Below are 47,574 nucleotides of genomic sequence, written 5' to 3'. Positions count from 1 at the left end.
CAGCCACGGTCCGTAGGGCGACACCACCCATCCGGGTGCTCGTTCGTAGAGGCTACAAAATGTAGCCTCTACGAATGCCGGAGCGGGATCCCCCGAACCGGCACAAAGCCGGGACGGCGAGACCAGCAGCGGCAACATCACGTGCGGACAACACGTTGCCGCTCATCCTCCCTCAGGGAGCTCGCCGTCCCGGCCCGGACCTGGGACACGCCCCGGCGTCGAGGCACTGGCCTCGCATTCGCTCCGCCGGGGCGAGTCCCTCACGGACTCACATCTCGGGGTGGCCCAATGGCTCTACTCGAACGACTACGCGCCCGCCTGGACGGCCACAGGCGCGTTTCCTGCCGCACGGAGCAGGGCTTCAGGACCGTCATGCACGTGGTGCCCCTGCCGGGCGCCAAGGGCGTCCGGCTTGAAACCGGTGCCGGCAACTTCCTGCTGACACCGCTGGAGACCGGTCATCTGCGCGACCAACTCCGCGACGCGATCGAGACGTCCGCCGTACTGTCCGTTGAGGACACGAAGTGACGCGCGCTCAGGCGGATCTGTCCTTGACCGAGATGCTGGACATCATGCGCCGCAATGGTTACAGCCCTGTCGGCATGCCCGTTCCCGACAGCACGGTCGTTCATCCCGGCCTGGTGCGCCATCACTCCGGCCTGGCGACCCAGCTGGTGCTGCCGGTGTTCGGCGACGCCACCGTGACCCGTGTTCGGTGCAGCCTCGACACCGCCCAGCCCGGCCTGCTGATCACCTCGGTGGTGTTCACCTGGAGCGATACGCAGGAGAAGGTCGTGCGCTGGCTCATGGAGGAGGACGGCCTTCTGCCGATGACGGACGACCAGCCATGAGCACCGCCGACAACAAGCCCGCCGGGGCCGAGCTCGCCGAACAGCCAGCCGAGATGTCCCCAGACGAGGCCAAGGTCGCAGCGTTGCTGCACCTGCTGGACGACCGCTTCGGCATGGACAAGCTGCTGGAGGCGCGCGTGTGGACCGGCGGCAGGAGCAGCCGGGACGGCCACGGCAGCGGCTTCCCGAGAAGGATCGGCGACAAAGACGGCTGACCCGCAGATCTCCGGTAGTCCCCATCCCCCAAGGACTACCGGATCGACGGTGCCGGATGGACTCCCCCTTCCGTTCGGCGCCGTCACCCCGCAGCCCCAGAACCGTGTTCCCCCAACGGGTTCTGGGGCTGCGGCATATCCGAGCAACACCATCCGTCGTGCCGCACGGCAGGCACTCCCGAGGAGATCGACGTGCACCAGCTCGACCAGCTCGACCCCGCCAACCCGTTCGCCGATCAGGACTACTGGCGCTCCGGATGGCCGCCGCTGGACCGGATCACCGACGAGCACGTCGTCGAGGCGCTCACCGCCGCGATCGCAGACCGGGCGGCGGTCCTGGCCTCCGTGCGCGACGCCGCGCGGCCGCCGGTGTTCGACGACGTGCTGGAGATCGAGCGGGCCCATGACCTGCTGTGGCCGATCCAGCAAGCCTGGTCGGTGCTGCTCAAGACCGCGGGCAACCCCGACCGGCACCAGCTCAACGAGACGCTCGCGCCGCTGCGGGCCGACGCCGACGCCGCCGCGTGGCTCGACGCCGGCCTGGCCGCCCGCGTCGCCGAGCTGCACGACCGCCGTGACGAGCTCGGGCTCGGGCTCGACGAGCAGGACCTCGCGCTGCTCGACCGCGTGCACCAGGGCTTCCGGCAGGCCGGTGCGCACCTGAGCTCCGACGACAGGGAGACGCTGCGGGAGCTGGACGGGCAGCAGGCCCGGCTGCAGGCCGAGATCGAACGCCGCCTGGGCAGCGGCCTGGCGGCAGCGGCCGTGCACGTCATCGACCGCGCCGAGCTCGCGGGCCTGGACGACGCCGAGATCGCCGACGCCGCCACGGCCGCCGCCGACCGGGGACTGGCAGGCTGGCTGATCACCCAGTCCGGCGCGTCCGTGCCCGACGTCCTGGCCCGCCTGCACGACGCGGGCCTGCGCCGTCGCGTCTACGACGCCGCGTCAGCCCACGGTTCGAGCGGGGAGCACGACACCCGACACCTCGTGGTCGACCTGCTGCGGTTGCGGGCACGCCGGGCCCGGCTGCTGGGCTACTCCACCCACGCCGAGCTCGTGCACGCGGAGCTGACCGCCGGGTCGCTGGCCACAGTGCGGGGGCTGCTGCACCAGCTCGCGCCGGTGGCCGCGCGCCTGGCCGCCACCGAGGACGCTGCGCTGGGCCTCGACGGGCCCGTGCCGCCGTGGGACCGGCCGCTGCTGACCGCCCGCACCACCAGCACCGGCGGAGACGGGCAGGTCGACCCGCGCGAGTACCGCGAGTACCTCGCCCTGGACACGGTGCTGGCCGGGGTCACCGACCTGATCGACAGCAGGTTCGGTGTGCGGTTCCACGTGCGCGCCGACCTGCGGCCGCACGTGCCGCACGCGTGGGTGTGGCAGGCCACCGACACCATCGGGCGGCACCTCGGCCTGGTCCTGGTCGACCTGCACCGCCGCCCCGGCAAACGCGCCGGCGCGTGGACCACCGAACTCGTCGCCCAGAGCAGCCGCCGCGGCCGCAGGCCCGTCGTCTCCCTGTGCGCCAACCTGCCCGGCGCCGAGACCGGCACGGCCCCGAACGGCCAGGTGCTGCTGTCGCCGGGCCAGGCCGCGCAGTTGTGGCACGAGATGGGCCACGTCGTCCACGCGATGCTCTCCGAGGTGCGCCACCCCGGCGACGCCGGGCACGCCAGCCTGCCCCGCGACGTGATCGAGGTAACCTCCGTCGTCTTCGAGCACTGGGCCCTGGACCCCGCGGTGCTGCCCGGCTACGCCCGCCACCACATCACTGGCGACCCCATCCCCGACGCCCTCGTCGCGCAGCTCGCCGCGACCCGGCCCGGCGCCGGCGTCCGACTGGTCGAGGACGTCGCCGCCTCCCTGGTCGACCTGGCCCTGCACGACCTCGCTCCCGACCAGATCCCCGCTACCGACGACCTGGACCGGTCCGCCGCCCGCGTCCTGGCCGACGCCGGCCTCGACGACACCACCGTCCCGCTGCGCTACCCGATCGCCGCGTTCCGCCACATCACGGTCGGCGGCTACGACTGCCGGTACAACTCCTACCTGCTCGGCGACATCCTGGCGGCCCAGATCGATAAATGGGATGAATGCGTCTCCTGGATGAGGGAGACCATGGCCCTGGGGGCGCTCGGAGCCGACCGATTCCCCCTCCCGGACCCGGCCCCGTTCCTGGCAAGCCTCGGCGTCACCGATTAGGTTTCCGCAGTACAGGCCCGGTCCCGAGCGGCCGGGTCTGTGTCATGGCCGGGTTCGGCCGCGCATGCTGGTTGCCGAGACTGGCGCAGTTGCATCTGATGCATCGACTCTTCGCACGCCGGAAAGGCGTGGTGTCAGTTTCGGCAGGTGAGGGGCTTGCAGCGTGCCCTTTGTGGATGGCGTGTGACCTGCGTCTCGAAATCCGACGCAACGATGTTGCATTTGATACAACAACTCGTATGGGTGACCTGGCCCCTGGCGCGGCGGGGCTGGTGCTGGTCGGGAACGTGGTGCATCTCGACCAGGCCGCTGCGGTGTTCGAGGCGATGCTGGAGGGCTGGTCGCGGCAGCAGACCGCGCGGTTCCTGCGGCTGGACGGGATCGCGGCGCGGGTGCGGTTGATCCGCCGGTTGGAGAGGTTCTCGAACCAGTACCCGTGGCAGTGGACGCCGGCGGAGGGCGAGGCGTTCATCGCGTACCTGCGCGGCGGCGAGAGCGGCATCAAGTTGTCGACGGGGCGCTCCTACGAAACGACGATCACGTTGTTCGTGGAGTACCTGCTCGATCCGCGCTACGGGTGGGTGCAGGTCTGCGCCGAGCGGTTCGGCCAGACACCGCGGGAGGTGTTCCACGAGGGCAACTCGGTGCGGCACGTGGCGGAGTACGAGGGCGATCCGCGCCGACGGCCGTTGACCTACGACGAGGTCCAGGCCCTGTTCGACGCCGCCGACGCCCGGCCGGCGCAGATCTGGGGCAGGGGCCGCAAAGGCGCGCTGGGGGCAATGCGGGACGCGGCGGTGGTCAAGTCCGTCTACGCCTTCGGGCTGCGGCGCGCAGAGGCGTCCCGGCTGGACCTGGTCGACCTGCGCCGCAACCGCAAAGCCCCACAGTTCCGGGGCGCGGGCAGCCTGATGGTCCGCTACGGCAAGGCGTCACGGGGCGGGCCGTCGAAGCGCCGGACGGTGCTGCTGGTCCCGGAGATGGACTGGGCGGTGGAGACGCTGGAGCACTGGCTGACCGAGGTCCGGCCGACGTTCTCCCCAGGCCCGCACCCGGCGTTGTGGCTAACCGAACGGGTCGGGCGGCTGTCGCCGCGGTCGATCAACCAGGCGTTCACCGTCATCCGCGACGCCGCCGGGCTGGACCCTGCGCTGGACCTCCACTGCCTGCGGCACTCCTACGTCACGCACCTGATCGAGTTCGGCTACCCGGCGAGGTTCGTGCAGGAGCAGGTCGGGCACGCCCACGCGTCGACCACGTCGATCTACACCGGGGTGGGGAACGAGTTCCGCAACATGCTGTTGGAGGCGTCGTTGAAGGGCCGGCTGGGCGAGGACTGGGACGTGACCGGATGATCAGGAAGATGGGCTACCAGTGGCTGCTGCGGCAGCGCATGGCCGAGCAGGGCATGTTCCAGACCACGGACCTGGTTCCGCTGCTGGCCGAGCGGGGCGTGGTGCTCTCCCGCGAGCAGGTGTTCCGGCTGGTCACCCAGCCGCCGCAGCGGATGAGCATGGACACCCTCGTCGCGCTCTGCGACATCCTCGACTGCACCCCCAACGACCTGATCAAGCCCGAGGTGATCAGCCGGCAGATCCGTAAGACCGCGGGCGGCGACTCCGGCCCGCCGGATTCCGCGCCGGCCCCGGCGAAGCGCACGGTGGTCCGCCGCCCGGAGCGCCGCGGACGGCCGTGACCAGCCTGACCCCGGCGCAGCGCCGCCGCCGGCTCCAGGACGCCTCCCAGGTCCTGGCCGACGGCCTGCGGCGGGTCGTCGGCCCGGAGATGACCCCGGAACGGACGCAGGAGGTGCTGACGCGGGCCAAGGCGACGAACCCGGAGCGCGTTCTGCAGCTGGCGGGTTTCCTGGCCGTGCACCCGGCCGCGTTCACCGCGCCTCCGCCGGACTCCCCGCTGCTGCTGGTCCGGCTGCTGAGCACGCTGGCGGAGATGGGTCACGGCGACGCGGTCACCCTGCCGGCCTGCGCGGGCTGCGGCCACACCGGCCGTCACCTGCGCAATACCAACGCCGAGGGAGCCCGCGTCTGCGGTGGCTGCTACACCCGGCTCAATGCCCGGCCCTGCGACCGCTGCGGCGTCGTCCGCCGGACCGCCGCCCGCCGCCCGGACGGGCGGATCTGCCAGAGCTGCCGCAAGCAGGATCCCGACTATCAAAGGGAATGCGCCGGTTGCGGGCGCCTGCGCCCGCCCAACGCCCGCCGGGCCGACGGCAGCGTCCTGTGCCAGACCTGCACGACACGCCCGCGGCACGTCTGCTGCCGCTGCGGCGAACAGCGGCCCGCCCAGGCGCTCACCGACGACGGCCCGGTCTGCCGCCTCTGCCACCAGCAGCCCCACCGGCGCTGCGGCCTCTGCGGCGAGGTCGACCTGATCGTCGTCCGGGCGGCCGACGGCAACCCCGACATCTGCCAGCGCTGCTACCGCAACGAGGACGAGTGCGTGGTCTGCGGCCGCGTCCGCGACGGCAGCCGCCTGCACGGCGGCCCCTTCCACTGCCAGAGCTGCCGCCCCAGGTCGCAGCGCGCCTGCGCGCTCTGCGGCACGACCGCACGGATCACCGCGAACTGGCCGCTCGGCGCGGTCTGCACCCCCTGCTACGACCATCACACCCACCATCCCCGGCCCTGCCCCGGCTGCGGGACCACCCGAGTCCTTGTCGGCCGCGACGACACCGGCATCGTGGTCTGCGGGCCCTGCGTCGGTTCCGGCCTGACCTACTCCTGCCGGCGCTGCGGAGCCTCAGGCGAGATCCACAAGAACAGGCTCTGCGCCCGCTGCCTGGCCGCCGACCAGGTCCACGCCCTGCTCACCACAAGCGAGGGCACCGTCCACGCGCAGCTGAGGCCGTTGATCGAGGCGCTGACCGCGGTTCCGCGCGCCGCCGCGGTTCTGCAGTGGCTGCGCACCAGCCCCGCCGCGCCGCTGCTCGGCGAACTCGCGGCAGGCGGGGCGGAGATCACCCACGAGCTGGTCGACCGGCTTCCCCGCGACCGCAACACGGCCTCGGCCCGCCGGATGCTGGTCGCGGCCGGCGTCCTGCCCGACCGCAACGAGCCATTCGCCCAACTACGGCTCTGGTCGAAGGAGGAGCTGGCGGGGCTTCCCGCGCACCATCAGGCCGCCGTCCGGCCGTTCATCGAGTGGAAGGTCCTGCGCGACGCCCGCCGCCGCGCCGACCGCGGCCGCTACACCGACGGGGCGGCCTCCGGCGACCGCGCCGACGTCCGAGCCGCGATCGAGCTGATGCGCTGGCTCGACACCCACGACCTCACGCTGAGCACCTTCACCCAGGGCCACCTGGACACCTGGCTGGACGGCAACCGGAACCGGCTGCACAAGAGCAATCTATTCCTGCGCTGGGTGATCGACCGCCGACTCACCGACCGCCTGGAGATCCCCTCCATCCTCCGGAGCCGGCCCACGAGATTCCTCGACGGCGACGAGCACACCGCCCAGCTGCGACGTTGCCTCACCGACGAGACCCTGCCCCTCCCAGTTCGCATCAGCGCAGCGCTGACCAGGCTCTACGGCCTGCACAACGGCCGCATCACCGAGCTGACCACCGACCGGTTCCACCGCGACGACGACGGGGCCTACCTGACCATCGACCGCAACCCGGTCCTGCTCCCGCCCAGCCTCGCCCGCCTCATCGAACGCCAGATCGCCGAACCCGACCACCTGTCACTGCTCGACCGAGCTCTCGAACCCGAAACCCGCTACCTCCTGCCCGGACGCCACCCCGGACGACCCCGCACCGCCAACGGACTCACCCGACTACTCAACCGGTACGGCTTCCCGGTCGCCAGCGCCCGCAACACCGCCATGATCGAGATGGTCGCCGAACTCCCGCCCACGATCATCAGCGACCTGTTCGGCATCCACCCCAGCACCACCCACGCCTGGGCCAACTACGCCCAGGACAGCTGGGCCGACTACCTCGCCGCCCAGGACAAAACCACCTCACCAGCAGGCACACAGCCCTCGTAATCGACCGAACCGCACAACACCGGAACGCTGCCCGGTCCCGTTGGAGCAGGCCTGTGCTGTGTCTAGGTGGGTGTCACGATGACGATCTCGGTGACGATGACCGTCCTGTGAGCGATGAACTTCCCGCCCCGTCACCTAGGTCGTCAGCGCCAGGCGCGTTGCCCGTGCCCACACCATCGTCCGTACGGGAACCACTGCGGCCGATGCCAGCGCGCACGATCGCGTTGATCTCCGCCGGGATCTTCGTGTTCACCGCAGGGGTGGTGCTGGCGTTGTGGTGGGCCGGTACCGCCGGCCTATCCGGCCAGGCGCTGGTGACCGCCCGGTTCGACGCCCTGCGCACCGGGCTGAGCATCGGCATCGGCAGTGGCGGGATCTTTGCCCTCTACCTCGCCTGGCGCCGCCAGCACGCTACCGAGGTGGCCTTGCTCCAGAAGGAACGAGACCACGAACTCCAGCTCGACGTCACTGAACACACCCGTCTAGACGCCGAGGCACGTCGGGTCACCGAGCTCTACTCCAAGTCCTCCGAACAACTCGGCTCAGACAAAGCCCCGGTCCGGCTCGCGGGCCTGTACGCCCTGGAACGCCTCGCGCAGGACAACCCCGACCAGCGACAGACCGTGGTCAACGTGCTGTGCGCCTATCTCCGCATGCCCTACACCCTGCCCGTCGCCCCACCCGCCGACGACACAGACGAGGCCACCCGCACCCGCCACGACACCAGCCTGCAAGAACGCGAAGTCCGGTTCACCGCACAGAACATCCTCACCGGCCATCTCTACCCCGGACCCACACCCGACGACCCGATCCCGACCTTCTGGCCCGACACCGACCTCAACCTCACCGGCGCCGCCCTCATCGAATTCGACCTCGCCCACGGCCAAGTCCGCAACGCCCGGTTCGACAAGGCGACGTTCGCCGGGGACGCGCAGTTCGGCGGGACGATGTTCACCGGGACCGCCTGGTTTGCAGGGGCGATGTTCACCGGGGACGCCCGGTTCGACAAGGCGACGTTCGCCGGGGACGCGCAGTTCGGCGGGACGATGTTCACCGGGACCGCCTGGTTCGGCGGGGCGACATTCACCGGGGACGCGCAGTTCGGCGGGGCGAGGTTTGCCGGGACTGCCTGGTTCGGCGGGGCGATGTTCACCGGGGACGCCCGGTTCGATGGGGCGAGGTTTGCCGGGACTGCCTGGTTCGGCGGGGCGATGTTCACCGGGGACGCCCGGTTCGATGGGGCGACGTTCGCCGGGGACGCGCAGTTCGACAAGGCGACGTTCACCGGGACCGCCGATTTCGACAAGACGACGTTCACCGGGGACGCCCAGTTCGACAGGACGACGTTCACCGGGAACGCCGAGTTCGACGGGGTGACGTTCGGCGGGACCGCCCGGTTCAGCGGGGCGACGTTCACCACGACCGCCGTGTTCAGCGAGGCGACGTTCGCCGGGAAAGTCTGGTTCGACAAGGCGATTACGCGGCATCCCTTCTCGAACTCGAACTGGCCCGCTGGCTGGACACCTACCGATGACCACACACCGATCGGCGGCCGCGAGGGCACCTGGCATCTCCTCCAGCGCACATGAGAATTGCGCGCCGTCCAAACACCGCCTGGTTGCCAGTCACCATGGACGATCGCCTGGCGTGGATGAAAGAGATCATGACGCTCGGCGCGCTCGCGGCCGACCGATTCCCGGCCCCGGACCCGACCGCGTTCCTGCGCCAACTCGGCGTCACCAACTAGGTTCCCGCCACTCAGGCCCGGTCCGACGCGACCGGGCCTGAGTCGTGTCCAGGTGGAATGTCACGAGCACGATCTGCGGGGCGATGACCGTTCTGTGAGCGACGATCATCCGGCCCCGTCACCTCGGCCGCCCGCACCGAGAGCGCTGCCTGTGCCCACGCCGTCGTCGACGCGGCAGCCGTTGCAGCCGATGCCGGCGCGCACGATCGCGGTGATCTCCGCCGGGATCTTCGTGCTCACCGCCGCGGTGGTACTGGCGTTGTGGTGGGCCGGTACCGCCGGCCTGACCGGCCAAGCCCTCGTGACCGCCCGGTTCGACGCCCTGCGCACCGGCCTGAGCATCGGCATCGGCGGCGGCGGCATCTTCGCCCTCTACCTGGCCTGGCGCCGCCAGCACGCCACCGAAGTCGGCCTGGTCCAGAAAGAACGCGACCAGGCAGACGTCGCCCGCGCCTACGAACTCCAGGTCGACCTCGCCGAACACACCCGCCAGGTCGCCGAGCACAATCGGTTGCACGCCGAACGCGTCGCCGCGGCCACGGAGAAAGACGCGGCCGACAGGCGAGTGACCGAGCTCTACACCAAGGCCTCCGAACAACTCGGCTCGGACAAAGCCCCGGTCCGGCTCGCTGGGCTCTACGCCCTGGAACGCCTCGCCCAGGACAACCCCCACCAACGCCAAACCGTCGTCAACGTGCTCTGCGCCTACCTCCGCATGCCCTACACACTGCCCGGAAACCCACCCGACGACGACACCGACGAACCCACCCGCACCCGCCACGACACCAGCCTGCAAGAACACGAAGTCCGCCTCACCGCCCAACACATTCTCACCACCCACCTCAACACTGGCACTGACCCCGACCACCCCGCCCAGACCTTCTGGGCTGACACCGACCTCAACCTCACCGGCGCCGCCCTCACCGATTTCGACCTCCGCCACTGCCGAGTCCGCGACGCCCGGTTCACCAGGGCGACGTTCACCGGGGACGCCTTGTTCGAAAGGGCGACGTTCACCAGGGACGCCCTGTTCAACCTGGCGAAGTTCGCCGGGACCGCCCGGTTCGGCGGGGCGACGTTCGCCGGGACCGCCCGGTTCGTTGGGGCGACGTTCACCGGGACCGCGTCGTTCGGCGGGGCGACGTTCACCGGGACCGCCTGGTTGGCCGCGGCGACGTTCACCGGGGACGCCTGGTTCGGCGAGGCGACGTTCGCCGGGGACGCCTGGTTCGGCGAGGCGACCTTCACCGGGGACGCCTTGTTCGAAAGGGCGACGTTCACCAGGGGCGCCCTGTTCAACCAGGCGACGTTCGACGGGGACGCCCTGTTCAACCAGGCGACGTTCACCGGGACCGCCCAGTTCAGCGAGGCGAAGTTCACCGGGACCGCCCGGTTCGGCGAGGCGACATTCACCGGGACCACCCTGTTCAACCAGGCGAAGTTCACCGGGGACGCCCTGTTCAACCAGGCGAAGTTCACCGGGACCACCCGGTTCGAAAGGGCGACGTTCACCGGGGACCCCTGGTTCGATCAGGCGATTACGCGGCATCCTGTCTCGAACTCAAACTGGCCCGCTGGCTGGACACCTACCGATGACCACACACCGATCAGCGGCCGCGAGGGCACCTGGCATCACCTCCAGCGCTCATGAGAATTGCGCGCCTTCCGAACACTGCCTGGTTGCCAGTCGCCAGGGACGACAGCGTGTCGTGGATGCGGGAGATCATGACGCTCGGCGCGCTCGCAGCCGACCGATTCCCGACCCCGGATCCGGCGCCGTTCCTGGCCAGCCTCGGGATCGTCGACTGATGTCGCCGCCCCGGCTGCCGAACACCGCCGCTACGGTTGAGCACATGGCCTCCGAACCCGTCACCGCCGGGCAGTACCCGGAGCTCGCCGAGCACGAGCTCGTCAGCAAGCAGGGCGTCCAAGGCGGCTTCGTCGGCCGGGTCGTCGAGCAGAACGCGGCGTGCGGCACGTGCGGCCGCACCGACGCCACCGTCTACCAGGGCCCCCAGCACGGCCTGGCCCACGACGTCCCCGTGGACGGAGGCTTCACGACCGCACCGGTCGACCTGCAGCTCACCTGGTGCCCGGCGTGCGGACCGGCCGCGATGCGGCTGGTCGGCCCGGACGGCACCGAGCACACCGGCTGGTGAGCTGACCCCTCACTCATCATCCGTCCCAGCCCCAGAACCGTTGTCTCCCAACTGGTTCTGGGGCTGTGGCGTGTCTTCGGCAGGTGTGCCGAACACGAGCTCGTCGTGCCGCTTGCAGAGCAGCCGGACGCGGTGCCCGCGGCCGGGGAGACGCTCGCCCGAGACGGCCGACATGCCGCAGTGCCAGCAGCGCCCGCTCGACGCAGCAGCCACCCGCAGGACCCCCGTCATCGCACCCGCCTCCCCGTGATCGAGTGCTTCACGATGACGTCCTAGCGGCCGTGGCGCAGCGCGAAACCCACCGGTGCGTGCGGCCGACTCCCGGCGGAGCTCGGGAGAGATCCTTCGAACACCGCCTGGTTGCCAGGCACCAGGGACTTCCACGTGCCGTGGATGCGCGAGACCCTAAGTGTTTGTCTTTGAACCCTCGTCCATAGTGGACTTGCGGAACCGAGGACATGCGGGTCTTGCCGGGGCTGGTGGTGCTGGGCCAGCCGTTGGTCAGCTCGACACGCAGGTGGGACCCGTGGCGACCGTGGTGGGTGATCGAGCGCAACCCGCTGGGCGACGTGCGTCTGCGCGGTCGGCGTACCTGGGGCGGTGACGGGGGATATCCGATGCCGGTTGTGTGTCCTAATTTAGGACACTATGGTGTGTGGTGTGGCCAGGGGAGCAGCTCCAGGCCGGACCGGAAGGAACCGGGATGAACAGCACCAGCGACGCCCAGCAGTCCGACACCGCCCAGCAGTGCGGAACCGGGGTGAGCATGTTGCCCTGTCAGGGAGCCGCGGATCTGTTCCACCGCTATCCGGGCGAGTTCACCGAGCAGCCGGTCTACGTGGTGCTGGACTTGTGTTCCGGTTACCTGTACGCCGACTGGGCGGGCGAGATCTCCGGGACGCCGATCGAGGTCCACACCGGGTTCGTGCGGCGCTTCCCGATCCCGCCGCTGGCGGGAGAGGCAGCCAACCGCCTGCTGGCGGAGGTAGCGCCGCTGGCCGGGCGGATGCTGGCCGACTGGTCCAGGGAGTTCGATGGCCACAACACGGTGGCCGTGCTGGGGCCGGACGCGTCGGCGGCCGAGACCGAGATCGAGGCGTTGACCTCCTTGAGGGGGCAGGACGTGCCGATGGCGGACTTGGTGCAGGCATGGGACATCGAGGGGGCCACCAACGGCGGGGAGGTCGAGGAGTTCGGCATCACCGCCACGACCACCGATGGGCGCTTGGCGGAGATCGAGGCGGAGATCCTCCTCAGCCTCTCCTCGTGCGCGGAGGGCGCTCCGACGGTCTGCCCCGGCCTCGGCGGCTACCTGGAGGGTCTGCGCCAGGAACTGATCCACCAGCGCAACATCGAGCGCGGCATCGAGCGTGACCAGCGCTAACAGACTCATCCGGTGGTGGCCTGCTCCCTCGTGAAGGGGGCAGGCCACCACTCCTATGTCAGGAGACTGCGGCGATGACCGAAAACACCTACACCGACCCGCCCGGCATGCCCGAGGACGAGCGCATGACCCCCGGCGAGTTCCGGGTGGTCCGCGAGTTCCTGGGGCTCACCGGCGACTGGCTCGCCGGACACCTGGGCGTGGCCCCGCGCACCGTGCGCCGCTGGGAGCAGGGCGGCTACCCGATCCCGGACGGGGTCCGCCTGGAGATCGAGGACCTGGAGCACCGGACCGCCGAGTTCGTGCACCTGATCGCGCAGAAGCTGCTGGACATGCCCGAGCCGGGACTGGCGGTCTACCGCACCGACGCCGACTACCACGCCGCCACCCCCGACATCCGGTTTCCCGCGTCCTGGCACCGGGCCGTCGTCGCACGCATCGCTCTGGAAGTTCCGGCACTGCGCATCGACTACGCCGACCGGATCGCTGGTCAGGAGACCAGGCCGAGCCAGCCCGCGTAGGAGACGAGGTCGGGGTTCGCGCGGCGGTGCAGGCCGATCAGCACCGCGGTGGTCTCGCGGACCATCGGATGGAACCGGGTCTGTTGCGGGGCGATGCGTCTGGCGTGCTGCAGTTCGGTGAGCGCGCCGTGGCGATCGCCGTGCAGGAGACGGGCGCGGGCGAGGTCGATGTGGTGGTGCCCGCGACGGGTACGCGGCGTGGCCCGCGACGGCCGCCACCGCTCGGCCGCGGTGATCGCGGCGGCGCCGTCGCCGAGTTCGACGTGCGCGGCGACTTCGTGCGTTGTGGTGTTGGCAGGGCCGAAGGTCAGGCCGTAGCGGATCTGGTCGCCGGTGCCGAGCCGGTCGGCGAGTTCGCGGGCGGCGGTGAGGTGGTCGCGGGCAAGTTCGCCGTTGCTGGCGCGGGAGGCGAGGGTGACCGCGCGCAGGTGCAGCGATCCGTACACCACCAGCGCCTGCGGCGACGGGTCGCGCAGTTCGTCGTCCAGGGCGGCGCGCGCGGTGTCCATCAGCCGCAGGCCGTGGGCGTAGTCGCCGCCGCTCTGGAAGGACTGCGCCCGTGCCCACTGAGCCAGGCCGCCGGCGAGCGGGTCGCTGGTTCGCTCGGCGGCGTAGGCGAGCTTGTGTCCGATGCTCTCCGCCAGGTCCGGGTAGCCGAGCCGGTGGGTGAGGCTGTGGGCGGTGTGCAGTACCGCCACGAGCAGGGCGTTCGCCTCGGCCAGGGCCGCGGGATCGCCGTGGTGGGCGGCGGCGATCAGCTCTTCGAGCAGGCCGGGCAGCCGGGCGGCGAGCTTGCCGTAGTTGGCCGCCGCACGCAGGCCGGTCAGCGCCTTCACCTCGGCCGCGAGGTCGGGCAGCGGGCGCGGTGCCAGGTCGTCGGGCAGGTCGTAGCACCGCAGCACGGTGCGCAGCGCGTCGACGTCGCGGTGCATCCGCTCGTCGCGGCGGGTGTCGCTGTAGGGCTGGCCGGACAACTGCTCGACCGGAATACGCAGGGCACGGGCGCAGGCGGTGAGCAGAGCGTGGCTGGCTGGGCGGTCACCTGCCTCGACCTTGCCGAGCAGGCTCTTCGAGACGTTCGCGCGGGTGGCGAGCTTACGTTGCGTCCAGCCTGCGGCCTTGCGCTGCAGGGCGATGACCTCACCGGTGGCCTGCGGCCCGCCGGCTGGTGCAGGAGTTGCTTTGTTCGTCATGCCCGCCTCCATGCCCGCGACCTGTGTCCAAGGGTAGGCGGAACAGCGACGCCTCGATGTCACGAGACGGAGGCGTCATGTGACGGTGTGCGACTTTTGTGCGACTTCGACGACGGCCAGTGTGGTGGCCTGGCCGAGACGACGACCGCGCGGAGAACGCGGGATCGCATGACCAGAAAAGAGGCAGCGATGACGACCACGGCGCCACCACGGTTGAACTTCCTGTGGCTCAACATCACCAACAACTGCCAGCTCGCCTGCACGCACTGCTACGCCGACTCCGGGCCGACCGGCACGCACGGCACGATGAGCGTCGACGACTGGATCACGGTGCTGGACCAGGCCGCCGAGATCGGCGTGACCGCGGTGCAGTTGATCGGCGGCGAGCCGACCCTCTACCCACAGATGAACAGCATCGCGTTGCACGCGTTGTCGCTGGGCATGACGGTCGAGGTCTACAGCAACCTCGTGCACGTCACCGAGGAGATGTGGGCACTGTTCACCACACCAGGCGTGACCCTGGCGACCAGCTACTACTCCGACGACGCCGCCGAACACGACGTGATCACCCAACGCCCCAGCCACGCCCGCACCCGCGCGAACATCGCCAAAGCCCGCCAACTCGGCATCGAGTTGCGCGCCGGCGTCGTGCAGGTTCTCGACCAGCAGCGCGTCGAGCAGGCCCGCACCGACCTGGTCGACCTCGGCGTTCCCGGCACCGGGTTCGACCGGATGCGCGAGGTCGGCCGTGGCGCCCAGAACGCGGACACCACGGCAGAAGAGCTGTGCGGGGCCTGTGGCGACGGCCGCGTGGCCATCAACCCGGACGGCGAGGCCACGGTGTGCGTGTTCGCCGGCTTCACCCAGCCACTGGGCAACGTGCGCACCACGCCGCTGTACGACCTCGCCGCCTCCCTGCCGCAGGCCCGCGACACGCTGGTCTCCCAGGGCATGCCCGACCGGCGCGCGATGGGCACAAGCTGCAACCCCGACAGCGGAGGCGGCACGTGCTACCCCCAGAACTGCATGCCCGCATGAGACCCTGAAACCCATGACGGCCACCGAGGTTGCAGGCGCCGTACCGTCCCGCGAGGAGATGGACGGCACCCTGCGCACGGTGGCTGTCCGCTTCGGCCTCACGATCACCGGCCGTCCGATCTACGGGTGGCGATACCGGTCCGCAGGTGCCGTCGCCACAACCCGCGACGGCACCCGACGCTGGCTGCGCGTGGGCACCGAACGCGAACGCGACCTCGGTCCCTTCTGGACCGGCACCCTCGACGCCAACACCATCACCGGCATCGCGAAACCCGAAGTGCTCGCCACCGACGAGTGGGCGCTACCGCACGCTGGACGCCGGGTGCGGGCGGACGTGACGACCTGGATGCCCGGCACACCCTGCTCGGCCGCCGAAGTCCTGCGCACACCGCTGCACCTGCCCGACCAGTGGTGGAGCGAGCTCACCAGCACGGTCACCACGATCCGCGCCACCTCGACCAGCCGCTACAACGACGGTCGCCCTCGTGAGGGCCGCGTCCGCACCGTGTTCGGCGACCAAGCCGCCGACGCGGTCCGCGCGGTCACCGACCGCGCCACCCAGCACGGCGACCTGCACTGGGCCAACCTCCAGCACGGCCCGTTCGCCTTGCTCGACTGGGAGATGTGGGGCTCCCACGCCGCCGGCGGCGACGAGGCCATGCTCTACCTGCGCAGCCTGCTCGTCCCCGCCACCGCCGACCGCCTCCGAAGTCTGTTCGCCGACATCCTGGACAGCCCGGCCGGACGGGCAGCACAGATCCGCGCCGCCGCCGCCCTGCTGCACCGCGCCGACGAACACCCCGACCTCGTCGAACCACTGCGCCAGCACGTTCGTCCGCTGCTGGAGAAGCTGGGCACCAAGAGCGTTTGGTGAGAGGCAGCAACAGTTCGCCGTCTTCTTCGATGACCAAACGGCGCAGCTGTCCAGCGCGCGGTGCTGGGCGATCTGGACGGCGCCAGGGGTCGCCCCGACAGCATCAGCGGTTTCTTCGGCGTTCAAGCCCACCACGACGTGCAGCACAAGGATCTCCCGCTGCTTGTCCGGCAGCAGGTGCAGCACCTGCGTGAGCTTGCTGCTCAGCTCGTCCTGGATGCGGCCGTCCTCACGATTCGCTGGGATGTCACCGGCAGCAACGCCCTGCGCTGCGACAAGGACGACGTACTGGCCTTCGCAGATCTCACGCCGCGGTAAGGAGTGCGCCTGCTTGCCGCACGGGCTCCGTAACACCGGTGCTGACTCGGCCGATCAGCCCAGCACAGTGTCCGCCTGGGGAGGCTCGCATGCGCCGCTTGGTACCGCTGCCGCGCTGGCTGCGCCGCACGACCGCGTTCATCCCGCTGGCCGTGCTGACCGGGTGCCCAACGGCGGTGTTCCTGGTCCACCCAGCCCTGATCAACGTCATCACCGTGCCGCTGGCACTGCTCGCGACCGGCGTCGGGATTTGGGTAGTGCGCGTGGACCTACGCGCGGATCGGCACGCCACACCCTCCATGGCCGCCCGATACCGCGCCCTGGCCCAGTTGCTCGACGACGCCGACGACCGCGAGGTACGGCTCGATCCCGAGCGCCGGTTCTCGATCCTGCTGCGCGACGAGTCCCTCGCCACCGGGTCGGGCCGGCGGGCGCTGCTGCGGTTCGATCAGGCCGAGCTCGACCGCGCGGGGCACGACGGCGTCGCCACCCCCGTGGTGTTCGACCACTTCTCCCTCGACCCGGTGCGACCGGTGGTCCGGCACTGGTTCGGCGCGGTCACCATCACCCGCGACCAGGACGGCCGCACCTACATCACCGACATCCCGCAGCCCCACCACGACAAACGCGCCGCCTCCGAAGCCGCCCGGCTGCTCACCACCACCGCCGCCGACATCGCGGAGCTGGACGACCTTGACGTCCTGATCATCCAGATCCAGACAGCCACCGCCATCACGCCGTAAGACTCCTCCAGAACACGACGGCTGGTGCCCGGTACCAGAGGTCCTCGGCGAGTCAGGTCGCAGGTCCGGCCAGCCCGGCTGTGAGCTGGTCGAGGCGGTCGGCGAGCAGGTTGATCGAGCCCCGGTCCCGTTCGAGGACGCCGCGCACGAGTAGGGCGTTGCTGCGTTTGGCGATCTTGCCGTAGCGGTTCCAGGCTCCAGGGCTGAGGACGATGTTGAGCATGCCGGTCTCGTCCTCGAGGTTGAGGAAGGTGACGCCGCCGGCGCTGGGCGGGCGTTGGCGGTGGGTGAGCGCGCCGCCAACGAGAACGCGGGTGCCGTGCGGGATGTATGCGAGGGCGGAGATGGGGAGCGCGTCGAGGGCGGCGAGGTGGTCGCGGACGAGTTCGATCGCGTGGGTGTCAGGGCTGATGCCGGTGGCCCACAGGTCCGCGCACACAAGGTCCCAGGTGGTCATGCCGGGTAGGGCGGGGGCGGTGTTGCCGATGGTGGTGGTGGCCGGGAGCTGGTTGGCGCTTTCGCGGGCGGGCAGCGCGACGTTCCACAGCGCGGTGCGCCGGTCTGCGCTGAAGGCGGCGAGCGCGCCGGCGGTGGCGAGGGCTTCGAGGTGGGGTTCGGTGAGGCGGGTGCGGCGGCCGATGTCGGCGAGGCCTTGGTAGGGGCCGTGGGCGAGGCGGTCGTCGACGACCTGCTGGGCGAGGTCGTCTCCCAGGCCGCGCACTGCGGCGAGGCCGAGCCGTACGGCGTGCCCGCCGACGCTGCCGGCGTGGGGTTCGAGGGTGGCGTGGGCGAGGCTGCGGGTGATGTCAGCGCCGAGGGTGATGACGCCGTGGCGGCGGCCGTCGGCGACCAGCGAATCAGGGCTGTAGAAGCCCATCGGCTGGGCCCTCAGCAGCCCGGCGAGGAACGCGGACGGGTAGTAGAGCTTGAGGTGCGCGCTGACAAACACGTGGTGCGCGAACGACAACGCGTGAGAGAGCGGGAAACCGTACCCGCTGAACGCCTTCACCTGCTGGTAGATGCGGTCGGCGACCGGGCCGCTGATTCCGTTGTGCGCCATGCCTTCGTAGAACCGGTCGCGCAGCAGCTCCATTTTGGACTCGCTGCGTTTGGAGCCCATCGCGCGGCGCAGCTCGTCGGCCTCGGTCGCGGTGAACCCGGCGACGTCGACGGCGATCTGCATGACTTGCTCCTGGAACAGCGGCACCCCGAGGGTGCGGTCCAGGGCGTTGGCGAGCAGCAGGTGAGCGTGCTTCCAGGCCTTGCCGTTGCGGCGTTCGATGTAGGGGTGCACCGAGCCACCCTGGATCGGGCCGGGCCTGATGAGCCCGACTTGCACGGCGAGGTCCCAGAAGTTGCGGGGCCGGACGCGGGGCAGCGCGCCCATCTGCGCGCGGCTCTCGACCTGGAACACGCCGACGGTGTCGCCGCGGCCGAGCATGTCGTAGACGGCCGGGTCGTCGAGGTCGAGGTGAGCGAGGTTGAGCTGGACGTCTTGGTGCTCGGCGACGAGGTCGACGGCGTAGCGGATGGCGGAGAGCATGCCGAGGCCGAGCAGGTCGAACTTGACCAGGCCGATTACGGCGCAGTCGTCCTTGTCCCACTGCAGCACGGTGCGGCCAGGCATGCGGGCCTGCTCGACCGGCACGATCTCCGACACCGGCCGGTCGGCGATGACCATGCCGCCGGAGTGGATGCCCAGGTGCCGCGGTGCCCCCTCGATCTGCGCGGCCAGATCCAGCACGGCGGGCGGGATACCGGGGTGGCCCTCGGCGCCCAGCGGGGTCCACGCGTCGATGTTCTTGGACCAGGCGTTCTGCTGACCGGGGGAGTGCCCGAGGGCGCGGGCCATGTCGCGCACGGCAGAACGGGCCCGGTAGGTGATGACGTTAGCGACCTGAGCGGCGTGGCGGCGGCCGTGCTTTTCGTAGACGTACTGGATGACCTCCTCACGGCGATCGGACTCGATGTCGATGTCGATGTCGGGCGGCCCATCGCGTTCGACGGACAAGAACCTCTCGAACAACAGCCGCCACCGCACGGGGTCGACGTTGGTGATGCCCAGGGCGTAGCAGACCGCCGAGTTCGCGGCGCTTCCTCTTCCCTGGCAATGGATCCGCCGTTCGGTGCAGAACCTGACGAGGTCGCGCACCACGAGGAAGTAGCCGGGAAACCCGAGGTGGTCGATGACGCGCAGCTCGCCGTCTATCTGCGCCCAGGCCTTCGTGTTGTGCTCGCGCGGCCCGTAGCGGCCGGCGGCGCCGCGTTCGGTGAGCTCACGCAGCCAGCTCGACTCGGTGTGGCCGGGCGGCACGTCGAACGGCGGCAGCTTCGGCGCCACGAGCTCCAGCGGGAACACGCACTCCATGCCGATCACGGCGGCGTTCGCGACCGCGGCCGGGTACCGGCGCATCCGGTGCCGCATCTCCGCCCCGCTGCGCAGGAACGCCGCCGGCGCCGGGGGAAGCCAGCCGGCCATCTCGTCGAGCGAGGATCGGGCCCGCACCGCGGCCATCGCCGCGGCGAGCCGCCCGCGTGCCGGGGCGGCGAAGTGCGCCTGGGTGGTCGCCACGACCGGCACGCGCGCCCGTTCGGCCATCGCGGCCAAGACGTCGTTGCGGCGGCTGTCGCCCGGCAGGCCGTGGTCGGTGAGCTCCACCGCGACGTGCCGGTGCCCGTAGACGTCGATCAACCCGAGCAGCGCCTCCCACGCGGCGGCCGTGTCGCCAGCCTCCAGCGCCTGGCGCACCGCGCCCTTGCGACAGCCGGTCAGCACCAGCACCTTGCCGACGAGCTCGTCGGCGACCTCCTCCAGGTCGTAGACCGGCCGGCCTTTCTCGGCGCCCTCGCGCAGGTGCGCCGAGCTGATCACCCTGCACAACGCCCGATAACCGTCCAGCCCCCGTGCCAGCACCAGCAGGTGCGTGCCCTCCGGGTCCGGCACCCCGGTCTGCGGCGCGGACAGGCCCAGGCTGAGCTCGGCGCCGTAGAGGGTGTGCACGCCGAGCTCGCGCGCGGCCTCGGCCATCCGCACCACCCCGTACATGCCGTCGTGGTCGGTCAACGCGATCGCATCTAGCCCCAGCCGCGCCGCCTGCTCCACCAACTCCTCCGGCGAGGACGCGCCGTCGAGGAACGAGAAGGTCGAGTGCACGTGCAGCTCGGCATAGGGCACGCGACGCGACGGCATGGACTGGACGACTGGGCGGCCGCGCAGATCTGGCGGCGGCACGTAGGTGCCGCGCGTACGCGACCACGCGGCAGTGCCCTCGGCCAGCTCGGTGTGCCGGCGCATCGTCTCGGACGAGTCCGAAGTGGACGTCATGTGGGCAGGCCTCCCTTACAGCAGCACGAAGCGCTGAGGGGAAGTCAGCCGCGAACACCACCTATCTGGTCGAACGCGTGTGCGATTTTGCGTGAACCGGCCTACCACGTCAAACGCGCCGCGGCGGCACCTGGGCGGCGCCCGCCGGTCAGATCGCGATCAGGTGTCTTAAGGCTTCTGTGTTTGCTGTCTTGCCTCGTCAACGCTGCCGTGTGCCGCGACGTGGTCGACGAGTTCGACAACCTGGTCCAAGAGGGCGTTGAGCTCCTCAGCATCTGGCAGCGATCCTCCATCGCTGTACCGAGCGGCGGGGCGGAGACTGTCCAACCGCTTCATCTGCGGCAGCCGCCACCGGGTCAGTCGGTTGTCGGCGGGTGCAGGTAGACGCTGGACGGGCCGCGGTCGGGACGCAGTCCCCGCCAGGACGGATGCCGCAAGCGACCGTCCGCCGTCCGTTGCCGGTACTCGACCTCGCCCACCAGAACCGGCTCGACCCAGCGTGCGTCACGGGCGTGCTCACGCGGTACCTCGATGTCGAACGGACTGGTGGACCGCGACGTCCGCTCCAGCCTCCGCTGCAGGTCGACGAGTACGTTCCGGCTGAACCCGGTTCCGACGTGGCCGACGTAGACCAGCCGGTCCTGGTCATCGTGGGCGCCGAGAAGCAGAGATCCGATCGTGCCCGCGCGGTTGCCCTGCCCAGCGCGCCACCCTCCGATGATGACCTCCTGGGTGTAGCGGAACGGCGTCTTCACCCAGGACGGCGTCCGCCGGCCGGGCTCGTACCGCGACTTGACCTGCTTCGAGACGATGCCCTCGAAGCCGTACTGGCTCGCCACGTGCAGCACGTCCGCCGGATCGGTGTCCATGAAGCTCGGCGGCACCTGCACCGCGTGGTTGCCCGGCAGTTCCAGCTCCACGAGCAGGGCGCGGCGGGCGTCGTACGGCGTGGTGAGCAGTGACCGCCCGTCCAGGTACAGCAGGTCGAACACGAAGTAGGCGATCCGCGGCCGCAGCTCCCGTACGCTGGCGCCGATCCGGTCGCGTTGTTGCAGCAGCTCGAAGTTCGGCCGCCCGTGCTCGTCCAGGGCGACGATCTCCCCGTCGAGCACGGCGGTGCGGTGGTGCAGGAGTTCGGGCAGGACGTTCAGCTCGGGGAACCGGTGCATGAAGTCGAGGTCGTTGCGGCTGAACACGCGCACGCCGTGGCCCTCGCAGTGCGCGACTCCCCGGTACCCGTCCCATTTGAACTCGACGGCCCAGCCGTCGTCCTGCGGTGGGACGCCCGGCGTGGCCAGCATGGGCCGGATGAGGTCCAGCGGCTTGCCCGCGGGCGCGGCACTTCCCATCAGGCAACCCTCCTTCGCGCATTCCTTCAGTCATGGTCGGCGAGAATCGGCCTGGTCGCGATACGTAGCGCACCTGCGCGACGAGGTGACCACCGTCTGCGCGAGCCCCGAAATCCAATCGCGGAGCGGCTACGAGCGCAGGACGCTGACAGTGCCGCTCTCGCTCCGTCGCGCGTGCAGACGTGCGGTCACGAAGATGCGCTCGGCGGCGATGCTGCTCGCGTGAGCGACGAACGCCCTGCCTTGCCACCCCGTTCGTCTTCGTCCGGGCCGGTTCCTGTGCCCACGTCAACGTCCACGTGAGGTGAGAGGACAGAGACTTCCGTCGGCTTCGTGAACGTCACGAGCATCTCGGTCAGGCGGAGAACCAGGCGATGGCCAGTCCAACCAACGTGGACGCCAGCGGCCCCACTTTGTCCACCAGCACGGTGACCTGCAGGGATTGCACTCGGAATCGCCGTCAACGTTACCGGCTTGAGCTCAGCGGAAAGCACCAACGACGCCAGCCGATGCCAGCCGCGCACCGTACGTGACCAGCGCTTATCTCATGTCCGCGCTATCAGCGCGCGCCGCTGGAGGCCTGGAACGACGACGTCACACTGTTCACCTGCTCCTCTCAGGGGAGTCGTCAGGTGACCAACTGGGATCGGAGCTAGACCATGAACGAAACGCCACTCGTGAGCCAACGCAGTGCGCTCGTCCTGCTCATCGCGGGTCTCGTCGCCGTTGCGCTGGGCGTCCTGATCTACGCCCAGTTCCACAACGCGCCGGGGGCGTTCATCGCCGCCATCGTCGGATTCGGTGGCGCCATCGCGATCGTGCACAAGCTCATCAGCACCGAGCAGTGATGAGCAGTTTGGTGAGGCCGTTCATGATCGCCGAGTCGGTACGGCCCGGCGGGTTGGCGGTGGCGAGGCGGGCGTGGGGCCAGCGGGTGGTGAGCTGGGTGAGGCTGATCTCGGCCTCCATGCGGGCGAGTGGGGCGCCGAGGCAGAAGTGGATGCCGTGGCCGAACGAGGTGTGCGTGCTGGACGAGCGGTGCAGGTCGTAGGTGTGGGCGTGCGGGGTGGTGGCGGGGTCGCGGCCGGCGGCGCCGAGGTTGATGAGCACGACCTCGTCGGCGGGCAGGGTCTGGCCGTCGACGTCGATGGGCCGGGTGCTGGTGCGGTGGGTGGCGTGGCGGACCGGCGGGTCCCAGCGCAGGGTCTCCTCGATGGCCGCGGGGACCAACTCAGGCCGCTCGGAGACGGCCTGCCAGCGGGCGGGCTCGGTGAGCAGCGCGTAGACGGTGTTGCCGATCAGGTTGGTGGTGGTCTCGTGGCCGGCGACGATGAGCAGCATGGCCATCGCGATCAGCTCGTCGGGGGTGAGCCGGTCGGTGGTGCCGGTGGCGGCGAGCGCGCCGAGCAGGCCGGTGGTGTCGCCGCGGCGGCGGGTGTCGGTGATGAGGTCGTGCAGGTAGCCGGTCATGGCCTGGGAGGCGGGCACGGTGACGGTCTCGTCGTCGCCCATGAGCTGTTCGGTCCACTCGCGCAGCTGGTGGTGGTCGGCGGCGGGGGCGCCGAGCAGTTCGCAGATGACGGTGATGGGCAGCGAGTAGGCGATGGCGCGGACCAGGTCGACGGGCCGGCTGGTGTCGGCGGCGTCGAGCAGGTCGCGGGTGATGCGTTCGATGCGCGGCCGTAGTTCGGCGACGCGGTGGGGGGTGAACGCGGCGGAGACGAGGTGGCGCAGGCGGGTGTGCCGGGGCGGGTCGGACATCAGCATGGACGGGCCGTGCATGGCGGTGAGCTCGCCCGGTCCGAGCTGGGCGCGGATGATCGCGGCGAGCCGGTCGGAGTCCTTGCTCAGCGCGGGGTCGGCCAGCAGTGCGCGGGTGCGTTCGTAGCCGGCGGTGATGACGGAGATCCGCAGCCCGGAGGGCAGCAGCGCCTGGTGCACGGGGCCGTGGCCGCGCAAGGTGTCCTCGACGTCGTGGTGCTGGTGGCCGCGATGCCCGGTGATCACGGCTTGGGCCAGGTCCTCGTTGGTCAGCATCGCGCCGGTCCCCCTTTGTGCATGGGCTCTCACCAGCCCAGATCGTTTGGGTAGTGCCTGAGAGCAACGTTACGTACGCGTACAGCGACCAATTCCGCCGAACACCCAGCCGATTCCTGATCAGCTGGGCTAATTTGGGGAAATGCCTGGTAAGGAGAGTGACGTGGCGGGGAGCCTGCCGGTGCGGCTGTCGAGCTTCGTCGGCCGCCAGGAGCTGCTGTCACAGCTGCGGCAGACGGTCACGCAGGCCCGGCAGACGACGCTGATCGGCGTCGGGGGCGCGGGCAAGACCCGGCTGGCGCTGGAGCTCGCGGACCAGGTGCACCGGTCGTTCGACGACGTGCGGTTCGTGGCGCTGGCGGGGCTGCACGTGCCGGACCTGCTGGTGCAGTACGTCGCCACGGCGGTCGGCGTGCGCGACCTGGCGGCCGCGGACTCGGTCGACGCGCTGGTGGAGGTCCTCGCGGGCCGGCGCCGGATGCTGCTGGTGCTGGACAACTGCGAGCACCTGTCCGACGCGGTCGGGGCGCTGGTCGCGACGCTGCTGGCCGAGGTGCCGCAGCTGCACATCGTGGCGACCTCGCGCGAGCGCCTGGCGGTGCCCGGCGAGGTGCTGGTGGACGTGCCGCCGCTGAGCCTGCCGCGCTCGGCCGAGCTGCCGGTCGACCTGACCAGCGAGGCGGTGCAGCTGCTCGTCGACCGCGCGGACGCCGCCGTGCCCGGCTGGGGCGGGATCACCGAGCAGACTTGGCCGGCGGTGGTACGGCTGCTGGGCCTCGTCGCCGGCATCCCGCTGCTGATCGAACTCGCGGTCGCCCGGCTGCGCAGCATGTCGGTCGAGGTGATGGTGCCGCGGCTGGAGAAGAGCATGGAGCAGGTGCTCAGCCGAGGCGAACGCACGGTGCTGACCCACCACCAGTCCCTGAGCAGCGTCATCGGCTGGTCCTACGACCTGTGCACCCCGCGCGAACAGCTGTTGTGGGCTCGGGCGAGCGTGCTGGAGGGCGGCTTCGACCTGGCCGCGGCCGAAGCGGTGTGCACGGACGATGAACTCCCGGTCGCCGAGATCGCCGACCTCATCGCCGACCTGGTGGACAGGTCGATCATCATCCCCACGCCGGACCGTGGCCGGTACCGGCTGCTGGAACCGTTGCGGCACTTCGGGTTGGGCAAGCTGGCCGGGATCGGCGACGAGGCCGCGGTGCGGGCCCGGCACCGCGAGCACTACCTGCGGGTGGCGGTGTTCGCCGCCGACAACTGGCTCGGCCCGGCCGAGGTGGAGCTGCTGCACGGGCTGAGCCAGGACATGCCGAACCTGCGGTCGGCGATGAGCGGCGCGCTGGCCTCGCCGGACACCGCCGAGAGCGCGATGATCATCGCCGTGTGCCTGGGCCGGTCGCGGTGGCTGTTCTTCAGCGGCGCGTTGCCCGAGGGCCGGCACTGGTTGCAGGCGGGGCTGCGCGCGATCCCGCCCGAGGACACGCCGCTGTACGCGTCGGCGCTGGCGCTGGACGCGTTCGTCGCGGTCTGCATGGGCGTCTCGTACGCCGAACTGGACGTGCAACTGGACATCGCCGCCGAGCACGCCGCGCGCAGCGGCTTCCCGGCGCCGGCGGTGACCTTCGCGCGCAGCGCCTACAACCACTTCGCGATCGGCACCCGCTCGGCCGCGATCCCGCTGCACTGGCAGGCCGCCGAGGAGTTCGGCAAGCTCGGGAAGGAGGCGGCAGGGGACCAGCACATGGCGTTGATGATGGTCGCCTTGAGCGAGGCGCTGCTGGTCGACGGCGAGGATCCGCGGCCGGACAGCAGCGCGAACGCCGTGCGGGTCACCGAGGAGTTCCTCGCCGAGGCCGAGCGCACCGGCGCGCAGTGGGCGATCACCTGGGCGATGTGGGCGGCCGGGATCGCGCACGCGCGCGCCGGCGACCTCGCGCACGGCATGGAAATGGTGATCGAGACGCTGCGCCAGCAGATCGAGATGGCCGACAAGTGGGGGCCGATCTTCTCTCTGCCGACCGTCGCGTGGATGCTCGCCCAGTCGCCCGAGCTGAGCACGGAGACCGCGCGCGAGGCGGCGACGCTGGTGGCGGCCTCGCACACACTCGAGCGCCGCACCGGCATCTCGATCTCGACGCACGTGCCGCACACCCGTTTCCGCACCGAGTCGGAGGAGATCCTGCGCCGGGTGCTGTCGGCCGAGGACTACGCGGCCGCGATCGAACTGGGCGGGCAGGTCCAGAGCATCGAGGAGGCGCTGCGGCTGTTCCTCGCCGAGCCCGACCTCGCGGGCGAACAACCAGAGCAGTCTGTGGTGGATCCGGCCGAGCTGACCGCGCAGCAGTGGAAGGTCGCGAAGCTGGTCGCGAAAGGGCTGTCGGACAAGGACGTCGCCGCCGCGCTGTCGCTGTCGCCCCGCACGGTCGGGCATCACCTGCAGGCGATCTACGGCCGTCTCGGGCTGCACCCCGGCACACGGGAAGGCCTCACCCGGTGGGTGCAGGCCCAGCGGCAGCCGTGAGCACGAGCTCCGGCCGGTCACGCGAGCTCCAGGCGCAGTTCGGCCACTCCTCCGACCAGGGCGGAGGCCACGCGCGGTGGCTGCGGGTCGAGTAGCCGGGTGGCCGGGAACCGCCGTGTCAGCTGGGTCACCGCGGCCTCGGTGACGGCGGTGGCCAGCCGCGAGCCGAGGCAGTTGTGGATCCCGTGGCCGAACCCGAGGTGCTGACGCGAGGTCCGGTGCAGGTCGAACTCGTCGGGACGGTCGTTCGCGGCGGGGTCACGGCCGGCCGCGCGCAGCGACACGAGCACGATCTCGTCGGCCGGGATGATCGTGCCGCCGACCTCGATCGGTTCAGTGGTGACGCGGTGGGTGGAGTTGCGGGTGGAGGGGTCGTACCGGCAGGTCTCCTCGATCGCGGCGCGGACCAGCGAGGGGTCGTCGACGACCTGCTGCCAGCGCGCGGGGTCGGCCAGCAGCGCGTAGACCACGTTGCCGATCAGGCCCGACGTGGTCTCGTGCCCGGACACGATGAGCAGCAGCAGCATCGCCGTCAGCTCGTCGTCGGTGAGCGCGTCCTCGTCGAGACTCGCGTGCACGAGCCGGGAACATAGGCCCTCGTCCGGGGACCGGCGCTTGGCCTCGATCAGCTGCGCGAGGTAGCCCGAGATCGCGGCCGAGGCCGGCATGGTCTTGTCCGGGTCGTCCAGCACCATCGCCGAGGTCCACGAGTGCAGCAGCCCCCGGTCGCGCACCGGCACCCCGAGCAGCTCGCACACGATCGTGATCGGCAGCACGAACGCGAACGTCGCGATCAGGTCGACCTCGGTTCCGGTGGGCAGGGTGTCGAGCAGTTCGCCGGTCAGCTGCTCGATCCGCGGCCGCAACCGGTTCACGCCGGCGGCGTTGAACGCCTTCGACACCAAGGCACGCAGCCGGGTGTGCTGCGGCGGGTCCGCGTTCATCATGGTCGGGCCGTACATCCCGGACAGCCTCGCGGCCCGGCCCTGCGCCGCGAGCTGCTCGGTGATCACGCGCGTCAGCCGCGTGGAGTCCTTGCTCAGCCGGGGATCGGTGAGCAGCCGCTTGGACTGCTCCAGCCCGGTGGTCACCACCTGCACGCGCGGACCGTCCGGGATCTGCGCCACGTGCACGACGCCGAGCTGACGCAACTCCCGCTCGGCGTCGTGGTGGCGGTAGCCGCACAGGCCGGTGACGAGGATGTTCGGTGACGGCATGCGGAAGGCTCTCCTCTGATTCGGTCGGGTGCCGCCCCCAATCGCCGCTGGTGAGCGGCGCGCGAACACCTCTGCACACCATCGTCGGGAGCCACCGGTCACGCCGTCATCGGTAGCCCTACCGGTAGCGCTACCTATGTCCGCCGCCCCTGCCCCGTGCCAGGTGCGTCTCAGAACGCGAGCCGGTCCCCACCCATCTGTTACAGCAGGTCACAGCTTCGCTGCGGGCGGTGACATAAGGGCGGCTAGATCAACACCGCCGTTTAGGTGACGACGCCGGTAGGACTGCCGACGCGGAATAGGTCTGCCAACCCGGACGATCAGCCCTCTACCTCGACAAACGACAAGGCGGAACAGAGGCTGTGGGGACCGTGCGAGCACGGGAGCCTCCGTTGCGCCGTCACCACACAGCACGTCCTCGCGTCACCGTCCGGCGGCCGCGCGGGAGGCGGCACAAGGGGGACCCGACCGTGGCACGCCACGACACCACACCAGCCCAGGACACCAGGACCAGGCCCGACCACACCCGCGTCGAGCACGACCAGGCCGACACCGCCCAGCCGTCCGCACCGCTGCCCCGCTCCAGCTCACCCGAGCCGTCGCCGGTGCCGGGCAACCTCCCGGCCGAGCTCGACGCCTTCATCGGCCGGCACCGCGCGCTGGCCGAAGGCAAGCACCTGCTGCGGCGGGCGCGGCTGCTGACCCTCACCGGGCCCGGCGGCATCGGCAAGACCCGCCTGGCACTGCGGCTCGCCGCCGAGCTCGCCCAGGACTGCGCACGGCCCTACCCGGACGGGGTGTGGCTGATCAGCCTGGGCGAGCTCACCCGCCCGGACCAGGTCACCGCCGCGCTGCTCGACGCCTTCACCCCGCGCCCGGACAACCTCGACGCGCTGCTCGCACAGCTGCTCACCCAGCGGCTGCTGCTGGTGTTCGACAACTGCGAGCACCTCCTGGCCGCGGTGGCCGACCTGCTCCGGCAGGTGCTGCGGTCCTCGGCCGGGGTACGCGTGCTGGCGACCAGCCGCACCTGCCTGCAGCTGCCCGGCGAGCACCTGCAGCCGGTCCCGCCGCTGGGCACCGGCGACCCGGCCGACCCCGACGACGAGCGGCGGTGCGAGGCCCTGCAACTGCTCACCGCGCAGGCACGGGTGGTCAACGCCGAACTCGGCGACGACGAACACGCCGACGCGCTGCGGTTGTGCCGGCTGCTCGACGGCGTGCCGCTGGCCATCACGCTCGCCGCGACCCGGCTGCGGTCGATGAGCGTGCGCGACCTCGCCGACCGCGTCGCCGCTGGCGAAGGGTGCGCGCTGCTCGACACCGGCCAGCACCACGGCCAGCCCTCGCACCGCACCCTGGCCGCCGCCCACGACTGGTCCTACAACCTGTGCACCCCGGCCGAGAAGTGCCTGTGGGACAGGCTGTCCGTGTTCGCCGGCGCGTTCGACCCGCGCAGCGCCGAAGCGGTCTGCGCCGACGACGAACTCACCGCGGAGCACCTGCCCCGGCTGCTCGCCCGCCTGGTCGACCAGTCCGTCCTGCTCGCCGACACCACCGGCGGCACCACCCGCTACCGCATGCTCACCAGCGTCCGCGCCGCCGGCGCCGCCCGCCTCGACGAGCACGACGGCCGCCGGCTGCGCCAGGCCCACGCCGAGCACTACCTCGACCTGGCCCGCCAAGCCACCGACGCGGTCAGCAGCGACCACGAAGGAAGCTGGATCTCCCGCGTCCAGCGGGAAATCCCCCACTTGACCGCCGCCGTGGGCTACTTCCTGGACCACGGCGAACCCGTCTCCGCGCTCGAGTTAGCCGTCGAAGTCGCCCGCACCCGGTGGGCGTTCGCCACCGGCGAGCTCACCGTGGCCCGCGACCTGCTGGGCCGCGCCCTCGCCGCCCAGCACACCCCGCACCCGTTGCAGGTCGCCGCGCACGTGCTGGCCACCCACCTCGACCTGTGCCAGGGCAACACCGCCCGCGCCGAACGCGAACTGGCCGCCGCCGAGACGATCAACAACCGGCTGGGCGCACCGGCCGGGCTGCGTCCGTGGTCGCTGACCGGCCAAGGCCTTCTGCTGCTGTTCACCGGCGAAGCGCGCGGGATCGCCGTGCTGCGCCAGGCCCACGAGTTGTGGCAGCAAGCCGACTACCCCGGCCACGACTTCCTGCCCCTCGCCACCGCCATGATCGGCGACGCGCTGATCGGGGACGCCCCCGCCGCCTTCGGCCATCCCGACCCCGGCGAGCGCACCTTCGCCACCAGCGTCACCGAACTCGGGCAGGAATGGACGCAGTGGTGCCGTGCGGTGACCGAACTCCGCCACGGCGACATCCACCTCGCCGCCGAACTCCTGGCCGACACCACACGCCGGCACCTGCACCTCGGCGACCGGTGGGGCACCGCGTGGAGCCTGGAAGCCCTGGCCTGGGCCACCGCGGCGTGCGGTCACAACGAACACGCCGCCGTCCTGTTCGGCGCGGCACAGCAGCACCGCCCGCCCAACACCACCATCACCGACGGCGCCCCCGCCGCCGCGTTGCACAACCGCTGGACGACCACCACAAGGGCACGCCTGGGAGAGGCGCCCTACGGCGCATCCGTCACACGCGGTACGGCACTCGATCACGCGTCCCTGCTCACCTACCTGCTGGAGCTTCCCGATCCCGCTCAGCACAGCTCCCAATTTCCGGGTGACCTCACCGAGCGTGAGTACGAAATCGCCGGTCTGATCGCCGCCGGCCTGACCAACAAGCAGATCGCCACAAAACTGACCGTGTCCGTGCGCACGGTCGACACGCACGGCGAATCCATCCGGCACAAACTCGGCTTCTTCGGCACCGGTTCACGAACCAAGATCAGCCACTGGTGGGGCGAGCTACATCGACGATGACCAGGCTCCAACGTGTACCTAGACCGGCTACCTAGGCGGATCCGGTCACGCTTCCGAACAGGGTAGGACAAGACACCGATCGAATTGACAAAAATCCACACTTCCAAATCGGTGATCTGTCCGATGTGTAATCGCGGAGATTCCCGGGATGCTTTACGGCATCACTGCACATCACCAGCAGGCGGCGCTTCGAGAGGCTGGACACCGCATGAAGTGTCGGCTGGAGACCCTGCCCAGGGTCAGAGGAGAAGGGACAGGCTGAAAGAGGGGCTGCGCGGCTGCGTCGTTGGGCACGAATACGACAACAAATACCCCTGCCACGGACGCAGCCCCTTTATCTCCTTCTCTTCGACGATTCACAAGCTCAGGGGGAGCGTCGGCGATGACCGAACCATCACGGGCGTACATGCTGCGCCCAATTCCACGACCGCACGCCACACACCGCCTGGTCTGCGTGCCCTGGAGCGGAGCAGGCCCCGGTGTGTACAACCGCTGGGCGCGATCGATGCCCGCCGAGGTCGAACTGCTCGCCGCCGTGCTGCCTCGCAGCACCGCCTGGCACGGCGACGCCGCGTTCAGCGTCGAACAGCTCGCCGAGCAACTCGCCTACGACCTGCAGACCCGCTACGGCGACGTGGAGTGGCAAGCCGTGTTCGGGCATTCGCTCGGAGCGCTGGTCGCGTTCGAACTGGCGACCCGCCTGCAACCGCACGCGCGGCTCGACGGCGTGATCGTCTCCGGAGCCCGCGCCGCGCACGTCGACCCGCCGGTGCTGCTGCACCAGCTCGACGACGCAGGCCTGGTGGACGCGCTCATCGAGCTCGGCGGCCTGCGGATGAACCTGCGTTTCGACACCCGGCTGCTGCAGAGGGTCCTTCCTCGCGTACGGGCCGACCTGGCCGCCTGCGAGCGCTACCGGCCCTCCGTCCTGACCCGCCTCGGACAGGGGAGCCGACTGCACGCCTGGTCGGCCAACGGCGACTGGTACGCACCTCCCACCAGCGTGCAGCTGTGGAGCGAGCTCGCCCACCCCGGCGAGAGCAGCGCCCGGACCTACGGCGGCGACCACTTCTACATCAACGACATCCCCGCAGACATGCTGCTCACGGCACTGGGCTGGCCACACGGGATCACGCGCCCCCGCACCCCGACGCTGGAAGGCGCGGCATGACCCCGCCGCCGCTGTTCGAACCCATCTACCTGCGTAAAGCCACGATCAGCGCCCGCCCCGCGCTGCGCGCGATGCTGACCCGCTGCACCGATACGACGCTGCGCGAACGGTTCTGGGCTACCGCGACGACCGCGGCCGAGGACGACGCCCTAACCGAACTGGTCGGCGACATGCGCATGATCACCGCCGTCGAGGTGTACATCGACACCATCTCCCACGACGACCAGGCCACCGTGCTGGCCTGGCAGGGCGATCGGGTCGTGGCGGCCGGATCGCTGCTTCCCGTCTGCGCTCTCACCGCCGAGATCGCCCTCATCGTGGAAGACACGTGGCAGGCCAAAGGCCTGGGCTCGCTGCTCGTCGCGCTGCTCGCCGAGATCGCGACGCAGGCCCGGCTGGAGTTCCTGTGCGCCTACCTGGGCGCCGACAACATCCGCGCCCGCCAGCTGATCACCCGGTTCTGTCCCGAGGCACGGTTTCTGGCCCCCGACAACGGCGTGGTCGACGTCGTGATCCCCGTGCGGGACATCAGCCCCACCGCGTGCGGTCAGCACCAGATCGACTCCACCGGGAGGTGGTCACAGTGAGCTTCCTGCAACCCGTCCACGGCCCGCGCCAACCGACCCCAGGCGCAGACGAACTACGTCGCCTGGCCGTACGCGAACAGCAAGACGAACAACGCAACGCCGGCCTGTCCGGACAGATCAACTTCGCGACCCTCTACGTCGCCACCGTGCCCGACACCAACGACTTCGTCGTGCACACCGAGGCCGGACAGGAGTGGGTGCACGCCTACACCTCCTACGAGCTACTCCCTGATGCTCGCGCCGGCTACGACGAGGTATGGCACCGCGCCGTGCGTGGCGAAGCCCTGCGCCGGCAGCTGCCCGCGCACGTCGGTCTCGAGCTCGACCACGGCCTGCCGCACGCCCGCGTGATCGTTCGCCCCCAAGTGCGACCGATCTCCCTGGACGACGCGGAGTAGACGATGACCACCACCGAACCCGCCGTCGTTCATGAAGCTGAGGCCTACTACCAAGGCACGGGGGACGCCCACCGCATGCTCGCCGCGTTCCGCGCGACGGCGCTGTACGTCTGCCGCGAGCTCGACCCGCCCGCCGTCCCGACCATCGAGGTGCCCTCTGCCGGGCGGTGGCTCCAGGTCTTCACCACCACCGCCCGGCTGACCAGCGTCGTCGGCGCCGAGCACACCTACATGAGGCTGCTGGGCAGCGAAGTCCTCGACCTGCTGCTGCCGCTGCTGCCTGAAGGCCTGGGCGTGATCATGGACCCGCACACCTCACACATGATCACCTGGCCGCCGGTCCCTCCGATCGTCAACGCGTGGGTCCTGCAACTGCCCGGAATCCGGACATGACCGCGCGGCCGCCGATCGATCCGCGGCTGACCATCCTGGCGGGGCGGCTCGCCCGCCTGGGCGACCTGAAGTCCGAGGCCGCACTGGTCACCGCTGGCCTGGTCTCGATCGCCGACCAGTACGACCTGCTGACCGGGCTGCTCACCGACATGCCCACCCTGCCGATCAGTTCCGCGTTCCTCGCGACCAGCCAGAGCGTGGACGAGCTCATCGCCACCGGAACACGCCTGCTCGCCGACATCGAGCAAGCCCGCGGCCAGCACACCACCACGGTCGAGGCGCGGCCGACCCAGGCCGACGACCTCGCCGAACTCCACAACACGGATCCACGAGGTTCCCGATGAGCGGCTACGGCGTCGACGTCGACGCGCTCAAGGCCACAGAGAAGGGCATCAACGACACGATCCGCGAGCTGCGCGAGGCGGGCTACCACGGGCACGAACACAGCGGCCAGGCCGTCATCCAGTGGAAGCTCAACGTCGACGAGTCGGGCCACCAGGCGATCACCGACGGCCTGGACGAGATGCTCGACCGGCTCCGCTGGTGGGTCCGCGGCCTGATCGCGGGCACGGAGGAAGTCGTCACGACCCTCACCGACACCCGAACGACCTACGAACGGGTCGAACAAGACGTCGCGAGCAAGCTGAAATCGCTGGCGCACATGACGTTCAGCAACCCGATGGGGCAGCAGACCCCACCAGCGGAGGCCCCCCGATGAGCAGTTACCACGGCATCGCGGGCCAGGTCGCGGAGCTCGACGACGCCGACGAGGCCACCGACCTGATCTCCGGCGACAGCAAGCACATCACCAGTTCGGCCACCGCGATGGCCGAACTGGGGGAGGCGATGACCCTCGCCGGCGACGGGCTCCGCGCGGTGACGACCTCCAGCTGGACCGGAACGGCCGCGGACAACTTCCGTGCCCACGTCCAGGGAAAACCCCAGCAATGGCGGGACGCCGGCACCGCGTTGCGCGAGATCTCCACCGCGCTCACGACCTACGGCGTCGTGCTCGACTCCGCGCAGGACACCGCCGGCCGCGCGCTGCTCATGTGGACAGGCGCCCAGGCCACAACCAAGACGGCGATCACCGAGCACAACAAGCGCGTCACCGAGTACAACAAGCTCCTCACCTCGGTGCCAGACCCCGGCCCACCACCGGTCTTCAACGATCCTGGGCAAGCAGGGCGCGAGCAGGCCGAGCAGATGCTGCGCGACGCGCGAACCCGCGTCACCGAGGCCGGATACACGTGCGCACGGGTCATTTCCGACTGGATCGCCCGGGCCCCGGCCACGCCGGACTGGTGGGATCGCCTCGGCGCCATCATCTCCGACACCGTCGACTCATCCGCCAACAGCGCGGTCGAGCTCGCCACAGGCGTCTGGGAAGGCGTGCAGGGCATCAGCTCGATCGCCCGCATGCTCAACCCGCTCGACCCCTACAACATCAGCCACCCGCAGGCGATGTTCGACAACGTCAGCACCCTCGCGACCGGCCTGTGGAACGGCGTCCAGAACCCAACACAGCTGGCGAAAGCCGTGTTCGACGTCGAGACGTGGCAAGACTCGCCCGCCAGGGCTTTGGGCAAGCTGCTGCCCGACATCGCCCTGGGCGCCGTGACCGGCGGTTCCGGTCTCGCCGGCCGTGCCGCCACCAAGGCCACGGTCAACGCCACCCTCGACACCGCCACCGCCGGCTTGTACGGCCTCGGCCAGGCAGGCGTTCGCAAAGCCAGCTCCGTCCTCGGCCGTGACGCCACGAAGATCGGCGACAACGTCGCCCAGGACGCCTCCACGGTCGGCCGCCACGTTCCAGACGGCCGCTCCACGCCGCTGCATCAGGCCGACAGCCACTCCGCGGGCATGTTCGACCAGGTCGGCAAAACGCTCGGCGACGTCGGCGGCAACCTCCGCAACCGCATCGACGATCTGGCGGCCTGGGCCGAGTCGAGAAAGGCCGACACCACCACGGTCTCCAGCGTGCCCGTGACGCCGCAGCCGCCCGTGCGCCAGCCTCCGCAGATCGGACACCGGCCCCAGCAACCACCGTCACCGCCCCGGCAACCAGAGTGGCAGTCGCCGGTCCAGCCGCCGCCGACTCTCAGCCGCCCCGAACCCGTCGCACCACCGCCGGCCCCGCAGCCGCAGAAATTCGACGTCGAAGACTGGCAGCGCCGCGCACGTGCGGTCATGGAAAACGCCAAGATCCGCGACGCGCAACCCAAGCCGACCAACTCCCACATGCCGTCACCCGACGCCGCTCAGCGTCGTGCGGCCGCGATCAACTACGCCCAGCAGCACCCCGGCATGACCGTGGACGAGGCCGTGCGGATCAACCTGCACCGCGAGGTCACCAACGACGGCTACTACGTCGAGCGCGTCGAAGCCCCAGAGCCACCACCACGACCGAAGGACATCGACCACGAATACCTGCAGAAGATCATCGACCAGAACCGGCACCAGCTGGACAACAACCTGCCGAGGGTGGCCGACTACGCAGGCCTTGACACCCCGAACTTCACGCCCGGCCAGGCCGAGTTGCCCCCCGGCTACAGCCGCACCCCGCCGGCCCACTTCCTCGACGACGCCCTGATCGGCAACGACGTCGACCCACGGCACATCATCGACCCGAAGGACATCTACCTGGACCGCCCCGGCCAGCCCGTGGTCTACCGCGACGTCGACGACTTCCTCGCGCCGGAGAACGCGTTGTGGCGCATGGACGATCGCTCTCCGGCGCCGATCCTGCGCGGCGAGGACATGTTCGTCCCACGCGACCCGTCCAACCTCGGCGTCGGCGGCCACGTCGGTGGCGCCGGCCGCGGCACCGACGGCGATGCCTACGTCTCGTGGAGCAACAGCCCCGAACACACCATCCAGCGCAATGAGCGCTGGGCAGGCGAACACTCACAGCCGATCCGGCAGCCCGACGGGACCTACATCCGAATCCAGTACATGGAAGAGGCGTACTCGCGTGGCGGCATCGACGTCAACGCCAGTTATCACGATCTCGGCATGTCATCCGGGCACAAGGAAGGCGAAATCGTCACCATCGGCATGTCGTCCGAAAACGTCTACCGAGTCTGGCCACGTATAACTCACTTCGACGCCAACCATAACCTGATAGAGTCCAGGATCGCGGATCCGATGATCAACAAAAACTTCAAATTCCTAGAACATATGCGAATGCGGGGAATTGCGTCATGACAGAGGAGGCGTCACCGGCGGTGCCGGAAATGCACATCGGCGACTATCTTGCATCGAGCCCTCTGCCGCCGATCGATGATCACGAGCTCGAACGCGCCGCGCGTTACGCCGGGCGCCAGCTCATCTACGGCGACCCCAACCAGCCCGACGAAGCGCCGCTGACCATGGACTACATCGTCGGCTACCGCGTCGTCGGGGACAACGGCCGGTTCACCGGTGAAGAGTGGATCAACGACAAGTTCCAGCCGCACCCGGTGACAGCCAGGGCCACTTTCGTCAACGCGTTCGAACTGGACGTGTGGCGGCTTGTCGAAGGCTACGCACCCCTGGGCGCGTTTGTGCGGGCACTCGCCGTACCTGAAGTAGAGCTGTTCGCTCCTGCTCTTCCGGAAAATCCAGACGAGCTTGCGGTATTCGAGAACGAGAACGGCCTCCCAATGCTTCATCTCTTCACCTCGCAGCAGCGACTGCCGTCCAATCATTCGAACTGGGCACGAATAGCCGGGATGGACATCCTCACCCGGCCCCGAGCAATTGAGCAGTACGACCGGGACAAAAAGTTGCAGATCTACTTCAACCCGAACAGCTTTCCCGGACTCATGCTGCCCGCTTACAAGATCGCCGAACTATGGGCGGAGAACCTCTACTTCACAGAGCTGATCGAGGAAGGCCAGCCCGATGCCATGCCGGAACCACACCAGGCCTGACCATCAACCGCGCACCCGCCGCCTGGGGATCAACGCAACCAGGAGCAACTCACCAGGGCAGGAGTCGCAGGACGTCAACCGGAACGCGGTCGGCGGCTCGACGCGTGATCACCGTCAGTCATTGGAGTCGGTGCCCCCGCGCGGTGCCCCAGTGGCAGCTCGCAGATCGGCCGAGGCGAACCCGCACCTCCAGCCAAACCCGCCGTCCCCAGGTTCGGATCCCTGCGCCACCCACCGCAGCTGAACGCACTTCGCGACGACGGAGCAGGGGAGCCACAGTTCGCCAAAACTGAATCCCCGGAGGGCCCGTCGAGCGCCCGCAAGGATGCCCGCCTGGGAGCTCACCATCAGCCAGGCGGGCATCCGTCACGGCTCCGCGATCTGGGAACCTGTCGCGGAGCCCTGACGAAGACGTCCTCAAGAACGCCCGGTTGCCGCACGTCGCGCCGTACGGAGCCTGATCGAGGGCCGTGATTCCCAATGCTCAGAGCTGCTTTCAGTAGGAGCGACACCTAGAAGGAACCGCTGATGCCTGAACAGCCCCAGCAACCCCCGGTCCGCCCGCGCCCTGCTCAGGCCGAACTTCGCCGAGGCGGACGCTACGGCCAGCACGTCAGGGCCTCGGAGCCGGAGGACTACGAATTGCAGCGCCGGATCGCCGCCATATTCGCGCCCGAGCCGCTCTTTCCCGACCTGCCCAGCCCTACCCCGGAAGCACGCGAAGCGGCGTTGCGGTTACTCGAGTACGCGCCCCAACCTGGCCGGATCGGCGTCGACGACTGGGACAGGCCACTGCGCGCCGACGAGCACGCCGAAATCTGGGGCGCGCCGATGGAAGGCGTGAACACGAGGCGCGAGTGGCTTGTCCGCGCCGACGAGATCTGCCGGGCCTGGGGGCGCCCTCTATGCGGTCCCGGCGGCCTGCTGCCAGATCGCACGCTCGACGAGGCCAGCGAGCTTCCTCCCGCGCCGTGAGCCTGCCGGGGATGTGACTCCTGCTGTTCAGGGCTTGGTTGGCGACGGCGACACGCTAAATCAAGGTGAATGCTGGCATTGACTGGAAGACTGGTAGGGTGTGGTCATGCCTAACTCGCTGGACGTGCTCGAAGCGGAGATGGCAGACCTGCGTACGCGGGTCCGCGCCGCGCTCGCAGACGAGCAGACGAACCACGCGTTCGCACTGCGTGCCGAGCTGGTCCGTGCGGAACGGGCCTGGCACGCGCTGGTCCAGGTCGAAGACCTTCCCCTGACGCCGCCGGCCTCTGCGGGCAGGGGAGCGGGCGCCGCCCTTCGTGACCGCGTCCACCAGGTGCTCACGCTGCTTACTGTGCCCGCCGCACCGCGGCTGATCGACCAGGTGTGCCAGGGTGTGTGGGGTGTCGAGCTGGGCGCGGCAACCAGCCTGATCCGCGACGAAAAACGCTCTTGGCAGGCCGCGCCGGACGCCCGCGCGTTCTACGTCACGCCCACCCTGCACCACGGCAACCTGCGACCGGTGCGCGGCCTGCTCACCCTGAGCACGTGGCCGCTGGAACAGCGGATCACCGGCCCCGTGTCGCCGCTGCTGCACCGGCTGATCGTGGCGGCCCGCGTTGCCGAAGCGCTCGGACGCCTCGACGTCGCGCCGACCGGCCAGGCCGAGCTGCTGACGCGGCTGGCCACCGACATCCCGGGCGCGCTGCACCTCGGGCACACCAGCCAGCCGGACCCCCGCCAGGTGCAGGACGCGGCCGAGTTGACGTTGCGCAACCACGAAGTCCAAGAGGCCGCAGACTCCCTGATCCGCAGGGAAGCGGCGCTGCGCGTCTCGAAGCTCACCGCGGCTGAACGCCTTTTCGGTGAGGGCGCGGCGATGCGCGACACAGCGCCCGTCCAGAACACGCCCTGACAACAAAACCCCGGCCAGTGCAGCCACACCGACCGGGGCAGGACACACAGATTGGGGTCTACATGTCCTTCACCGCCCATCCTACGGTCACCGGTCGAGGCCGGTCATGACCAACGACGAGACCTGGGCCGACCTGATCGCGCGCGGCGAGCTGACCGCCGTGCTTCGCGAGGCCGGCCAGAACGACACCGGCGTACTGCGCGACATCTACGCCCTGGTCCAGACGTTCGCCCCCGCCGACCTCCAGGAGTCCATGCTCCGCAAGGTCTCCGCAGTGGGACGCGCCGCGCTCAAGACCGAGGAACGGCTGGCCAAGGAGGCAGGCACCACACCCGCACCCGTGGCTCCCGACGCGACGACGTCGGCCCCGGCCGCCGTGGTCGAGCAGCACGTCCCCCCGGCCGCCGCTGCGGCAGCTGCGGGAGCACCCCGGCGCGGCACGAGGCCCGCGCGCTTCCGCGACCGGCACAGCGCGGTCGACGAACAGCGCGCCTTCGCCGACTCGGTGCGCGCGGAACTCGACCTGCGGGCCAAGCGCGAGAACCGCCCCGCACCCGAGATCACCGACGACGAGATGGCCGCAGGCCTGCGCGCCTGGCACCACGCGTTGCAGGTCGAGGGCGACCCACTGCGCTACGTCTCCTGGACCGGCTGGACCGCCATGTGCCTCGCGATGTGGCTGGCCGACCGCTATCCCAAGATCAGCCGCCCCGTGCCGATCAGTTCCGACTCGCGGGTGTGGGCGCTGTCGAAGGCCGCGCACCTGTCGCTGCGGTTCGGCTGGCTCGACATGGAGCTCCCGCCCGAGCCCGGCCGCCTGGCCGTCGAACTCGACGTCAACGCGCAGTACCTCGCCGCCATGTCCAGCGCCCAGCTCGGCGACGGCGACCCGATCGAGCTGGACGCCGCTCAACTCGCCGACTGGGACCTGCTGGACCTGGTCAAGCTGCCCGGCTACCTCGTGCTCGGCTCGGCTCCAGACCTGTCCGGACTGCCCCCGCACGCCCGCGCGGTCTTCGCCCGCCTGACCCCTGGCGACCCGCTGCCCACCCCACTCGCGACCTACCTCGCCCGAGACCACCACGTCGACCTGGACGTGGTCGAGGCGATCGTGTGGCACACCGTCGAAGTCCTCGACCCGCGCACCCGCAAGACGACGACCCAGGCCGCCTACGGCAAGCGCTGCGCCCGGTGGGCCAAGACCGTGAAAGAGGGCCGGGTCACCCTGATGACCGCCGCCGCCGGCCAACCCGAGAACCACCCCGCGCAGCTCGCCCTGCTGTTGCTGAAGCGGCTGTACTCCCAGTTCATCGCGCTGTTGCGCTCCCCGGCCTACAACGTCGACTCCCGCACCCGCAAGCCGACCGGATGGCTGCGCCCGGACTGGTTCGACATGCTTCTCGCCACGGCCAACGCCAACGCCCTGCGCGCCCTCGACAAGCTCGTTGCCGCAGGCTGGACCGTGCACGGCGGCCTGCGCGACTCCATCTGGATCACCGCCGACGCCTTGGCCGACATCAATGGCGTCACGGTGCCCTACCTGCGCGACGCTACCGGCGCCCTTACGCCCCTGACCGCCATCGAGATCAGCACCCGGCCCGGCATGTGGAAGATCAGCCGCGCCGTGCGGATCACCGAAGACCTGCTCACCACCTACCGCCGACGTCGGCCGAAGACCTGGCGCGAAGCACTCCAGGCCGCCGAGCACCACCAGGGAGCCGCCGCGTGAAGTTCGAAGACCTGGTCGACGAGCTCGCCCAAGCCGAAGCCGCACGGCTCATCGCCGCCGCCACCACCGACGCCCAGGCCGAGGCCGACGAGATCCGCGCCGTGGCCGACGCCCGCGCCGCCCACGCCATCGCCACCTACGAAGCCACCCTCACCGAGGCCCTCGCACAGATCAACAGCCACCCCGACGCCGTGCACGTCATCCGCGAGCACCAGGGCCGCGGTGCCGCTCCCTGGGTCGCCGCCCACGAGGGCAAGGCGGTCAGCACCGCCCGCCGGTGGCTCAGTGCCCATCCGCCGGCCTCGCGCGTCGCCGCCGTGATCGAGCTGGCCCGCCTGCTGGTCCGCCGGGACCTCGACGCCGAGTTCGAGTCCGCCCAGGCCGCGCGCGAGCTGGACACCGAACAGCAGATCGCCGCCACCATCGCCGACGCCATCGCACAGGCCGAGGCCCTCGCCCAAGCCGCCGGTCCCGCACTCGCCGCTCAAGCCCTGCGCGGCAAGACCAGCGCCTCCATCGGCGCGAGCATTCCGGTTGCCTACGACGGCGAAACGGACGGCACCCGCGACATCCACGACGCCGACATCGACGGCGACGTCCTGGCCGACCTGCTCGAAGCCGGAGACCTCGACGGCGCCACCGACGAGTTCACCGCGCAGATCATGGCCGACTACGGCGACCTCGCCGACACCCTCGACATCACCGACTTCCCCAACGGCATCACCCTGTCCTGACCTGCGCCACGTCGGTCCCCCCCGGCCCTGAAGTACCCCCGCGCGACGGCCCTCCCGGCCCGAGCACAGCAACGGAGGACACCTCATGGCCAGCCCGCAAGAAACCGTCGCCGAACTGCGCGCCGCCCTGCTCGCCCTGCGCAACGCCCCGGCCGCAGACAAGGCCGCCGCCAAAGCCCGCGTGACCACCCTCGGCGCTCAGACCGCCATGACGATGAACACCAACGACCGCAAGCACTTCGTCGCCGGCCTCGACAATGACATCGAGAACGCGATGAAGGCCTGACCCAAGACCCCTTGGGGAACGGCGGCATCGAGCACCGCGTGGCGGCCGTGCTCGATGCCGCCGTTCCCGGTACAACCCCACGATGGACAGCACCTCGAACCCCGGCCCGCACCTCGATGTCGGCCCCGACAACCGCCCGTTCACGCTCCCCGAGGTCCAAGCTGGTGTCGCCGACCTCATCGAGCAGTTCGCTGGCGAGCCGGGCATCGAACTGCTCGGCTTCGTCGCCACGATGCTCGCCAACACGCGATGCACCTGCGCAGACGTCGACACCGGCAACGCCGACGTCATCCCGTTCGCCCCTCGAACACGCGACAACCAGCAGTGACACGACCTCACGGCCAGCAGGTGATAACCGGGTTATCGCCCGACCCGAGCCCGCGGCGCGCCGTGCCGTGGTCGGATGACGTCATGCCCTGCCCGCACGAACGCGACGACTGCGCGACGTGACAACCGCCCCGTGTGCAAGCGGGGGTCGCGTACCGCTCCAGGCAAGACGCTCATCGGCGACGCCTTTGAGTTGTTGCAAGGTTCGCGCGTGTTGGAAGTTGAATCGTCTGGTCGGGTCGGGCGTGGCGCCGCCTCCGTAGAAGCCTTGCCCGTATACGTAAAACGCGAGTGGATCTAGCTGCGCGACATGAGCGCACGGACATGCCCCAGGCGTCACCCACCTGACGGCAAGATCACCACCCCGACCAGGGGTACCTCGACGCCACCTCCCCGAGCCTGAACCTGCAGGTTGGAGCCTGGCTGCCCCATGTCAGCAGTAAGAACCTTCTGATCCTATTTCTCATGTGCGCCGGTCAACAGATTGAGTTTAATTCATGAATGTCATCTAATTGAGGTCTCGAACTTGCAGTCGAGAAGTGTGTGGTTAGTCTAATGCGACTTATCTTATTGCTCGGTTGGGCAATCAATTTAATGTAGTGTAATCGAGTCAGTCTCGGCCAATCTATCTGTTCTAATCTAGCTGACTCTTGGTTGGTGACCTGCGCAAACTCCTGCAAAGCCCACTTGGTGAACCGAGCGGTCTTGATTCGAACCGCCGCCTGCATCCCTGGGTATGTCGGGCGGCCCCCCGACTGGGGGAAGCATTCGAGGAGCCGCCTCCCGAAACACCCCCCTGCGACGGGGGTGCGTTTTGTCGCCCGTCCTCCTGCTGCTACTGTTCTCGGCATCGAAAAGGCCCTGGAGGTCGGACGGCAGGCGTGAAAACCTGTTGACCGAGTTCCGGGGTTCCCGTTTACCCGGAGCCCGACCTGCGCTCCGAACGGGAACTCGACGATGTGGTGGCCAGGGAGGGACACGCACGTCATGGCGTCATCGACGCGTACCGCGCAGCAGTGGGAAGCGGGCGCGCGGGAGTTCTGGGACAAGGCCGGCCGGACCTGTGAGGTCACCGACAGCGCCCACAAGGCGAACCTGATCGTCGCGAGCAACGGACTGGCCGAAGCGGTCGCCGCGCTGCTGGCCCAGGCCGGAGTCGCCGCCGAAGTCCTGAACGCCCGGCACGTTGCCGGGATGCCCGACGGCACCAGGTACCTGACCGTCCGCGTCACCCACGGCGCCACCTCGGTGCTGCTGCCCCTCATCCCCGAAGACCCGGCGGTGCGCCTCTACCCCGGCGACACCGAAGGCGATCTCGGACAACCCGACCAGGTCCACCCGGTAACCCCGGGCCCGGACCGATGGGTCTCCGCCGACGCCATCGCCAAGCAGCTGCTCACGAAGGTGGCAGGGGAGGAAAGCTCCTAGGGCGAGACGACCGTCGACAACGTCGGCGAAAAGCAACGGCCCCCTGCGGGAACAGGGAGCCGTCTAATCCCCGTGCTCGGCTGCCTCACAGCGTGCCCAGGGAAGTTCGTTTAGGTCCGTCCTTACCGTTCCTACCCTTTGTGGTTCGGCTCAGGACGCCCCAGCGATAAGCAGCGTAGCTAGCTTGCTGGCAAAAGACGAAGCCGACTACGGCTGGATAGACGGCCCTAGACGGCTTCCACCTGGGACTATGCTGCTCCAGCCCAGGATGGAGCGTCAACTAGATCACACCACGCGAGCGGTTTCTAGACGGTTCTAGACGTTCTCGAACGATTGTGCACAAGCTCCAAAAAAGAGCGGTTTGGCACTCCCCGGCCGAGGGTGCCAAGATTACCGTCATCAGGTCGTTACCTGTGGCGGCTCGACGGGAGCGGGAACTCCCCACAGCCGCCGATCCAGCTTTGGCCCCGGTTCCATCCGTGAACCACACAAGCCTCGGCTGCCTCACCAGCGTGGTTGCGCATCCCCTGAACAGGGGATGCGCAACCACTCCGATTCGTACCGAAAAGGGGTGCCCCCATGGGGACCACCGACCTCACGTGCGCGCCGCGCACGTCCTGCGTCACCTCCGCGCTCACGCGCGTGGCGCTGACGGCGATGTCCTTCGCGTTCGTGGCCTGGCTGCTGAGCACGGGCGTCACCGAGCACAACGCCGTGCTCGTGCTGGCCGGCGTGCTGACGCTGATCGCCGCGACGACCACGGGGCTGAGCCCCCGGTGGCGGGCGGCCCTGGCCCGCGCACTCGACCTCGCCCCGGCGTCGCTCACCGTGAGCCCGGCGTGAGCGCCGCAACGACGACGCCACCCAGCGTTCAGGATGGACACGTAGAACCTGCACTGGTGTGCGTGGCCTGCTACGTCGTGACGGCGATGTCACCGTCGTCGTCACCGTTCTGTTCGGACTGTGGAAGCACGATGGCACCGTTCGTCCGCCCGCCGCAGTTCGAGGTGTTCGACCACCGCGTGCACGCCGCCTTCACGGAGGCCGGCGAGTCGATGCCGGAGCGCGTACGGCGTGCCCTTGTCCGCGGCGACAAGGACTGGGAGTTCTACACCGCCCAACTGTTCATGCTCGACGTCTCTCTGAAGACGAGGCGCGCGTTGTTCGCCGCGTTCCAGCACGCGACGGGCAACGGCAACGACGACATGGTCTTGTCCGACGTGCAGCCGCAGGCTTCCGAGGCGCGACTCACGAACATGACGCGGTCGGTGCTCAGGATCGGGCGCTCGACGCGGCAGCTGGCTTCTACCTACCCCATCGGAACCAATACGCAGGTGGTGCTCCACAAGCCGGTGAAGCTCCATGAGCCGGTGCTGGAGACGGGCGATTCCGAACTGCAGGCCACGACCGTGGAGGAGTTCCTCGAACTGCTGCGGATGGTGCAGAAGCGGTCCGGCTTGTCATTCTCGAAGCTCGCAGAGCGCGCGGGACCGGGCCTTCCGAGGTCGCAGGCGTACGCCTTGGTCAAGGAGGACCGCACGAGCCTGCCTCTGCGGGTCGAGCAGATCAGGCTCTTCTCCACCGCGTGCGGCCTGCCACCGCACCAGGTCGACCGGGTCGTCCGGCTGTGGGCGGAGCTGCGTGATGGCGGGGGCCGGAGCGCGGTCGCACGGCAGCAGGAAGAACTGCTGGCCAGGCTGAGGGAGTTCCAGCCGGACCCGGACCTCGTATGCCTCGATCGTGCCGACGACGAGGCGATCGAGCGGCTGAAGGCCGCCATGCAGGTGAAGAAGACACCGATGACGCCGGCGCAGTACGACGTGATGTTGCGTCGACTGTTGACGACGAACGCGATGGCCGACTCGAACGCGGGGCTGTTCGTGGCAGGTGCGGTGTTGGCCACCGTGCTTGGCAAGGAAGCGGTTGCCTGGTACCGGAAGCGCAAGCAGCCGTGCACGTGCGAGGCCGGACATGCTGTAGCGAGCGTGAGCACGACACCAACGACGGGCTGACTTCAAGTTGGGGCGTAGCACGTCGTGACTGGCGGTTCGGGAAGGGCATGAGAGGACGTCGTGGCCCTTCCCGAACCAGGTGCTCGGACAACCGGACACACGAGGACGACACCGAGTTGTTTGCGCTCGCGCTGTGCAACTCGTCGTCCGGCAAGTGAGTGCTGTTCGGCATGTGGTTCGTGTTGTTCGTGGTCTCGGTCTTCGCCTCGTCCGGCATCTCGTCGTTTCCAGCCGAACAGCGAGGGTGCCCAAGAGCTCGACGTCGTCCTGCTGCTCGACGCCGGCCTGCTCGGCTGCTTTGTCGTGCTTGGCCTGTTGGATGTCGTCGGCTCGAGCTCGACTGCGCGGTCGAGCTCGTGGGGTGTCTGCGGTCGGTGTCCGCCCGGTTCCGGCGGGGGGTTGTGATTTGTGCTGTTCGGGGGCTTGTTGGTGGGTCGGCGGGGGAGGGCCTGGGTCCTGGTGCTCGACGTCGTCCAGCGCCTGGTGCTCGACGACGTCGTCCAGCTCGATCGGCTCGATGTCGTCGAGCTCGTGCTCGACCACGTCGTTCGGCACGTCGTCCAGCGCCTGGTGCTCAACCATGTCGTTCGGCACGTCGACCACGTCGTCCGGCACGGGCTGCTCGACGTCGTCCGGCTCGGTCGCTTTGGTCCTGGGCGGGGTCTGCGGTGTCGGGTTCGGGCCGGCCTTTCGGTTCCGGTCCGGCGGGGGGCTGTGATTCCTGCTGGTCGGGGGCTTGTGGTGGGGGGTGAGGGTCTGGTCCTTGTGCTTGGTGGGGGAGTCCGCTGTTCGACGTCGTCGAGCTCGGCTGCCTGGATCCCGCGCTCGCGGCCTGCTCGCCGACCGCGTTCGTGCTCGGCGTCGGGCGGGGGTCCGCGGCTCGGTCTCTGGCGTTCTCGGGCGCCTCGACCGGCTGGCCTTTCGGCTTCGGGCCGGTGGGGGCTGTGATTCTTGCTGGTCAGGGTTGTGTGGGTGGGTCGACGGGCAGGGCTTGGTCCTCGTGCTGCTGGTGCTCGACGTCGAGCACGGTCCTCGGTGTCCTCGGTGTCCTCGGTGTCCTCGGTGTCCTCGACCGGCCGGCCTTTCGGGCTCCAGGTCCGGTGGTGGCTCGTCCTGCTCGCGCTCGACCGCGCGTCGTCGACGTCGTCCAGCACGTGCTGCTGGGGCGTCGTGCCGTGCTGCTGGGCGTCGTGGGCGGGGGTCTGCGGTTTCGGCTTCGCGCTGGCCTTTGGTTCCGGTCTGGTGGGGGCTGTGATTCCCGCTGGTCAGAGTGTTGTGGATGGATTGACGGGCGGGGCCTGGTCCTCGTGCTCGACCTCGTCCAGCGCCTGGTGCTCGGCGTTGTCGACCGGCTCGGCGTTGTCGACCGGCTCGACCGGCTCGATGTCGTCGAGCTCGTGCTGCTCGACATCGTCCGGTTCGGTGTTCGTCTTCGAGGGGCTGTGATTCCTGCTGGTCGGGGGCTTGTGGTGGGGTGAGGGGCTGGTCCTTGTGTTGGTGAGGGAGCCCGATGTCGACGTCGTCGAGCTCGGCTGCCTAGGTCCCGCGCTCGGCCTGCTCGCTGGCCGTGTTCGTGCTCGCCGTCGGGATGGTGGTCCGCGGGTTCGGTCTCCGGCGCCTCGACCGGCCGGCCTTTCGGCTCCGGTCTGGTGGGGGGCTGTGATTTGTGCTGGTCAGGGGCTTGCGGGGGTACTGGTTGGCCGGCGTCTCCCTGGTCCGGGCTGGTGGCTGAGGACGGCGCCCAGGGGTTTCGGCATGGCGCCGCGAGGGCCTCTGTGCTGCCCGTGGAGTGGTGCGGAGCATCGCGGCGGGGGAGTACTGCCGTGCCCTTGCCCGGGGCCGTGACGGGGCCTCCAGGACGGGGTTCCCGACGTGTGCGGTCCCCAGCGCTTCACCGATCACCTTAGGACGTGACTAACCGCAGGTCAGAGCGCTACGGGCTGAACACCAGACCGGTAGGGACGTGATTAACCACAGGTCAGAGCACCTGTGGAACCGTCGCTAACCGGCCACGTACGCCCCTCCGACCATCCTGGAGCGGGAACCCTTGCAGCACAAGGGAAAGCCAAGACCACAGCCGTACGGCACAACAGAAACCCATACACACC

General features: G+C 69.7%; 43 protein-coding genes and 1 pseudogene. 38 read left to right on the top strand and 6 right to left on the bottom strand.

The window, feature by feature from the left end; all coding sequences use genetic code 11:
• Positions 1-288: 288 nt before the first annotated feature.
• The 13 genes from ACQEU1_RS45015 (at position 289) to ACQEU1_RS44955 (ending at position 13,090) form a co-directional block, all read left to right on the top strand.
• Positions 289-528 carry a hypothetical protein gene (locus ACQEU1_RS45015; RefSeq protein WP_433217246.1) on the top strand — a complete coding sequence of 80 codons (240 nt, stop codon included), beginning with the start codon at positions 289-291 and terminating at the stop codon, positions 526-528.
• The gene (locus ACQEU1_RS45010) at positions 525-851 is read left to right on the top strand and encodes a hypothetical protein (protein ID WP_433217243.1); all 327 of its coding nucleotides are present in this window, start codon (positions 525-527) and stop codon (positions 849-851) included. Before ACQEU1_RS45015 ends, ACQEU1_RS45010 begins: the two co-directional genes overlap by 4 nt.
• Complete coding sequence (locus ACQEU1_RS45005) at positions 848-1,066, top strand: hypothetical protein (RefSeq protein WP_433217240.1); 219 nt, start codon at positions 848-850, stop codon at positions 1,064-1,066. Before ACQEU1_RS45010 ends, ACQEU1_RS45005 begins: the two co-directional genes overlap by 4 nt.
• A gap of 192 nt (positions 1,067-1,258) precedes the next feature.
• Entirely contained in the window at positions 1,259-3,271 is a 2,013-nt protein-coding gene (locus ACQEU1_RS45000) for a M3 family metallopeptidase (protein WP_433217237.1), read from the top strand.
• A 239-nt stretch (positions 3,272-3,510) separates the two neighbouring features.
• Positions 3,511-4,626 (top strand): tyrosine-type recombinase/integrase, encoded by a 1,116-nt coding sequence (locus ACQEU1_RS44995; protein WP_433217234.1) that lies wholly within the window; start codon positions 3,511-3,513, stop codon positions 4,624-4,626.
• Positions 4,623-4,967 carry a helix-turn-helix domain-containing protein gene (locus tag ACQEU1_RS44990; RefSeq protein WP_433217231.1) on the top strand — a complete coding sequence of 115 codons (345 nt, stop codon included), beginning with the start codon at positions 4,623-4,625 and terminating at the stop codon, positions 4,965-4,967. Before ACQEU1_RS44995 ends, ACQEU1_RS44990 begins: the two co-directional genes overlap by 4 nt.
• Complete coding sequence (locus tag ACQEU1_RS44985; RefSeq protein ID WP_433217228.1) at positions 4,964-7,279, top strand: hypothetical protein; 2,316 nt, start codon at positions 4,964-4,966, stop codon at positions 7,277-7,279. Before ACQEU1_RS44990 ends, ACQEU1_RS44985 begins: the two co-directional genes overlap by 4 nt.
• A gap of 203 nt (positions 7,280-7,482) precedes the next feature.
• Positions 7,483-8,868 carry a pentapeptide repeat-containing protein gene (locus ACQEU1_RS44980; RefSeq protein WP_433217225.1) on the top strand — a complete coding sequence of 462 codons (1,386 nt, stop codon included), beginning with the start codon at positions 7,483-7,485 and terminating at the stop codon, positions 8,866-8,868.
• Positions 8,869-9,177: 309 nt separating this feature from the next.
• Positions 9,178-10,677, top strand: a complete 1,500-nt coding sequence (locus ACQEU1_RS44975; protein ID WP_433217222.1) for a pentapeptide repeat-containing protein — start codon at positions 9,178-9,180, stop codon at positions 10,675-10,677.
• A 29-nt stretch (positions 10,678-10,706) separates the two neighbouring features.
• Entirely contained in the window at positions 10,707-10,835 is a 129-nt protein-coding gene (locus tag ACQEU1_RS44970) for a hypothetical protein (RefSeq protein ID WP_433217220.1), read from the top strand.
• A gap of 44 nt (positions 10,836-10,879) precedes the next feature.
• Positions 10,880-11,185: a hypothetical protein gene (locus tag ACQEU1_RS44965; RefSeq protein ID WP_433217217.1), complete on the top strand. Its 306-nt coding sequence runs from the start codon at positions 10,880-10,882 to the stop codon at positions 11,183-11,185.
• Positions 11,186-11,888: 703 nt separating this feature from the next.
• Entirely contained in the window at positions 11,889-12,569 is a 681-nt protein-coding gene (locus ACQEU1_RS44960) for a hypothetical protein (protein ID WP_433217214.1), read from the top strand.
• Positions 12,570-12,643: 74 nt separating this feature from the next.
• On the top strand, positions 12,644-13,090 hold the full coding sequence (locus ACQEU1_RS44955; protein ID WP_433217211.1) for a helix-turn-helix domain-containing protein: 447 nt from the start codon (positions 12,644-12,646) through the stop codon (positions 13,088-13,090).
• Here the strand turns inward: ACQEU1_RS44955 and ACQEU1_RS44950 are convergent.
• Positions 13,060-14,283 (bottom strand): helix-turn-helix domain-containing protein, encoded by a 1,224-nt coding sequence (locus ACQEU1_RS44950; protein ID WP_433217208.1) that lies wholly within the window; start codon positions 14,281-14,283, stop codon positions 13,060-13,062. The two genes, ACQEU1_RS44955 and ACQEU1_RS44950, sit on opposite strands and share 31 nt — an antisense overlap.
• 189 nt (positions 14,284-14,472) lie before the next feature.
• Between ACQEU1_RS44950 and ACQEU1_RS44945 the strand changes: the two genes are divergently transcribed.
• Complete coding sequence (locus ACQEU1_RS44945) at positions 14,473-15,321, top strand: radical SAM/SPASM domain-containing protein (protein WP_433217205.1); 849 nt, start codon at positions 14,473-14,475, stop codon at positions 15,319-15,321.
• Positions 15,322-15,334: 13 nt separating this feature from the next.
• A complete protein-coding gene (locus ACQEU1_RS44940; protein ID WP_433217252.1) occupies positions 15,335-16,195 on the top strand; it encodes an aminoglycoside phosphotransferase in 861 nt (286 codons plus the stop codon).
• Between the two features lie 51 nt (positions 16,196-16,246).
• On the opposite strand, the pseudogene ACQEU1_RS44935 reads toward ACQEU1_RS44940, so the two are convergent.
• Positions 16,247-16,378 (bottom strand): annotated as a pseudogene (locus ACQEU1_RS44935) (sigma factor-like helix-turn-helix DNA-binding protein); the annotation flags it as partial.
• 224 nt (positions 16,379-16,602) lie between these two features.
• Between ACQEU1_RS44935 and ACQEU1_RS44930 the strand changes: the two are divergent.
• On the top strand, positions 16,603-17,256 hold the full coding sequence (locus ACQEU1_RS44930; protein WP_433217202.1) for a hypothetical protein: 654 nt from the start codon (positions 16,603-16,605) through the stop codon (positions 17,254-17,256).
• Positions 17,257-17,308: 52 nt separating this feature from the next.
• Here the strand turns inward: ACQEU1_RS44930 and ACQEU1_RS44925 are convergent, their stop codons facing one another.
• A complete protein-coding gene (locus tag ACQEU1_RS44925) occupies positions 17,309-20,551 on the bottom strand; it encodes an error-prone DNA polymerase (RefSeq protein WP_433217249.1) in 3,243 nt (1,080 codons plus the stop codon).
• Between the two features lie 386 nt (positions 20,552-20,937).
• Positions 20,938-21,930, bottom strand: a complete 993-nt coding sequence (ligD, locus tag ACQEU1_RS44920) for a non-homologous end-joining DNA ligase (RefSeq protein ID WP_433217199.1) — start codon at positions 21,928-21,930, stop codon at positions 20,938-20,940.
• A gap of 659 nt (positions 21,931-22,589) precedes the next feature.
• Here ligD and ACQEU1_RS44915 point away from each other — a divergent pair.
• Positions 22,590-22,778 (top strand): hypothetical protein, encoded by a 189-nt coding sequence (locus ACQEU1_RS44915; RefSeq protein ID WP_433217196.1) that lies wholly within the window; start codon positions 22,590-22,592, stop codon positions 22,776-22,778.
• Here ACQEU1_RS44915 and ACQEU1_RS44910 read toward each other — a convergent pair.
• Positions 22,762-23,967 carry a cytochrome P450 family protein gene (locus tag ACQEU1_RS44910; protein WP_433217193.1) on the bottom strand — a complete coding sequence of 402 codons (1,206 nt, stop codon included), beginning with the start codon at positions 23,965-23,967 and terminating at the stop codon, positions 22,762-22,764. The two genes, ACQEU1_RS44915 and ACQEU1_RS44910, sit on opposite strands and share 17 nt — an antisense overlap.
• A gap of 163 nt (positions 23,968-24,130) precedes the next feature.
• Between ACQEU1_RS44910 and ACQEU1_RS44905 the strand changes: the two genes are divergently transcribed.
• Positions 24,131-26,488: an ATP-binding protein gene (locus ACQEU1_RS44905; protein ID WP_433217190.1), complete on the top strand. Its 2,358-nt coding sequence runs from the start codon at positions 24,131-24,133 to the stop codon at positions 26,486-26,488.
• A 17-nt stretch (positions 26,489-26,505) separates the two neighbouring features.
• Here ACQEU1_RS44905 and ACQEU1_RS44900 read toward each other — a convergent pair whose 3' ends face one another.
• Positions 26,506-27,705, bottom strand: coding sequence for a cytochrome P450 family protein (locus ACQEU1_RS44900; protein WP_433217187.1), 1,200 nt, complete (start codon positions 27,703-27,705; stop codon positions 26,506-26,508).
• Positions 27,706-28,175: 470 nt separating this feature from the next.
• On the opposite strand from ACQEU1_RS44900, the gene ACQEU1_RS44895 reads away from it, so the two are divergent.
• The 20 genes from ACQEU1_RS44895 (at position 28,176) to ACQEU1_RS44800 (ending at position 46,944) form a co-directional block, all read left to right on the top strand.
• The gene (locus ACQEU1_RS44895) at positions 28,176-30,599 is read left to right on the top strand and encodes a helix-turn-helix transcriptional regulator (protein ID WP_433217184.1); all 2,424 of its coding nucleotides are present in this window, start codon (positions 28,176-28,178) and stop codon (positions 30,597-30,599) included.
• 382 nt (positions 30,600-30,981) lie between these two features.
• The gene (locus tag ACQEU1_RS44890) at positions 30,982-31,770 is read left to right on the top strand and encodes a thioesterase II family protein (RefSeq protein WP_433217181.1); all 789 of its coding nucleotides are present in this window, start codon (positions 30,982-30,984) and stop codon (positions 31,768-31,770) included.
• Complete coding sequence (locus ACQEU1_RS44885; protein WP_433217178.1) at positions 31,767-32,357, top strand: N-acetyltransferase family protein; 591 nt, start codon at positions 31,767-31,769, stop codon at positions 32,355-32,357. The genes ACQEU1_RS44890 and ACQEU1_RS44885 overlap by 4 nt, the downstream gene beginning before the upstream one ends.
• On the top strand, positions 32,354-32,755 hold the full coding sequence (locus ACQEU1_RS44880; protein ID WP_433217175.1) for a hypothetical protein: 402 nt from the start codon (positions 32,354-32,356) through the stop codon (positions 32,753-32,755). Before ACQEU1_RS44885 ends, ACQEU1_RS44880 begins: the two co-directional genes overlap by 4 nt.
• A gap of 3 nt (positions 32,756-32,758) precedes the next feature.
• On the top strand, positions 32,759-33,148 hold the full coding sequence (locus ACQEU1_RS44875) for an SseB family protein (RefSeq protein ID WP_433217172.1): 390 nt from the start codon (positions 32,759-32,761) through the stop codon (positions 33,146-33,148).
• Positions 33,145-33,492 (top strand): hypothetical protein, encoded by a 348-nt coding sequence (locus ACQEU1_RS44870; RefSeq protein ID WP_433217169.1) that lies wholly within the window; start codon positions 33,145-33,147, stop codon positions 33,490-33,492. Before ACQEU1_RS44875 ends, ACQEU1_RS44870 begins: the two co-directional genes overlap by 4 nt.
• On the top strand, positions 33,489-33,866 hold the full coding sequence (locus ACQEU1_RS44865) for a hypothetical protein (RefSeq protein ID WP_433217166.1): 378 nt from the start codon (positions 33,489-33,491) through the stop codon (positions 33,864-33,866). Before ACQEU1_RS44870 ends, ACQEU1_RS44865 begins: the two co-directional genes overlap by 4 nt.
• Entirely contained in the window at positions 33,863-36,355 is a 2,493-nt protein-coding gene (locus tag ACQEU1_RS44860; protein WP_433217163.1) for a WXG100 family type VII secretion target, read from the top strand. Before ACQEU1_RS44865 ends, ACQEU1_RS44860 begins: the two co-directional genes overlap by 4 nt.
• Positions 36,352-37,062, top strand: coding sequence for a hypothetical protein (locus tag ACQEU1_RS44855; RefSeq protein ID WP_433217160.1), 711 nt, complete (start codon positions 36,352-36,354; stop codon positions 37,060-37,062). The genes ACQEU1_RS44860 and ACQEU1_RS44855 overlap by 4 nt, the downstream gene beginning before the upstream one ends.
• Before the next feature lie 528 nt (positions 37,063-37,590).
• Entirely contained in the window at positions 37,591-38,037 is a 447-nt protein-coding gene (locus tag ACQEU1_RS44850; RefSeq protein WP_433217157.1) for a hypothetical protein, read from the top strand.
• A 106-nt stretch (positions 38,038-38,143) separates the two neighbouring features.
• The gene (locus ACQEU1_RS44845; RefSeq protein WP_433217154.1) at positions 38,144-38,950 is read left to right on the top strand and encodes a hypothetical protein; all 807 of its coding nucleotides are present in this window, start codon (positions 38,144-38,146) and stop codon (positions 38,948-38,950) included.
• Positions 38,951-39,056: 106 nt separating this feature from the next.
• Positions 39,057-40,679 (top strand): hypothetical protein, encoded by a 1,623-nt coding sequence (locus ACQEU1_RS44840; protein WP_433217151.1) that lies wholly within the window; start codon positions 39,057-39,059, stop codon positions 40,677-40,679.
• Positions 40,676-41,413 carry a hypothetical protein gene (locus ACQEU1_RS44835; protein ID WP_433217148.1) on the top strand — a complete coding sequence of 246 codons (738 nt, stop codon included), beginning with the start codon at positions 40,676-40,678 and terminating at the stop codon, positions 41,411-41,413. Before ACQEU1_RS44840 ends, ACQEU1_RS44835 begins: the two co-directional genes overlap by 4 nt.
• Before the next feature lie 85 nt (positions 41,414-41,498).
• Positions 41,499-41,699 carry a hypothetical protein gene (locus ACQEU1_RS44830; RefSeq protein ID WP_433217145.1) on the top strand — a complete coding sequence of 67 codons (201 nt, stop codon included), beginning with the start codon at positions 41,499-41,501 and terminating at the stop codon, positions 41,697-41,699.
• Between the two features lie 82 nt (positions 41,700-41,781).
• On the top strand, positions 41,782-42,027 hold the full coding sequence (locus ACQEU1_RS44825; protein WP_433217142.1) for a hypothetical protein: 246 nt from the start codon (positions 41,782-41,784) through the stop codon (positions 42,025-42,027).
• 986 nt (positions 42,028-43,013) lie between these two features.
• On the top strand, positions 43,014-43,454 hold the full coding sequence (locus ACQEU1_RS44820) for a hypothetical protein (RefSeq protein WP_433217139.1): 441 nt from the start codon (positions 43,014-43,016) through the stop codon (positions 43,452-43,454).
• Positions 43,455-44,033: 579 nt separating this feature from the next.
• Complete coding sequence (locus ACQEU1_RS44815) at positions 44,034-44,297, top strand: hypothetical protein (protein WP_433217136.1); 264 nt, start codon at positions 44,034-44,036, stop codon at positions 44,295-44,297.
• A 131-nt stretch (positions 44,298-44,428) separates the two neighbouring features.
• Entirely contained in the window at positions 44,429-45,466 is a 1,038-nt protein-coding gene (locus ACQEU1_RS44810; protein WP_433217133.1) for a hypothetical protein, read from the top strand.
• 517 nt (positions 45,467-45,983) lie between these two features.
• On the top strand, positions 45,984-46,184 hold the full coding sequence (locus tag ACQEU1_RS44805; protein ID WP_433217130.1) for a hypothetical protein: 201 nt from the start codon (positions 45,984-45,986) through the stop codon (positions 46,182-46,184).
• 589 nt (positions 46,185-46,773) lie between these two features.
• Positions 46,774-46,944 (top strand): hypothetical protein, encoded by a 171-nt coding sequence (locus ACQEU1_RS44800; protein WP_433217127.1) that lies wholly within the window; start codon positions 46,774-46,776, stop codon positions 46,942-46,944.
• Positions 46,945-47,574: the final 630 nt, after the last annotated feature.

This window comes from Lentzea sp. CA-135723, assembly GCF_050936595.1.
In the GTDB taxonomy this organism is placed as follows: domain Bacteria; phylum Actinomycetota; class Actinomycetes; order Mycobacteriales; family Pseudonocardiaceae; genus Lentzea.
This window is presented reverse-complemented; position numbering and strand designations above follow the sequence as displayed.

Excerpts from the sequence above, each read along its gene's own strand:
- ACQEU1_RS45015 (WP_433217246.1), top strand. The coding sequence starts at position 289 with ATGGCTCTACTCGAACGACTACGCGCCCGCCTGGACGGCCACAGGCGC.
- ACQEU1_RS45005 (WP_433217240.1), top strand. The coding sequence starts at position 848 with ATGAGCACCGCCGACAACAAGCCCGCCGGGGCCGAGCTCGCCGAACAG.
- ACQEU1_RS44995 (WP_433217234.1), top strand. The coding sequence starts at position 3,511 with ATGGGTGACCTGGCCCCTGGCGCGGCGGGGCTGGTGCTGGTCGGGAAC.
- ACQEU1_RS44990 (WP_433217231.1), top strand. The coding sequence starts at position 4,623 with ATGATCAGGAAGATGGGCTACCAGTGGCTGCTGCGGCAGCGCATGGCC.
- ACQEU1_RS44980 (WP_433217225.1), top strand. The coding sequence starts at position 7,483 with ATGCCAGCGCGCACGATCGCGTTGATCTCCGCCGGGATCTTCGTGTTC.
- ACQEU1_RS44965 (WP_433217217.1), top strand. The coding sequence starts at position 10,880 with ATGGCCTCCGAACCCGTCACCGCCGGGCAGTACCCGGAGCTCGCCGAG.
- ACQEU1_RS44960 (WP_433217214.1), top strand. The coding sequence starts at position 11,889 with ATGAACAGCACCAGCGACGCCCAGCAGTCCGACACCGCCCAGCAGTGC.
- ACQEU1_RS44955 (WP_433217211.1), top strand. The coding sequence starts at position 12,644 with ATGACCGAAAACACCTACACCGACCCGCCCGGCATGCCCGAGGACGAG.
- ACQEU1_RS44950 (WP_433217208.1), bottom strand. The coding sequence starts at position 14,283 with ATGACGAACAAAGCAACTCCTGCACCAGCCGGCGGGCCGCAGGCCACC.
- ACQEU1_RS44945 (WP_433217205.1), top strand. The coding sequence starts at position 14,473 with ATGACGACCACGGCGCCACCACGGTTGAACTTCCTGTGGCTCAACATC.
- ACQEU1_RS44940 (WP_433217252.1), top strand. The coding sequence starts at position 15,335 with ATGACGGCCACCGAGGTTGCAGGCGCCGTACCGTCCCGCGAGGAGATG.
- ACQEU1_RS44930 (WP_433217202.1), top strand. The coding sequence starts at position 16,603 with ATGCGCCGCTTGGTACCGCTGCCGCGCTGGCTGCGCCGCACGACCGCG.
- ACQEU1_RS44925 (WP_433217249.1), bottom strand. The coding sequence starts at position 20,551 with ATGCGCCGGCACACCGAGCTGGCCGAGGGCACTGCCGCGTGGTCGCGT.
- ligD (WP_433217199.1), bottom strand. The coding sequence starts at position 21,930 with ATGGGAAGTGCCGCGCCCGCGGGCAAGCCGCTGGACCTCATCCGGCCC.
- ACQEU1_RS44915 (WP_433217196.1), top strand. The coding sequence starts at position 22,590 with ATGAACGAAACGCCACTCGTGAGCCAACGCAGTGCGCTCGTCCTGCTC.
- ACQEU1_RS44910 (WP_433217193.1), bottom strand. The coding sequence starts at position 23,967 with ATGCTGACCAACGAGGACCTGGCCCAAGCCGTGATCACCGGGCATCGC.
- ACQEU1_RS44900 (WP_433217187.1), bottom strand. The coding sequence starts at position 27,705 with ATGCCGTCACCGAACATCCTCGTCACCGGCCTGTGCGGCTACCGCCAC.
- ACQEU1_RS44890 (WP_433217181.1), top strand. The coding sequence starts at position 30,982 with ATGACCGAACCATCACGGGCGTACATGCTGCGCCCAATTCCACGACCG.
- ACQEU1_RS44885 (WP_433217178.1), top strand. The coding sequence starts at position 31,767 with ATGACCCCGCCGCCGCTGTTCGAACCCATCTACCTGCGTAAAGCCACG.
- ACQEU1_RS44875 (WP_433217172.1), top strand. The coding sequence starts at position 32,759 with ATGACCACCACCGAACCCGCCGTCGTTCATGAAGCTGAGGCCTACTAC.
- ACQEU1_RS44870 (WP_433217169.1), top strand. The coding sequence starts at position 33,145 with ATGACCGCGCGGCCGCCGATCGATCCGCGGCTGACCATCCTGGCGGGG.
- ACQEU1_RS44865 (WP_433217166.1), top strand. The coding sequence starts at position 33,489 with ATGAGCGGCTACGGCGTCGACGTCGACGCGCTCAAGGCCACAGAGAAG.
- ACQEU1_RS44860 (WP_433217163.1), top strand. The coding sequence starts at position 33,863 with ATGAGCAGTTACCACGGCATCGCGGGCCAGGTCGCGGAGCTCGACGAC.
- ACQEU1_RS44855 (WP_433217160.1), top strand. The coding sequence starts at position 36,352 with ATGACAGAGGAGGCGTCACCGGCGGTGCCGGAAATGCACATCGGCGAC.
- ACQEU1_RS44850 (WP_433217157.1), top strand. The coding sequence starts at position 37,591 with ATGCCTGAACAGCCCCAGCAACCCCCGGTCCGCCCGCGCCCTGCTCAG.
- ACQEU1_RS44845 (WP_433217154.1), top strand. The coding sequence starts at position 38,144 with ATGCCTAACTCGCTGGACGTGCTCGAAGCGGAGATGGCAGACCTGCGT.
- ACQEU1_RS44840 (WP_433217151.1), top strand. The coding sequence starts at position 39,057 with ATGACCAACGACGAGACCTGGGCCGACCTGATCGCGCGCGGCGAGCTG.
- ACQEU1_RS44830 (WP_433217145.1), top strand. The coding sequence starts at position 41,499 with ATGGCCAGCCCGCAAGAAACCGTCGCCGAACTGCGCGCCGCCCTGCTC.
- ACQEU1_RS44825 (WP_433217142.1), top strand. The coding sequence starts at position 41,782 with ATGGACAGCACCTCGAACCCCGGCCCGCACCTCGATGTCGGCCCCGAC.
- ACQEU1_RS44820 (WP_433217139.1), top strand. The coding sequence starts at position 43,014 with ATGGCGTCATCGACGCGTACCGCGCAGCAGTGGGAAGCGGGCGCGCGG.
- ACQEU1_RS44815 (WP_433217136.1), top strand. The coding sequence starts at position 44,034 with ATGGGGACCACCGACCTCACGTGCGCGCCGCGCACGTCCTGCGTCACC.
- ACQEU1_RS44810 (WP_433217133.1), top strand. The coding sequence starts at position 44,429 with ATGGCACCGTTCGTCCGCCCGCCGCAGTTCGAGGTGTTCGACCACCGC.
- ACQEU1_RS44805 (WP_433217130.1), top strand. The coding sequence starts at position 45,984 with ATGTCGTCGAGCTCGTGCTCGACCACGTCGTTCGGCACGTCGTCCAGC.